This is a genomic window from Halorussus litoreus, assembly GCF_003382685.1.
Lineage (GTDB): Archaea > Halobacteriota > Halobacteria > Halobacteriales > Haladaptataceae > Halorussus > Halorussus litoreus.
The window spans coordinates 1-54,897 of sequence record NZ_QLVG01000048.1 but is presented as its reverse complement, the minus strand read 5'-3'; the positions used below and the strand labels follow the sequence as shown (position 1 = coordinate 54,897).

The following is a 54,897-nucleotide window of genomic DNA, read 5'->3' as shown; positions in this document are numbered from 1 at the left end:
CCGCGGAGTCGGCCGCCGACGCCGTGGACGAATCTGTGGTGACTGTCGAACTTTCGCTGCCGGACTCGCCTGCCGTCTCGTCGCGCGCGCGCCCGTCGCTCGTCGCGGGGGCCTCGCTACCCGGGTCGTCCTCGGAATCGGTCATCGAACCGCGCTACGGGCGTCGGGACTAAACGGCTTGCGCTATAAGAACACCGAATTTCGCATTGAAAAATTGGGGGCGGGAAGCGGAGATTCGGCCACAAGATTTATTTATACAGGTTGACAGCCAGAGTAAAATTTGAGTAGTGGGGGTCTGACGGGAGACGTATGGACACGCGAATCACGGCCATCGAGCGCTGTGCGTACTGTCGGGAGTACGTCCCAGTGACGGTCCTTCCCGTCGGGCCTGCCGACGGGTCGATCTCGGCCGAGGTGGCAGTCTGCGAGCAGTGCCGCACCGGCGGACGGTGAGCGGGCGTCCGGGCGGAGCGACGGGACCCGTCGAGGGTCGGGTACCGCGTTAGTCCTCGTTTACCGCCGAGTCTCGCCGAAGTTGCACGCGGAACCGCCACGAGGTATAACTGTGCCGTCGTCGTTGGCGCGTGCATGACTCGCCGCGACGCTCGCACACTTGCCGCTCTCGTCCTCGCGCTCGTGGTCGGCTCCGGATTCGCGCTCGCCGTGGGCCCGGGGTCCGCGCTCGCTGCCGGTGGAGGAGCGACCAGTGACGTTGCTGGTGGCGGACCGGCCGGCGGGAGTGCCGGTGCGGAGTCCGCCGCCCAGACGCAGATCTACTCCTGCACGACCATCGACGAGTCGGGGACGTACGTGCTGGCGAGCGACGTCGAAAACGGCGGCGGGACCGCCATCTCTCAATCGTGCATCGAAATCACGGCCGACGATGTGACGTTCGACGGCGGCCGCAACACCCTCGACGGCCGGGGCGTGAGCCACACCGCGGGCGTCGGCGTGGTCGACGCCGAGAACGTAACGGTCCGAAACCTCGCGGTGTCCGACTGGCACGCGGGCGTCCGCGCGGCGAACGGCTCGGTGACGGTTCGAGAGGTGGAGACCGCCTCGAACGCCTACGGAATCCGGCTGGCGAACGTGACGGGCGCCACGGTCGCGAACAACTCCATCGAGGGGAATCTCGTGGGGATCTATGCGGACGCCGAGAACGCGACGCTGACGGGTAACGACTTCTCCGAGAACGAGATTCGGGTTAAACGGCCGAGCGAGTCCGGAGGAGTGGACGAGACTGCGACAGTTGTCGAAACTGCGACTGTGAACGAGTCCGAGAGCCTGCGCTCGGTGAACTCTTAATCCGATTCGGCAACTCGATCTTCATGCAACTCGCGCTGGTTCGGCCATCTACGCGGCGTGCGCTGTCCCGATTTTCCACCCCGGCGCGCGCTGGCGCGGCCGTTCATGGCCGCGCCCAAGCGCGCGAGGGACGAGTATCGCAGCCCGGAGTGAAACGGAGGGCGAGAAGCGCAGGAGGCTGGGGAGGCGTGAGGCCCGCGGTTGCGGTGCTGTTGCGGTCACGTCTCGGCTCAAGCAGAAGCTAGCTTGGCGGCGAACTACTTCGCTGGGAGTGAGAATACTGAGCTAGCTATTCCTTGAGCCGAGGCGTGACAGCACCGCGACCGCACAGCACCGGCAGAGCAAGCTCTGCCGAGCCTGCGCTCGTTTCACTCGCGCAGACACCGCAGCCTCGGACCTCCCCAGCCGCCTGCGTTGCTCGCTTCGTTGTCTCCGAAAATCACAGAATTTCGGGATGACGAGAGAGCGAAGCTCTCTCGAACCACGCTACTCGTCCCTCGCGCGCTTTGCGCGGCGCACGAGAGCGCCGTCAGCGCACGCGCTGAGACCCTCGACTCGTTTCACTCGTCGAGACGCCGTGGGCGCACAGCTCCCACGAGCCTCGGCTCGCAACGCTCGCCGAGACGCCGCGCAGCACGCGCCGGGGTGTCGAGGTCACTCCTCGTAACCGATAGAGGGTCTGGAACTCAAGAAAAGTCGAACTCGTAACCATCCTCTCGGCGGTCACTCTTTAAGTCACGCCGCGCCATACCCGAACTCATGACCGAGAGCCTCTTCGAGACGACCTTCCAGATAGGCGAAGTCGTCGACGCCGAGTCGTTCCCCGAGACGAACAAGCCCGAGATGGCCATCCTGCAGGTCGACCTCGGCGACGAGGTGGTCCAGTCGGTCGCCCAGACCGGCTACAACTACGAGCCGGCCGACCTCGTGGGTCGACAGGTGCTCTGCGCGACGAACCTCGGGTCGGTCCGCATCGCCGGCGAGAAGAGCGAGGCGCTGACCGTGGGCGTCCCCGACGACGAGGGCCACCCCGTGCTGGTCGGCCCAGACGAGGACGTCCCGCTCGGCGGAGAGCTGTACTGAGCCGTAGTTAGACGCGAGTTCTCACTCGCCGCGGGCGTGGCGTTCGACCTTCTTCGCCCAGTCGGGCCACTCCCGGCGCTCGTCCAGGTCGACCTCCGAATCGCCCGACATCGCCTTGATGGCCCGCGCGTCGTCGACGTTCCACACCGCGCCGTCCTCGTGGAACAGGCCGTTGATGATGCCGCGCTTGCGCATGTATCGGACGTAGGCGGGCTTGACCATGAGCGACCAGAAGAAGTTGTCGACGCCGTGGCGGTGGATCACCGGCGCGATGGAGGCGTAGTCCGGCTCCCAGTTCTCGACGGCGGCGGAGCTGTCCCAGCCGAAGTCGGCGGTCTTCTGCCACTCGCTGAGGTACACCGGCGCGTCGAGGTCCCGGCCCAGTTGCGTGGCCTGCGGGAGCAGGTCGTGGTACTTCTCTCGCGTGTTCGGGAAGTTGTAGTGGAACTGTAGCACGTCCGACCCCCAGTCGACGTACTCGGCGTTGTTGGCCAGGCTGGTCGAGCCGACCGTTAGCGGAACCGACCCGCGGTGCTCGGCCATCGTCTCGAACATCCCGGCCGCAAAGTGCTCCATGTCGGGGAGCCAGCCCGGCTCGTTCATCACCTCGATGGCGAGTAGCCGGTCGTCGTCGCCGTACCGCTCCATGAACCAGCGGACGTACTCCCGGGGGTCGTCCCACAGGTACTCGTTCTGCATCACGATGCTCGACGGCGACTGGCACGGCGGGGCGGTCAGCGGGTCTGTGTCGTGGAGGTTCTCCTCGGTGGGCTCCTGACCCACGCTCTCGAACAGGCCGAACAGCACCTCGATGCCGTAGTCGTCCGCGGTCGCGAGAAAGTGGTCGACGGCGCGTTCGAGCGCCGCCGAGTCCCGCTCGTACTGCTCGAAGCTGACCCAGGTCCGGATGGCGTTCACCTCGACCGAATCGGCGTAGCCCAGATCGCGCTCGATCACGGCGGGGTCGTAGTCGTGCCACATCTGGAACGTGTTCCACGCACGCGCAGGCACGTACAGCGCGCCGCGTACGTCCACCGGGTCGTAGTTCGCGGCCGCCGCTTCGATGGGATCCGTGGGCTCGCTCGTCTCCGGCGGTTGTCCCCGTCCGTCTCGGTGAGCCGGACTGGCCGGCGGATTCGCGTCGTTGCGCCTGCTGTCGGAAGAAAGGAGAGACGTACACCCCGCCGTCGCGCCGAGGCCGGCCGCCGCGGCGGACTGGAGGAACTGTCGGCGGGCGTACCGGCGGGTCATGGCTCACTGCCACGACAGCGACCGGCCTAAAAGTTCTCGCCCGCCCGGCGGTAGGCCCGCCGCACTCCCCCGGAAATACGGGATTTCTGGCCGGCAGAAAGTGAGTCCCGTCGACCTACCGCGCGCCGCGAAGGACGATCTCGGCGTCGCAGTCGGGACAGGCTCGTCGGTCGGCGTCGAATTCGGTCTCGCAGAACGAGCAGACGTGGGTGTCGTCGCCCGCGGAATCGGTGTCGGACGCGTCGTCGCTCGCACCGTTCGGTTCGGTCGTCTCGCCCGTAGAGTCGGCCCGAACCGCGGTCGCGCCGCCGGATCGGCCGCCGTCGGAAGCCGATCCGCCGTCGCTTCGAGAGGACTGACTGTCGCTTCGAGACGGCCCGTCGTCGCCCCGTAGTTCTCGCGTGATGTCTTTGAGCAGGTCCATGTCGTCCCGTTCTCTGGGCCGCGCTCCCATTGTTATGGCTGCCCTTACGGGCGGCAAGGAGGGCTTGAGTGCCAGCGGGCGGGTCCGGGTAGTGGCTTCGGAACGCGGCCGCGATTCCGGTCGGCGACTGCCGACCGGAGTCGCGGCCGCGTTCGGGCTGTTCTCCGCGGTTACGTTATCGCGCCGCGGTTTCGCTACCAGGCCGCGGTCGCGTCTGCGACGCGAACCGCGGCGCGGAGCGCGAGTAGCGGGAGCGCGTGCAGCGCGACCGTCGTGACCGCGGCGATCGCGAGCAGAGCGGGCGGATGCGCGGGCAGTGCGGCGACCGTGGCGAGGAGAGCCACCGCGAACACGGCCGCGGCCGCGAGGAACGTCGCGGCCGCGACGCAGACGACGGCGGCGCAGACGGCGTAGCCGACCGCGGCGTCGACGATCTGCGTTGCTGCGTGCCGTAGGGTCGTTCGAGTCGGTAGTGCTGTCGCGTACTGCGTGTCTCGCATGGTTCCGAGTGTGGTGTGTGGTTCGGTCGGCTGGCGATGCGTCGAAGCCCGCGCTGCGGGAACCGTGAGGGGTCCGGCTGTCAGGCCGAGCGGTCGGTCTCGACCGCGGTGACCGTCTGGACGCCGAACCCGTCGGCGACCGCGTCGCGGACGGCGGCCCGCTCGTCCTCGACGGTCTCGTCGAGGCGGACGCTCACGCGAACCGAGGCGTCCACGCGGAGGTCGTTGAGCGTCGGCCTGACGCCGTTCACGTCGACGACCTCCGCGCGGGCGACCGCGCCGCTCCGGTCGAGGACGGTGGTGACGCCGTCCTGGAGCGTGCCGTCGTCGCCGCGCGGAACGTTGACTTCGAGGTCTGCTGTCGCGTCGATCTGGAGTGCGTTCATGTGTCTTGGTCTCCCGACGAGCGTAACCTGGTGGTTCGGTGCTCGTCCGGGAGCGAAGTGTCGGCTACCGGTTCGTCCGATCCGCGAAGGCGGGAGTTACCGGAGAGTGCGCCGGAGAAGGACGTGGGTCCGAGACCACGCGTCCGACGCACGCGGCTCGCTTCCGGGTCGTGGATTCGGGAGGAAGCGAGCCGACCGGCGTCGCGTGCCGAAGCACGCGGGCGCGACGGAACGTCGATCCGTCGGCCGCCGCCTTACGCGGTCGGAGTGGTCTCGACAAGGCGATAGATGTCGCCCACGACGTCCACCCGACCAGCGAACTTCGGCCGCCCGGCCCGCACGCCGGTTACGGCGTCGAGCCCGGAACGGGCGAAGTTCGCTGGAATCCCGGACCACTCACTGGCGGCACCGATGCCGAGTGCGTGAGTCCGATTGGGTGGGCAGGTCATGGATTCGTCACCTCGTGCGCCCGGCGGCTCCGGGCGACTGACGTAACTTCGGATTTTACGGGTTGGCTATTAAAACTGGCTGAACAATGGTACCCAGTAGCACGGCCCGACCGTCGCCGGAGGTAGGGTCCACCAGCGGGGCCGACCGAGACACCCCCCCATTGGTAAAAGTTAACACTTATGCCGGATACGGTCGAACAACTCACAAGGAACGCACGCTATGGTCGAAACAGGGTATCTGGCGAGCGCCCTCGTGACCGGGGCGTTGCTGCTCGCAGTGTGGGCGCTCGCCTCGCGGCTGGAAAACTGGCGGACCTACGAACCCGCGCCCGCGGCGGGCGGACGCGGCGAGTCCGGCGGGCTCGGCTCGCCCGCGACGTGGTCGGCGGGATTCGTGCTGATGGTCGCCGTCGTCGGCGGCGGCGCGGTGCTGCTCGTCAGCGACGCCTCGCTGGCGGCCGGAATCGGTGGCTGGACCACGGTGGCAGGGGCGTTCGGCGCGCTCCTGCTCGGGTTCGCGCTCTGGGGAACGTACAGCTCGGCGCGCAGCCGCGGCGTCCACAGCGCGCAGGCCGCGCTCTTGAGCGCGTGGCTGTTCGGCTCGCTCTTCGTACTGGTCGTCGCGGTGAAGCTGCTGGTTTCCGGGGGCTGATGAGCCTCGCCATCCCCGACACCGACTTCCACGTCCCCGACGGCGAGACGCCGGTTCAGTGTCCCCACTGCGGTCGGCCGTTCCGGACCGAGCGCCTGCGGGCGCTCCACGTCGGCGACGCGCACGACGGCTGGACCGACGACGAGCGCGAGGCCTACGAGTCGGCGATGGAGGCCGAGCGCGAGGACCTGTTCGTGTACCACCTGAAGGTAGTCGCGTCGCTGGTCGCGGTGTACGCCTTCTTCTTCTTCACGTACCTCGCGGTGTCGATGGCGCAGGCGTGAGATGGTGTCGCCTCTGTACTCTCTCGTGCGAAGCCAATCCACAGTCCACGACGGTCACGTGCGCGTCCGCGGCGGCGCGCCGCCGCGGACGCGCACGTGAGGACCTGATGAAAGGGGAACAGCCGTCGTCTTAACGAACGCGAAACAGCTGTCGTCTCTCGACGCCCGGATACGGAGCCGGTTGCGACGCGACGAGGTCCGAGCGGTGGTAACACGGGCCGACTCGAAGACAGCCGTTCGGCGAAGCGGAGTCTACCAAGCGGGGTCTGCGAGGAGAGTTCTGCGAAAAGGAGTCGCTCGTCCGTCGCTCCGTCGAGAGACGCGAACCGAACGACCTACAGGATGGAGTAGGCCGCCGCGGCGGTCAGTGCGATGGCCGCTAGCAGGCCGGTGAATATCGTGGCCGACACCGATCTGGGCTCCCACTTGAGGTGCTGGAAGTACCACGCCACCAGCACCGCCTTCACGAGCGACAGCGCGATGATGACCCAAAAGGCGGTCCAGTACGGGAGTCCGCCCGCCTGTTCGACGAACACCTGTGCGGTCGCGAACGCTGCCAGCGCGGCGAAGATACCGGTGTAGAGTCTGAGGTGGCTCATCGTTCCTCCGTGGTGTTGCGTCGCGTGGATCGGGTAGTCGTGTCTGCCGTGATCGAGCGGGCGATTCCTCGCGGGGTTGTGCGCGCCGAGCGCGTGGTGAATTTCCCGGTCATTGGTCTACAGGATGTAGAACAGCGGGAACAGGAACAGCCACACGATGTCGACGAAGTGCCAGTAGAGGCCGAACAGCTCGACCGGCTGGTCGTCGTCGAGGTACGCCCCGTTCCACGCGCGGGCGATGAGATACAGCGTGATTACCAGCCCGGCGATGACGTGCAGCGCGTGCAGCCCCGTCGTGAGGTAGAACGTCGACGACGCGACGTTCGTCCCGATGTTCCAGCCGTTGGGGAACGCCTCGCTGTGGACGTGGAACAGGTGCTGCCACTCCATCGCCTTGTTGATGAGGAACGCGATCCCGAGCACGAGCGTCGTCGCCAGCGAGCCGATGAGGCCCCACTTGCTCCGCTTCTCGCAGGCCACCAGTGCGAGCACGACGGTGAAGCTGCTGGTCAACAGCAGGTAGGTGTTGATGAGCCCCGGGAGCACGACGTGGTCGGCCGGGATGAGGTGGTGCCAGTTGTTCTGCCAGCCCTCCGCCACGCGGATGAACGCGTACGAGCCGACGAACGCGCCGAACAGCACCACGTCGCTCGCGAGGAAGATCCACACGCCGAGCTTCGTGTTGTTGATCCCGGTGAACGGCCAGCTCTCGCCGAACGGCCCTTCGAGGCCGTGGAACTCCTCGCGGCCCATCCCGACGAGCGCCCAGAGCAGGCCGACGCCTGCAACCACGGTCAGCCCGAGGTACGCACCGCCTTCGAGACCCTCGGGGAAGCTCCCCTGGCGCAGTCCCGACAGACCGACGAGGAAGAGAAACGACGTGAGGCCGATCCTGAACGGCCAGATGCTCGCGTGGTCCTCGCCGTGCTCCTCGTCGTCGGCCGCGTGCTCGTCGTAGACGGTGACCGTTCCGCCGTCCGTGGCTTTCTCGTCTGCGACGCCAGCGTTCGCGTCGGCAGCGCCAGCGGTCCCGTCGTCCGCCACGACTTGCTCGTCGTCGGTCATCGGCTGTCCGCCGTCGGTCATCACTCTGCCACCGTCGGTCACGAGTTTCCCGTCGTCATCGTCCTCTCCGTCGTCCGCGTCGGTTTCGCTACCATCCGTCGCCGCTTCGCCGCCGTCCGTGGTAGCTTCGCCGCCGTCGGTCGCCGCGGGTTCGCGGCCGCCGGGACCCGCTGGCTCGATGTCGCCCGCGTCGCTACCGTCGGGCAGGAACTCCAGCGAGCCGCTGCTGAACGACGGCTTGCCCGGGAAGTTCTCCAGTGGCGGGGGCGAGGGGATCGCCCACTCGGTCGTGGTCGAGAACTGCCACGGGTTGTCGCTGGCGTCCTCACCGGTGGAGAGGCTGACCCAGAGGTTGTAGAACATCACGAGGAACGACGCGCCGAGCAGGAACGCCCCGACCGTCGAGAGCTGGTGCCACGTCGTGTAGATCTCGGGGTAGACGAAGTCCCGACGGGGCGTCTCCCACGCGACGAACATCGGGAAGTACAGCAGGTTGAACCCGACGAAGTACATCGCGAAGTGGAGCTTCCCGAGGAACTTGTCGTACATCTTCCCCGTCATCTTGGGGTACCAGTAGTAGAGGCCGCCGACCAGCGCGGTGATGCCGCCAACCATCACGTAGTGGAAGTGCGCGACCACCCAGTAGGTGCCGCGGAACTCGTAGTCGAGCACGACCGCACCGAGGAAGACGCCCGTGATGCCGCCGAGGATGAACAGGACGAGCGCGCCAAAGGAGAACAGGAACGGCGTGGTGAAGCGCACCCGCCCCTTCAGCATGGTGTAGACGAGCGCGAACACCATCAGGTCGAACGGCAGCGAGATGCCGATGGTGGTCGCCATGAACAGCGTCTTGATCTCGAGGTTGATCGAGGTCAGGAACATGTGGTGCATCCAGACGAGGAAGCTCTGGAGCGCCACCAGCACCATCGCCGCGATGAACCACTTCCGGCCGACGATGCGCTTGCCGGTGAACGTCTGGAAGCACTCGGCCATCACGCCGAGCGCCGGGAAGAAGACGATGTACACCTCCGGGTGCCCGAAGAACCAGAACAGGTGGGCCCACAGCAGCGACCCGGCGTGGCCCGTCGCCGCGAAGTACTGGGTGCCGATGAGCCGGTCGGCCGAGAGGATCATCAGCGCCGCCAGCAGCGCCGCGAACGCGAACAGCATCATCCACGTGGTGAGCAGGATGGTCCACGTGAACAGCGGCATCCGTCTGAGGGTCAGCCCCTCGGCGCGCATCCGGTGCATCGTGGTCAGGAAGTTGACCGACGAGACGGTCACCGACACCACGAACAGCAACAGCGCGAGCACCGCGGTGCTCGCACCGATGTTGGGCGTGTACACCGGGAGGTTCAGCGGTGCGTACATCGTCCAGCCGCCCGCGAAGGTGCCTCCCTGGAAGAACGACACCCCGAAGAGGATGCCCGAGAACAGGTAGAGCCAGTACGACAGCGCGTTCAGCCGTGGGAAGGCCAGGTCCTTCGCGCCGATCTGGAGCGGCACCACGTAGTTGGCGAACCCGAACGCGAACGGCGAGAGAAACCAGAAGATCATGATGAGCCCGTGGGCGGAGACCGCTTGATTGTACTGCAGGGGCTCCAAGATGGTCGCGCCGGGCGTCCAGAGCTGGACTCGCATCAGCAGGGCCAACACGCCACCGAACACGAGGAAGAACAGCGCCGTGACCGTGTAGAGGATGCCGACGTCCTTGTGGTTGGTCGTGACCAGCCAGCGCTTGATGCTCGACGGGGCCGGCAGGCCGTGGTGGTGGTCGGTCTCGTGGCCCGCCGCCGCGGTGCCACCGTCGGTCCGCTTCGCTCCCCGACGAGATTCGCGCACGCGCTCACCACCGTCCGTCCGCGGGTCACTCGTTTCGTCCGTCATCCAACCACCCCCTGCGAGACGGCGCTGGCTCGTGGTCCGGCGGTCGCCCGCGGTCCGATCTCACTCGGACCGGCCACCGCAGAACTGTTCTCCGCACTGGTGTTCGCGTACCAGTTCTCGTAGTCGCTGGGTCGCATGACCTCGACCTCCGCGGTCATGTAGGAGTGGCCCGCTCCACAGATCTCGAAGCAGCGTGCTCGATACGTCCCGGTCTCCTCGGCTTCGAGCCACGTCTGGGTCTGCTGGCCGGGGATGGCGTCGGTCTTCACCCGTAACTCCGGGACCCCGAACGTGTGGAACACGTCCTCGGATGTGACGTTCAACTGTACCGTCTCGTTCGCCGGGACGCGAAGCGTGCTCGTCTCGTGTCCGTTCGGATAGACGAAGTCCCAGCCGAACCGGTAGCCGACCACGTCGATCTGCACGTCGTCACCGCCCTCGACCGTCGCCTCGTCCTCGACGTACAGTAGGGTGCCGTACGTCCAGAGGATGAGCGAGACCACGATGATGGTGCTCAGCCCGAACGAGAGGAACAGCTTCCGGCCGCCCCCACCGCCGGTCGGGAGTTCGCCGACTTTGGGTGCGTCGTCGGGGCGCTCCCCACCGTCGTCGCGGTACTTGTACGCGTTGTACACCATGTATCCGACGACGACGACGCCGACGAGTGTGCCGAGCACCAGAAAGACGTCGAATATCTGCTGGAACACTTCGACCCGCGTCCCTCTGGGAATGATTCCGGATTGGGCCGGGTGGAGTGCGACGAGCGAGGGCCGAATCGGGTCGGCCGGAACTGTCATGATGTGCGTCAACAACACACATACACTTATCGGTTCCGAACGGACGAGTGCGAGCCGGCAAGAACGCTTTTGAATTGGTACGTGTTATCATTAAACATGGAAGGGGAACGACGGGAGTCGACAGCCGATGTCTCGGAGGACGTGACGGAAGTGGGGGAACCGGAGTTCGACCACCTCGCGGGCATCGTCACCGACGGGATGATCGGTGCCGTCGGCGGGCTGGTCGGCACCGGCGCGCTGACCGTGGGGTTACTCATCGCCCGGTCGCTCGGCGCGTTCGAGCTGTCGAGCTTCGGCACGCTGGCCGAATTGACCGGGTTCAACATGCTGCTCCCGCTGAGCCCCATCGCGGTCGGCTTCGTCCTGTTCCTGCTGACCGGGATGGTGATGTGGCCGCTGCTGTTCGCCTCCATCGGCTCGTACCTTCCCGGCGAGAAGTACGCGACGAAGGGCCTCCCGTTCGGGTTCGTGCTGTGGACCGGGTTCGCGCCGGCGTTCTACGAGGGGTACACCGGGCTCGCGATGGTGCTCTACCTCGGGCTGACCCTCGGCGCGCACTTCTCGTACGGCTTCACGCTCGGCGCAGTGTTCGACTACCTCGGCGACCGGCCCGACACGCTGGTGTAGGCGGACCGCCGGCGTAGGCGGACCGCCGGCGTAGAACCGACTGACGACGGCTTTTCTGACCCGCTTCGAGAGATCGATACCACACCTTCCGCGGGCGCTGGTGCGCTCCGACTCGTCGGAGCGCACCAGCGCCCGCGGCGTGGAGGAGCCACTTTGCTAGTGATCGGTGCTACTTGTCGTCGGCCATCTCGCTACTGTCGACCGCGTCGCCGCCGTCAGCCACCTCGCCACTGTCGGGCACTTTTCCGCTGTCGACCGCGTCGCCGCTTTCGCTCACCTCACCGCCGTCGGCCATCGTCTGGTCCGATTCGGTCAGCGCGGTCTCCTGCTTGCGCTCGAACCACGCCCACTCGTGCGTGCGCAGTCCATCTTGCTCTAGGTTCCACGGGTCGCCGCTCTCGACTGCGGGGCCTTCGAGCCACGAGGTGACGACGTTCCAGACGAAGATCAGCTGGCCGAGCGCGAGTAGGTAGACCCCGACGGTCGCGAGTTGGTGGAGATCCGCGAAGTACGACACCGGACCGACCGTGAGGTCGTAGCCCGCGTAGCGGCGGGGCATCCCGCCGTAGCCGAGCATGATCATCGGGAAGAAGGTGAGCTGGGTGCCGACCATCGACAGCCAGAAGTGCCACTTGGCGAGCGTCTTCTGGTACCACCGACCGGTGAACAGCGGGAACCAGTAGTACACCGCCGCGAACACCGCGAACGCGATGGCTCCCATGATGACGTAGTGGAAGTGCGCGATGACGTGGTACGTGTCGTGGAGCACCAGATCGACCGGAATCGCCGCCTCGAACACGCCCGTCACGCCGCCGATGATGAAGTTGGCGACGAAGCCGATGCAGAACAGCATCGGCGCGGTGAGCCTGACCCGGCCGTTCCACATGGTGGTGATCCAGTTGAACGTCTTGACCGCGCTCGGGAGCGCGATGGCGATGGAGACCGCCATGAAGGAGGCCCGAAGTCGGGGGTCCATGCCGGTCGCGAACATGTGGTGGGCCCAGACCCCGAACGACAAGACCCCGAGCGCGAGCGTGGAGTAGACGACGAACTTGAAGCCGAACAGCTTTCGTCCCGCGAATCTCGGCAGAATCAGGCTCACGAGTCCCATCGGCGGCAGCACGAGGATGTACACCTCCGGGTGGCCGAAGAACCAGAACAGGTGCTGCCACAACATCGCTCCCCCGCCGTCGACCGCGAAGAACGTCGTGCCGAAGTTCCGGTCGAGTAGCAACATTACGAGCGCGCTGCCGAGCAACGGGAACGAGAACAGTATCTGGCCGGACTGGACGAGGACGGTCCACGAGAACAGGTCGAGATTCGCCCACGTCACGTCATCGCCGCGCTCGGTGAAGATGGTCGTGACGAAGTTGACCGCCCCCATCGTCGCTGAAACCCCCGTCAGGTGGAGGCCCAGCAGCAGCAGGTCCACGCCGGGGTTGGCCTGCTCGACCGAAAGCGGCGGGTAGAGTGTCCACGCGGTCTGAGCGCCCTCGACGCCCACGCCGAGGGGTTCGAGCAGGATGCCGCCCCAGATGAGGAGCGCGCCCGGTGGGAGCAGCCAGAACGCGATGGCGTTGATCCGCGGGAACGCCATGTCGTCCGCGCCGATGAGCAGGGGTATCAGGTAGTTCGAGACGGCCGCGAGGATGGGCGTCCCGAACAGGAACAGCATCGTGATTCCGTGGGTGGTCAGCAGCGCGTTGTAGAAGTTCGCGCCGAGCAGGTCCACCGGCGGAGTCACGAGTTCGGTCCGCATCAGGACGACCGCGATGCCGCCCCACGCGAACGACAGCAGTCCGAACACCCCGTACAACAGTCCCACGTCCTTGTGGTCGACGGTGGTCAGCCACCGCACTATCCCGGACGGTTTCTCGGCGGCGTGTCCAGTCTTGCCACTGGTCCCGCCGGCCCCGGCGGGAGCGTACGACTGCCAGTCCTCTACAGAGCGTAACCAGAGGCCGATCCCCAGCAGGAGGAGAGCCATCACCACCGACGAAATCGGTTGAACGGTCGCCATGCGACCGCGTTGTCCTCGAACCCCCATCGAAGTTGTCCGGCACATGTTCGATCGAGGTTTCACTGCTGGAATTCCCACGTGGCCGCAGTTCAGCCCTTCCGCCACCGCTACTCGCCCCCGCCACGCCAGTGAGAAGTTGAGACCACTAGCCTCACCGGTTGAGACTACTAGCCTCACTGCATACGACAGTAGTTATGATAGTGATGGCAAATCACCTTCTAGGACGGCCACGTATCGTTTGAGGGTCCGGGATTCAATACACTCCGGGAGAAACTACCAGTATGGTTCCTTCCCCGGTCGGTGGTAACGGGAACGATTTCGATTTGAAGCGAGCAGTGAACGAAGAGTTGGACGCACGTGACGGTGTGTTGGACTACGAAATAACCGACTCATCTCCAGAACACGTCCTCGTTAAAGTCACCGAAACATCGGAAGATGGTGATTCACGAGACATCCTCTATCGGATTCAACACGAACCGAGACCCGACGGAACAGACGACACTCACTGGGAGTACCTCGGGCCGGTCGCAGATGAGGAGTCCAGATGAATCACGTTCAAACAGCCCGCTTTTTTGAAATCGTCTCTGGTTGTTCCCAATATGGATGACGAGTCTTCGGATCGGGTAACCCAAGAACAGGTATTGGGTAGTGAGGTGCTCTATTCGTGTTAGCGGTTGCCTGAGTGGCTACACTGCTGGAAGTCTCAAAAATTCGCCTCCATAGTTGGAAGTATATCAAGAATGGCCGTACGGAGAACAATCTGAGGCAGTATCCGCTGATCGAATCGGTCAAATTCACGCATTACAGACCTGCTAACTCCTCTGGAGTCTCACCGTCCCACGCCAGCCATTTTGTATATCGCTATGTGATTTACCTTCTGCGTGCCAGTAGGCCGCCGATATTCCGTGGGTCTAACAGGCCACAGCGGACCGTTATCTCCACGGAACCATAACTGATAAGACAGAAGAGCCGAGTAGGTGGATTATGCCCTGCTTGAATATCCGGGTGCGCGGAGTGAGACCGCTTCTCCCCGGCTCTCGCGGCGCATCTGAAACACGACGCGGAGAACGCGTGGGAGGGACCGGCGCGTGACCGCGACCGAGACCGACCACTCGGATTCGGACGCGGCCGGCAGCCCAGATTCGCGGTCTGAACCGGACTCGAATTCGGACTCGGAAGACTCGAACGCCACCGGCGACCCGTTCGCGGGCGTGCGCTGGACGACCTGCTCGCTGGACGAGTTCCGGGAACTCTACTGGGAGGTGATCGCGCCCCGTCTGGAAGCCGAGGGTTGCGACCCCGAGACGGACCGACCCAGCCACCAGTGGTTCCGCGAGGAGGGCCTGCGGGCGTTTCTGGCCGCGCTCCGGCGTCACCACGACCGGTCGTTCGGCGAGTTCTGGCGCGAGGACCTCGGACTCGGCGGCAAATCGGGGTACGACTGGGCGACCGACGACCCCGACACCCGCGACGCGCTGGAGACGTTCCTCGACCGGCGGCGGACCCGCCACGCGGTCAGCCGGTCGACCATCGAGACCAAGCGCCGCCGCTTGAATCTCTACGTGCGCGCGTATCGCGAAGCCAACGGCGAGGACGACCTGCTGTCGCCGGTCGCCATCGACGCCGAAACGCCGACCCACGAGGCGGTCGGCGCGTGCTATGCGGCGTTCGACTGGCTGAACGGTCGGGACTACCACGCCAGAACCAAGACTCGCGTTCGGAGCGTCGTCGACAGCTGGTACCAGCACCTCGTCGGGCGTCGCCTCGCCGCGGTCAACCCCGCGACGGGACTCCACGAGGAGTTCCGCTGGCAGGCCGACGACTCGGACCCCTCGCCGCTCGCGCCCGAGCACGTCCGCGCGCTCGTTCGAGCGGCCGAGAGCCCGCGCGAGCGCCTGCTCGTGGTCGCGCTCGCCGCGTGGGGCCTGCGAGCCAACGAGGTCGCGAGCCTCCACGTCTCGCAGTTCGTCCGCGACGTTGCCGACGACGAAGTGCCGTACGTCACCTTCGCGGAGCGGAAGAACGGCCCCGGCGAGGTGAACGTGGTGTACGGCCTCGACGCGCTCGACGACAGACTCGACGAACTCGCGGCCCGCGAGGAGTGGTCGGGCCACCTGTTTCCCACCGAACAAGGCGCGAAAGCTCACGCCACCCGGGAGACGATCTGGTCGTGGTTCCGGGAACTCGCCGAGCGGGCCGACCTTCCGGCGGAAATTGAGGGCGAGCGGCCGAGCCCACAGCTCTGTCGCCGGTACTGGTACGACACCTACACCTCGGCGCTGGAAGCCGTGCTGGAGGGACTGGAGGACATCGCGGCCGAGCAGGGCAGCGACGATCCCCGCGTCGTACTGTCGAACTACCTCTCGGAGGAGCGCGCCCGGAAGGTCCGCCGGGAGTTCATGCGCTCGGAGTTGGCCGACGCGTTCGAGCAGGAGTAAATCCTATACCGCGATACGTATTTTCCGGCGGTCGCGATATCGCTGACGCTGGTAACACTGCCGCCACTGCCGACACGGCGACCCGAAAAAGCTCCTCGGTGCTCGATTCGCCCGACGGAAAACGGCTTCAGGCGTTGTTCATCCGCTTGTTCTCGGTCGTTCCACATTCCTCGCACTCGGTGACTCGGTACGGTTCGCGAGAGAACTCCGTGTTCTCCGTCTTCGTGCTCTCGGTCTGGATCTCGATGCGAACGTCGTGTGGCGTCTGTTGTCCACAGGACTCGCACTCCTCGATGGTCTCCGTGAACGTGGAGTTTTTCGTAGCCATTTTTTCTCCCCGTCAGTACACTGCCGGTCCACCCACATCAAGCGGTAACTCGGTTGAACCGCGTTCCGCTCATTCGAACCGTTTCGGAACACGTCAACGCGGGTTTACGTCCCGATGTTCCGATTCCGCCGACGGTTCACGAATCGTTCATACCTTTCAAACCGGTTCATGGGACGATTCGTCCCCCTCTGCGAGGGTAGTTTCTCCCCCCGGTCACTGGCAAGCCGAGCGTTTTCCGGGTTCCGCGTTCCTGTCGAGGGCGGTCCGTCGCCACGGGCAAGTAATGACTCCCTGACCCCCCGCCGGAGCCGGGAAGTGAAACTCCGCCTACCGTTACCTCTGTGAGACAATGTCACCCGCGTCGAACGTTCCAATCTCCGGAACCCCCTATCCGTGCCGAGGACTCGAAAAAATTAATGGGCTGTCATTCGGGTTACCCAGTATGGTCCCCCGAACGCGGCGGCGACTCCTCAGCGGAGCGGCCGCACTCCTGACAGGACTCGCCGGCTGTAGCCGGTCGTCGGTGAGCGACTCCTCGGACGCCCCGCCCGGAAGCCCCCGCGGCGAGAACGTCGAGAGGGATCCCGACAGGGTCGACCTGCGCGCCCCTGACGAGCAACCGCCGGTGTGGCTCCCTCGCGACGAAGACGAGACCGCGACCGAGTCCACGACTGCTGGTCGACCGGAACGTGCGCGCTCGCGCGGCCTCGTCGCGTCCGCATCGGTCGCCGAGCGCCTCGGCATCGCCGACGTCGACGGGGCGGGCGAGGCCCGGGAGTTCGTCTCCGACACCGACTTCGAAGCCGAGACGCTCTACGTCGAGTCCCGGAGCGTCGAGGAGTGTCGGTCGCCCGAACTCTGCTACGTCGCGTGGTCGGCCACGGAGGTCGAGACGCAGTTCGGCGGTCGCTACCGGGACGCCGACACCGACTGTCGCGTCGACGAGCGCGACGGCGTCTCGTGGCTCATCCGCATCCCGGACATGCTCGACCCCGACCGCGTGTCGAGCCACGGCTCGGGATGGAGCAGTCGCGGCTGTGACGAGCGTCGGCGCATTCGCGAGCGCGAGAACGGAACCACGACCGAACCGCCGAACCTCGGCCCGGCGACGAGCGCCACCGAGACGACCGACTCCGAAACGAGCGACACCACGACGGAGGACGAACGATGACAGAGGGCGAACGATGACGGAGGGCCGGTCGAATGGAAGACGCCGTGGACCGACCAGCGCGACCCGACGGGGGTTCCTCGCGCTCGCCGGGGCCGCCAGCCTCGCGGGCTGCAACGAGTTCGGTCTCTCCTCAGAGGACGAGCCGCCCAAAATCGACGGGGAAGCGTTCGCGGACGCGCTCTCGGCCGACCCACCGACCGTGGCCGAGACGCTGCCGGTCGACGTCGAGCAGTCGCACCTCGACGCGTCGGCCGACCACGCACGGGATCTCCTCTCGTCGGTGCCCGCGCCGTTCGACGACGAGGAGATCCCCAACGGGGCGATCCGCGACGAGCTCTCGCGACGATACGAGGACGCGTCCGCCGAACTCGACGACGCACGCGACGCGCCGACGGACGCGGAGACGATGGTTCGGCTCCGCGACGCTCGCGGAAACGCACGCGGCGTCGCCGCCGGATGGGAGGCCATCGACGACGGGCTGACCCGCGCCGACGTGCTGGACACGGTTCCCGACCTCCGCGACGATATCGACGCGTTCCGCCACCAGTGGCGCTACGTCGGCAGTGAGCCCGTCCGCACGGTGCTGGCTCACGGGCAAGTCGAGGAACTGGTCGCGTACGCCGTCGGCAGATCCAGGGGCGCGGCCGAGCGAAGCCGCGCCATGCCGGAGGACCCGACGACCGTGGCCGAACTCGCGGGCCGAATCGGGGAGGCGCGGGCCGCGCTCGACGACGCCGAGTACGTGTTCGAGCGGTACGCCGACTCGCTGGACGACCCCCGCGACGTTCGCGACGGACTCCAAGCCGCCGGGGAAGACTTGACCGCGACACTCGACGACCGGCGGGCGTCGCTCCCGGACGGCGACCCCGGCGATGCCTCGTCGTTCGTCGACCGCGATATCGAGGGGACGCCCGTGGCGGTCGCGCTCGAGGACCTGTATCGCGGGTTCGAATACGCCGACGGGATCGACGAGGAGCGGGCGACCGGACGGCGCGCCAGCGTCGTCCTGTCGGCTCACGAGACGCTGGTCCGGATGGAAGCGTTCGAGTCGCTGCGCGAGCGCGTCGCGAACGACGAGCACGTCACCGTCGAGAGTAGCGAGGACGTGCGCAGGATTCGAGAGCGAGCGTTCGAGGCTGTCGAAGAGGCCGTGGAATCCGGCGACGAACTGACCCTCCGGCTCGTCGCGGCGATCAGCGGCGACTTCGAGTACGTCGAGGACGAACTCGGTGGTTACGCGGACGACGACGAGGTCTCGGTCGCGTGGCTCGACCGGGAGCTCGGCCTTTACGTGCTGATCGGGGCGATGGCGCGCGCGTCGCCGACCACGAGTTCCGAGGTCAAGAGCGTGCTTCGCGAGCGGTTCTGAAGGACGTGCTTCGCGAGCGATTCTGAACTTACTCCGCGTCCTCGGGCACGTCGAAGTCGTGGAAGTGCTCGCCCTTCTCGTTGCTGAGGATGTCGAGCGCGGCCGCGCCACCGTCGCCCGCCGAGATGACCGCCTGCCACTCCTGATTCCGGATCATTGCGCCCGTGGCGTAGGCACCGTCGACGCTGGTCTCCATCGAGAGGTCCACGTCCACGAGGTCCTCGTCGGTGAACTCGACGCCGAGATCTTCGAGCAGGTCGGTGTCGGTCCCGGTCGCGAATACGACGTACGTAGCGTCGTACTCGGCATCGTCGGTCGTGACCGTGAAGCCGCCAGCGTCTCCATCGCCGACGCGCTCTACCGCCGTGACTTCCTCGCCCACGCGCATGTCGGCGTCGAAGCCCTCGGCCTGCTCGCGGGCGTCCTCCACGAACTCGGTGCCGTCCATCGAGTCGATGCCGAGATAGTTGAACAGATGGGCCTTGTGCATCCACGTCTCGTCGGTGTCGAAGACGACCGTGTCGAGGTCGTTCTTCGCGGTGAACAGTCCGGCGCTCAGTCCGGCGGGGCCGCCGCCGACGATTGCGACTTCTGGCATATATCGAACATGGTAGTTCAGCGTGGTAAAGGTTGGTACCGGGGCCGGGGCTGCCGCATCGGTGAAAGTCAGAGGCGGTCCCGAACGCCCGTCAGAACTGATCGAGTCGCGTCTGGTCGCCGAGCAGCGGTCGGGCGTCGTAGCCGTGGTGGGTAGTGAGGTAGTCCGCGAACTCGGCCGCGAATCCGTGGTGGGTGTAGACGACCTCCGGGTCGACCGCCTCGACCACGTCGACCAGTTCGTCGAAGTCGCAGTGGTCCGAGAAGGGGAACGTCGCGTCGTAGCCCCCGCGGTAGCGGAACGACTCCTCGACCGCCCAGCCGGAGAAGCCCGCCTTCAGGGCGTCGTAGCGCTCGGCCACCTCCTCGACCCAGTCGCTCCGCGAGTGATGGGTGGGCAGGACGAGAATCTCGTCGCCCGCGAGGTCGGGCGCGCCGTCGGCGAGAGACGGGTCGTCACCTGCGGGCAGCGTCTCCGCGGGAAAGTCGAGGCCCGTGGCCGACTCGATGGCGTCGTTCACCGTCCGGATCGACTCGTGGACGAGCAGAGGGCGGTCGGTCGCCTCGCGGGCGAGCCACTGGAGCTTCTGAGCGCGGCCGAGCGCGTAGCCGAACAGCACGAGCGGTCGCTCGTCGTTGTCAGCCAGCCAGTCGCGAATCTCGCCCTGGAGTTCCCGCTCGGGCGGGAACCGATACCGGGGGTCGCCGTACGTCGTCTCCATCACGAGCACGTCGGCCTCGACCGGCTCGAACCCGTCGAGGTAGAGGCGGTCGCGGACCGAGAAGTCGCCGGTGTAGAGGTAGCGTCGCGCCTCCCCTGCGGGGTCGCCCGCACCGTCGGCCTCGACCAGCGCGGCCCGCGAGCCGACGACGTGACCTGCGGGGTACAGCGTCACCTCGTCTGTTCCCTCGCGGTACTCCGGAAGAGTCGCGCCGGTCCGGGCTTCGACCAGCGCGGCGGTCTCGGCCGAGCAGACCACGGTGTCGGGAGCCGTCCGGAACGTGTGGTCGGCGTGCGCGTGGCTCACGAGGTTCACGTCGCCGACCGCGCTGGAGGCGTCCGCGACGTAGGTTTGCCCCGCCTCGATGTGGACACCGTCCTCGCGTCGGACCGTCATTCGTCGGACCTCGGGGCCGGAGAGTGATGAGTCCCGCGCTCGGCGTCGACTCGTGCGTGGTCGCTCCGCCGACCTGCGGCCGTCCCGGCCACCCCGCCGTTTCCGCTGTTTTGCTCCGGCGGCCCCTCCCGGAGGCGCAGTCGGCTCTCCGCGCCGTCACCGGAATTTCCGCTGTTAGGGACGACGTACTACCCCGCGATTTCCGCTGTTTTCCGAGTCCCACTCGGCGTGCGCCGGGGTGATCGACTCGGCTCACGAACCGGCGGGGAGCGGGAAAAGTCGCCCGCCGAGTCGTCGGCGGGCGACTTTTCCCGCTCCCGGCCGTCGCTTTGGACGTGATACAGCTTCCCATCCGGCGGTGTCCGAACTGCCGGTACGTCGGCCCGACGCGAAAGTTCAACGGCGACGACGGGGAGACCGGCAGTTACCGATGCCCGCGGTGCGGCCACGAGATCGAACCCCCGAATCCTCGGCTGCTCTAAGCGACACCAAACAAGGTCGGTGAGCGCCCTGACCGGTCCGGCGCGGCCGAGTCGGCCGCGCCGGACCGGTCGAGACCACACCGCAGTTTCCGCTGCTCGCAACTCGGCCCGAATCGAGGAATCTGCGCGACCGACAGTGGTCAGATACGCGTGACCAGGCCCTGCTTTGTGCGGTGAATCAACCGCTACCCTGGTGTCTGCGGGAGCGGAGCGTCCGCAGGCTCGGAAGCCACGGTTTGTCTTCCGGCGGACTGAAAGGGCGTGGCGCACTCGCGCATCGCTTGGTCGCCTCAGCGCGGCTACTATCTGGCGCGCGCAGTTCTGCGCGCGCCAGATATCCCCCTGAGCGACCGTCATGCGAGCGAAGCGAGCGTGACCTCGGCAGTCGCAACCCGCGCAGAAGCGAAGCGACGAGCAGGACCGTCTTCCGGCGGCGAGCGCGCCGAGGGCTTTCGGGGAGTCCGTCCCAGTTTGACTGCCTTATCTGAACACTACCGCGTGACGCACCCGAACCGATAAATCCGCGCAGCGACAATCCGACGGCATGGAACTCACGCCCGCGGGCTGGTTCCCTGTCCACGCGAGCCACACCGGGAGTGCGGACCTCGGGTTCGCCGCACTGCTCGGGCTCGCGGGCGTCGGCTCGGCGCTCCTGTTGGGGCTGGGGCTCGCGGCGCTGGCCCGGCGGCGCTCGCGGTCGTACCTGCTGGTGACGCTGGCGCTGGCGACCCTGCTCGCCCGGACCGCGGTGGCGGCGCTGTCGCTGACCGGCTCGGTCGACGCGGTCGCTCACCACTGGGTCGAGCACGGCCTCGACGCTCTGATGGCCGCGCTCGTCGTCGCCGCGGTGTACGACGCACGGGCGGTCCGCCGGTCGTCAGAGGGCGGCGGTGGCGGGAACGAAGACGGCTCCGCGCGAACCGTTCGAGGCGACGGTGGCAGGCCAGCTGCTGAGCCCGAGGACTACCACAGGAGGGACCAGCCGTGAACGAGACGCGCCGCGCAATCGCCGACCACGTCGGCGACAACCCGGGCGTCCACTTCAACGCCGTGGTGCGCGGGCTCGACCTCGCTCCGGGACAGGTCCAGTACCACCTCAAGCTCCTCCGGCGCGAGGGAAGCGTGGTCAGCGAGAAGATCCGGGGAAAGACCCACCTCTACCCGCCGGCCTACGACGACTGGGAGCGGGCCGCGCTCGCGATGTTCCGGCGGGAGACCGCCCGCGACCTGCTGGCGTACCTGCTCGACGCCGGGACCGCGACGCCGAGCGAACTGGCCGACGAACTCGGCGTGGCTCGCAGCACGGTCGAGTGGCATCTCGACGAACTCGTGGAGCGCGACCTCGTGGACAAGCGCCGGGAGGGCAACCGCGTCGCGCTCGAACTCGCCCGACCAGAGGCGACCGCCGACCTGCTCGCGGAGATCACGCCGTCGCTGCCCGAGCGGATGGTCGACCGGTTCACAAAACTGGTCGACGGGCTGGTCGAGCAACCCTGACTTCTACTGTCCGGGTTCGGCGGCAGGGGTCGCTCCGCGAAGCCGCCGGTCGAGGAAGTCGTCCAGGATCCCGAACAGCCGCTTCTTCTGGCCGATGTCCGAGGAGGCGTGGCCCTCCTCACCGAGTTCGACGTACTCGAAGTCGGCGGCCTCGCCCTCCTCGTAACCCGCGTCGAGCAGTGCGTCGCGGAAGAGTCGGGCCTGCGAGACGGGGACCCGCGAGTCGTTGACGCCGTGGACCATCAGGAGCGGCGCGTCGAGGTTCTCGACGTACTCGACGGGACTTCGCTCGCGGTAGCGGTCCGGGTTCTCCGCAGGCGTGCCGAGATACCGCTCCATCAGCCCGGTCTGGAAGTGGGGCATCGTGTTCTCGTACATGTCTTCGAGGTCGGTCACGCCCATCCACGCGATGCCGGTCGCGTACAGTTCGGGGTACTGCACCATCTGCCAGTAGGCGCAGTAGCCGCCGTACGACCCGCCGAAGACGGCCACGCGGTCCTCGTCGACCCAGTCCTCCGCGGCGACCCGCCGGACCGCTTCGGCGATGTCCTCCTGCTCGGCCCCGCCCCAGTCGCCGAACAGTCGCTCTTTGAACTCGCGGCCGCGACCGATCGAGCCCCGGTAGTTGACTTCGAGGACGCTGTACCCCTGCGAGAGCAGGAACTGGGTCCGGAGGTCGAACTCCAGCCTATCCTGTCCCTCGGGGCCGCCGTGGGGCGTGACGATCAGCGGCGACGGTCGCTCGCCCGAGTCCCACTTCAGCGCACCGATCTCCAGTCCGTCGTGGGACTCGAACGTGAAGTACTCGGCGTCGACGAACCGGTCCGGGTCGAGGTCGCCGTACTCGGCCGCCACGAGCGTCTCGTACTCGTCGGTCGAGAGGTCGTAGGCGAGCAGTTCCGACCGCCGGGTCGGCGTCCGGTGGTCCACCAGCACGCGGCCGTCGCCGAGTACGGGGTTCATCGGTGCCCGTTGGGTGAACGTCGAGACGCCCTCGGGCAGGTCGAACTCCCGCCCATCGCCGGTCTCGACGTCGTACACCACGGGGACGACCGCGGCGTCACGCGTGCGCTGGACGAGAAAGCGGTCGCCGCCGGGGAGGAAGGTCACGGGCTGTTCCTCCGCGTCGAGGTCCCCGAACCACGTCACCGAATCGGTCGGGAGATCGTACACGCCGGCGCGCTGGAAGTTCTCCGCGTCGTCGGAGACGAGCAGGCGGCCGTCCGGTCCCCAGTCGATGGCGAACGACTCGGACCCGGTGTCCCCGAGTTCGAGGTTCCGGGGATCGGTCACGTCCGCGTCCGCCACGTACACGTCGTCGTTCGCGAGGTCGTCGGTCTCGTTCGCCACGTACGCGATCCTCTCGCAGTCGGGTGAGAGGACGCCTCCGGAGACCCCGAGTTCGTAGGACGTGAGTTGGGTCGTCTCGCCCGACGGGAGGTCGTGGCGGTAGAGGTTCATCTGCCCGCCGGCCGACGATCCGAGCAGCAGCGTTTCGCCGTCGTCACCGACGTCGAAGAGGATGGTCTGGCCGTCGAGGTCGACCACGCGCTCGTAGTTCCCGTCTCGGTCGAGCGCGGACACGTCGTTTTGCTCGTCACCGCCCTCGTCGTCGTGGAAGAACACGCGCTCACCGTCGGCGCTCCACTGGGGCCACCACTGGGCGTCCCGCGGGACCTCCCCGTCGCTGAGCTGCCGGCGGTCGCCCGACTCGAGGTCCAGCAGGTGGAGTTCGTTCCGACCCGAGACGTCGTAGTACAGCGCCACCTCGTCGCCGTCGGGCGACGCGGTCGGGTGGTGGAAGCTCGGGAGGCTGGCGAGTTCGTCGAGAACGTCGGTGTCGTGGTCCGACATATCAGCACCCTCCCGCGCCGGTACCAAAAGGGTTCCCAGAAGCGCATTTCTATTGGAATAGCTATATTTTCGGTCTCGGCGATGGTTTCGATGCGCGAACCAGAACCCCCTTTCACCTCCCGCCCGTACTCTCGCGCGATGGAGGACATCGGATCGAGTGGAGCGAGCGGACCAAGCGAAGAGGGCGGGCTCTCGCGCAGGCAGTTCGCCAAGGCCGCGGTCGCCATCGGGGGTGCCTCCGCGCTGTCGGCGTGTCTCGACCGTGGGGGCAGCCCTGACGTGGCGCAGGGGCCCGACGACCTCTCGACGCTGCCCGCGCGCCAGCACGCGTGGGACGAGTTCCTCACTCGGGACGACCACGGCAACGTCGTCGCGCCGCGCCACCGGGTCCTACTCCTGCTGAACTACGCGGGCGAGGCGACGCCGAGCGACGCCGAGCGCGAGACGGCCGAGTCGGCGTTCCGGAGTCTGGAGCGGGCGTACAAGCGGGGCAACGACGGTCTGCTGTTCACGGTCGGCTACTCGCCGTCGTACTTCGAGCGGTTCGACGCCGGGCTTCCGGCGTCTGTGGATTTGCAGAAACCCCGAGCCCTCGCCTCGTTCGAGGAGCCGGAACTCGACGAGCAGGACGCCGTGGTCCACCTCGCCAGCGACCACGCGCCCGTGGTGCTGGCCGCCGAGGAGGCCCTGCTGGGCGAACAATCGGCGGTCAACGGCGTCGAGATGGACGCGGACATTTCTGGGGTCTTCGAGCGAGTTGATCGGCGAACAGGGTTCATCGGTGCGGGGCTGCCGGCCGAGAATCAGGACGTGGACGGCATCCCGAGTTCGGAGCCGGTCGACGAGGAGGCCCCGCTGTACATGGGATTCAAATCGGGCTATCGGAAGAATCAGGCCACCGAGGACCGCGTGACCATCTCGGACGGGCCGTTCGCGGGCGGGACGACCCACCAGCTCTCGAAGATCCGGCTGAACCTCGACCAGTGGTACCAGCAGGACAGCCGGTCCCAGCGCGTGAGCAAGATGTTCTGCCCGGTCCACGCCGAGGAGGATCTGGTGGAGGGCGTGGGCGACAACCTCGGCGACTCCTCCCAGATGGAAGAGCGGAGCTGTCCCGCCCACGCGGAGGAGCACGCCCGCACGCGAGGCTCGGTCGGCCACTCCCAGAAGTCGGCCCGCGCCCGCGACGAGGACGGCTCGCCGCTGATGATCCGCCGGGACTTCGACTCGACAGACAGGGACGAGAACGGCGACGACGGGCAGGCGAGCCTCCACTTCGTCTCGCTTCAGCGCACCATCTCGGACTTCGTGGACACCCGCGACGCGATGAACGGCACGGACCTCGCCGAGCGCTCGGCGGTCGGCCAGCGCAACAACAACGGAATTTTGCAGTACATGGAGGTGCTGCGCCGCGGGAACTTCCTGCTCCCACCGCGTGAACATCGGGCGCTTCCGACTTCGAATCCGTCGTGACGGGTTTCGAGTTTCGGTAGCTTCTACTCCGGGTCGAATCGCGCTACCCTCGACTCCCCCGCCACAACCCTCGACGCTCCACTCCGGCGCGTGCTGCGACTGCAGAGCATGCGGTCGTTTCACTCGCACAGCCCTCGCGCGCGCGTTGCTCGCACGCGCCGGAATCAAAATATAATCCTTAGCTATGATTCCGAGACTCGCGTAAGGTCCGAACCAACGAGTCCAAAATCCCAGTAAAGAACCCCGAAGTATTCGCCGGACCGCGAACCTCTTTACCGTCACGCTGCACACCACCGACCATGCGAGAAGTCAGATTCCGCGACCCCGCAGGCAGCACGCGCGTCGGCGAGTGGACCGAAGACGGGATTCGCGCTGCGGGCCGAACCTACGACGAGTCCGAGATCGACGTGCTCCCGTCGGCCGAGCCCTCGAAGATCGTCTGCGTGGGGCTGAACTACGCAGACCACGCCGCCGAGCGCGACAGCGAGGTTCCCGACCGCCCGCTCCTCTTCCTCAAGCCGCCGAGCGCGCTGTCGAGCCACGGCGACACCGTTCCCCTGCCCGCCGGGAAGGAGCGCGTGGACCACGAGGCCGAACTCGCCTTCGTGATGGGCGAGCAGGCTCGGAACGTGAGCGCCGACGAGGCGATGGACTACGTCGCGGGCTTCACCTGCATGAACGACGTGTCGAACCGCGACGACCAGCGCCGCGAGCAGAACTGGGTCCGCGGGAAGGCGTTCGACAACTCCGCGCCGCTCGGCCCCGTCCTCGCCACGCCCGACGAGGTGCCCGACGACGCCGCGGTCGAACTCCGAGTGAACGGCGAGACGCGCCAGTCCTCCTCGCGCGCGGAGTTCATCTGGACCGTCCCGGAGCTCGTCGAGGAGATCACGACCTACGTGACGCTCGAACCGGGCGACGTGGTCTCGACCGGCACGCCGTCGGGCGTCGCGCCCATCGAGGACGGCGACACCGTCGAGGTCGAGGTCGAGGGCGTGGGCGTACTCCGCCACGGCGTCAGTGAGGACTGAGATCGAGCCGAGGAGTTCGACTATTCGCTACGGCAGCGACCGACGACAGCACGTTTTCGGAAACGGAAGATTCCACTCTGCGTGGACTGGCCGACCAGCCGCAGTCCTGGCGGATGAAAGGGCGAGGCGCGCTCGCGTTCTACTTGGTCGTCTCAGCGACCCCTCTCCGAGTGAGCGAAGCGAACGAGGAGATGTCGCTGAGCGACCGCGAGCGCGCCGAGGGCTTTCGAAGACATGACGACAGGAGCACGCCCGAACTCGACGCCAACGCCAGAAGCAAATTCGAATCAGCCGTCTAGTTCCGCGACCCACACCTTTTCTTGCGCTCGCCCCGACCCCGACAACATGGCTCACGACGTCCGCCGTTACCTGACCGCCCGCGAGACGGCCGCACCGACGCTGTCGCCCGACGGCCGGCTGGCCTTCCTCGCGGACACGACCGGCACGAAACAGATCTGGACCACCGACGAACCCGAGGCGTGGCCCCGCCAGCGCACGTTCTACGACGAGCGGGTGTCGTTCGTCTCGTGGTCGCCCGCGGGCGACCGGGTCGCGTTCGGGAAGGACGCGGGTGCCGACGAGCACGACCAGTTGTTCGTCCTCGACCCCGCGGACAACGGCATCGAACAGCTGACCGACCGGCCCGACGCCATCCACAGCTGGGGCGGCTGGCACCCAGACGGCGACCGCGTCGCGTTCGCGGCCAATCGGAGCGAGGGCGCGCGGTTCGACCTGTACGCGATGGATGCAGACGCCGGCTCCGAAGAGCCCGAACTCGTCCGCGAGGGCGAGGAGGAGGGCTTCCTCGGCGTCGCGGGCTGGAGCCCGTCGGGCGACCGACTGCTCGTCTCGAAGGCGCGCGCGAGTTCCGACGACGACCTCTACGTCGTCGACGCGGCCACGGGCGAGCGCCGACACGTCACGCCCCACGACGAGAGCGTCCGGTATCGCCAGCCGGCGTTCGGCCCCAGCGGAGACGCCATCTACTGCGTCAGCGACGCGAACGGCGACCAGAAGGAGCTCGTCCGGATCGACCTCGACTCGCTCGCTGCCGAGACGGTCGTCTCCGGAGATGACTGGAGCGTCGACGGCCTCGCGCTCGACGCCGAAACGGGGCGGGTCGCGCTCACTCGGAACGTCGACGGCTACTCGGAACTCCGCGTCGGCGAGCTTTCCGATGTAAAGTCCGACGGCGCAAGCGCGACCACGGTCGAGGTCGACCTTCCCGACGGCGTGGTCCACGACCTCGCGATGGGGCCGAACGGCGAGCGCGTCGCCGCGACCGTCTCCGCCCCCGATCTGAACCACTCGGTGTTCGTGGTCGAACCCACCGCAAACGCCTCGACTGCTGGTGACGCCGCGCTCGCGAGCGCGGCGTCACCAGCAGTCGAGCGCTGGACCCGACCGTCGACCGGCGGGCTCTCGCTCGACGCCTACGACTCGCCCGACCTCGTGCGGTACGAGACGTTCGATGGGAGAGAGATTCCGGCGTACGTCACGCTCCCCGAGCGAGCGAGGGAGAACTCGGCCGATAGCGAGATCCCGGTCGTCGTGGACGTTCACGGTGGCCCGCACCACCAGCGCCGGCCGTGGTTCCGGCCCATCCGGCAGTACTTCCTCGACGCGGGGTACGCCGTCTTCGAGCCCAACGTCCGCGGATCGTCTGGCTACGGCCGGGAGTACGCCGCGCTCGACGACGTGGCAAAGCGGATGGACTCGGTGGAGGACATGGCCGCGGCGGTCGACTGGCTCGCCGACCGGCCCGAGATCGATTCCGGGGGCGTGGTGGCGTACGGCCGGTCGTACGGCGGCTTCATGGTGCTGGCGGCGCTGACCGAGTACCCGGACCTCTGGGCCGCCGGCGTGGAGTTCGTCGGCATCGCCAACTGGGTGACGTTCCTCGAGAATACGGGCGACTGGCGGCGCTCGCATCGCGAAGCCGAGTACGGGTCCCTCGAGGACGACCGCGACCTCCTCGAATCCATCAGCACCATCCACTCGGTCGCGGAGATCGACTGCCCGCTGTTCGTCCAGCACGGGGAGAACGACCCCCGCGTACCGGTCGCCGAATCTCGCCAGATCGCCGCCGAACTGGCCGAGCGGGGCGTGCCGGTCGAGACGTGCATCTTCGAGGACGAGGGCCACCACACCACGAAGCTCGACAACCGCATCGAGCAGTTCGAGCGCATCGCGGCGTTCCTCGACGAGCACGTGGCGTAGTGAATCGCCGCCCCACGGGCGACGGCCGAGGGAGTTTTCGACGCACGAACCAGAATCGGTATTCGCCCGTCGCCGCAATGGCCGAACGATGAAACGACGCGACGTGCTCGCCGCGGGGGCGACGTTCGGGCTCGCGGGGCTCGCAGGGTGTTCCGGGACGTTCGAGACCGAGTCGAGTTCGCAGTTCACGACCGTCGAGGACCGCGCGGAAACGGTGTACTACCCGGGTCACATCGACGGGATGGCGATGCTCGGGATGGGCGGGTCGGGCCGGTACAGGCTGGGCCTGATGTACAGCCTGCCCCACGCGTTCTGGAACATCTCCGCCAGGGACACCAACCTCGCGCGGGTCTCCGAAGACGTGAGCGCCCACCTGATGGCGACAATCTGGGACGACGAGACGGGGACGGTCCTCCCCACTGCGGACGTCTCCGCCGACGTGCTGAAGGACGGCGAGCAGGTCGACTCCCGACCGCTGTGGCCCATGCTCTCGCAGACTATGGGCTACCACTTCGGCGACAACGTTGCGCTCGACGGCGACGGCACGTACACCGCGCGCCTCGACGTCGAAGCCATGCAGGCCCGCGCGATGGGCGGGCTGGCCGGCGCGTTCGAAGAGGGCGTCACCGTCGAAGTGGAGTTCGAGCACACCAGAGACCAGCTCTCGAATCTCACGTACGAGGAGTTCCCCGACAGGATGGGCGACCCCGGCGCGATAGAGCCGATGGAGATGGAGATGCCGATGTCGCGAGCCCCCGAGCGCGGGGACCTGCCGAACGTCCTCGGCACGGGGACGACCGGCGACGCCGACTTCGTAGCGTTCGCGCCCGACACGACGCCCGAGTTCGCTGACGACGGGACGACCTACCTCGCGGTGTCGCCCCGGACGCCGTACAACCGCTACCCGCTCCCGTTCATGTCGCTGTCGGCGACGCTGACCCGCGACGGGAAATCGGTGTACGACGACGTGCTGCTGGCCGGCATCGACCCGGACCTCGGCTATCACTACGGCGCGGCGATCGACGGCGTCGAGTCGGGCGACTCGCTGACCGTGACCGTGGACGCTCCGCCCCAGATCTCGCGCCACGAGGGGTACGAGACCGCGTTCGTCGAGATGGGCGAGATGGAGATGACGGTCTGAACGCGCACCCCTGCTGGCGTACGACTTTTCCATCCCCTACACTCTACTCCCTACTCCTCGACTTCCTCGGCGTCGATCAGTCCGAACAGCGGTTCGAAGTCCTCGGGGAGCTGGGCCCGGATCTCCTCGACCGCGGCTCGGGAGACGAGTTCGCTGACCAACCCCATCACGACCTGCGCGTGGTAGTTAGCGTCGGACTCGTCCACGCTGGCGCGGTCGGCCACGCGCGAGAGGAACTCGTCGTAGTCGAACCGCTCGCCGTGGTCGGCCGACGTGAGGTAGTAGTCGACCTCCATCGGGAGCGGGCCGGCGAGGTCCGTGGCCTCGCCTTTCTGGACGCGCTCGCCGAGCGTCTGGAGGACGGCCCGAGTCGCCCGGACGGCCCGGCCGGTGTCCGGCAGTTCGAGGCGATTCTGGACCTGTCCCATGAAGTCGTCGTACTTCATGCCCGGCGGTACCACGCTCCCCGAGAAAGAGCTGACGGCGGGTTCCAGACCGCGGGAATTATCCAAGCACTTTCTACGCTGGACTCCGACGGTGGACGTATGTACGAGAACATCCTCGTCCCGTCCGACGGTAGCCGCGGAGCCGACCGCGCGTTCGAGCAGGCGCTCGACCTCGCGGACACGTACGACGCGCAACTACATCTGCTCCACGTCATCGACGTGTCCGGGGACGCCGGCGAGTTCCGTCCAGTGACGGTGGTCGAAGAGCTCCGGGAGCGCGGCGAGGAACTCACCGGCGACCTCGCCGAGCGCGCCGCGGACGTGGGCGTCGAAGCGCGAAGCGACGTGATCCGGGGGCTTCCCCACCGGACGATTCTGGACTACGTCGACGACCACGACGTGGACCTCGTTGTGATGGGCACCCACGGCCGGACCGGCCTCCAGCGCTACGTGCTCGGCAGCGTGGCCGAGAAGGTGGTCAGACTCTCGGACGCGCCGGTGCTGACGGTTCGGGCGAGCGAGGAAGAAGTCGAGGAGTGAGTGGACGCGACTCGTAGTAGTTGGCCCGGTCACACGTATTTATTATAACTACCCAGCGCGCGCGAGTAACAGGCGAGAGAGACGAGTAGCGCCGCCCGGAGCGTAGCGGAGGGCGAGGCTTGCGAGACGCCGCAGGCTCTCGCTGCGCTGCGAACGCAGTTCACAGACGACGCAGCACGTCGACTAACGACGAGGGAGTAGTCATACTCGTGTCGAGACAAGCCTCTAATAAAAATTACGTGCTTGCATCGCACGGCAGTTCGACTATCGAACGGCTCTCACGAGTGTAATCGGGTGCCGACAATTCGAACGACCAACCGGTCCGCTCCTTGGGCGATTCGCCCAGAACACCCTCAAAAATCAGCGTTTAGGCCGGGACGACGCCGCTCTCGCTGGCTTCGAGCAGTTCGTGGTACCGGTTCCGGATGGTGACTTCGCTCACCTGCGCGACCTCGCTGACCTCGGCCTGCGTCACCTTCTCGTTGGTCAGGAGCGGGCCGGCGTACACCGCGGCGGCCGCGAGGCCCACGGGCGACTTCCCGCTGTGGAGGCCCTTGCGCTTGGCGTTGCGGAGCAGTTCGCGAGCGCGGCGCTCCGACTCGTCCGAGATGCCGAGTTCGCTGGCGAACCGGGCGACGTACTGCTCGGGGTCGGCGGGCTGGATTTCGAGGCTGAGCTCGCGGACGATGTAGCGGTACGTCCGCTTGAACTCCATCTCGTCGATCCGGCTCACGTTCGCCACCTCGTCGATGGAGCGGGGCGTTCCGGTCTGTCGGGCCGCGGCGTACACCGCGGCGGTCGCGACGCCCTCGATGGAGCGGCCGGGCAGGAGGTCCTCGTCGAGCGCGCGCCGGTAGATGACCGACGCGGTCTCGCGTACCTCCTCTGGGAGGCCGAGCGCGCTCCCCATGCGGTCGATCTCGCCGAGCGCCTGCTTGAGGTTGCGCTCTTTCGAGTCGCGCGTGCGGAACCGCTCGTTCCACTTGCGCAGGCGCTGCATCTTCTGGCGCTGCTTGCTGCCGAGCGAGTTGCCGTACGCGTCCTTGTTCTGCCAGCCGATGTTGGTCGACAACCCCTTGTCGTGCATCATCTTCGTGGTCGGGGCACCGACCCGGCTCTTCTCGTCCTTCTCCTTCGAGTCGAACGCGCGCCACTCCGGCCCGCGGTCGACGTTGTCCTCCTCGACGACGAGGCCGCAGTCGGCACAGACGGTCTCGTTGTCGTGGGTTGCGAGGTCGCCGCCACACTCGGGGCAGACCTGCTGGTCCTCGCCGACCTGCTCGTCTTCCCCGACCGTCTCGTCGGCCGTCCGCTCGTCGGCGGTTCGCTGGCTCTCGTCGGTCCGGTCGGTCTCGTCAGTGCGTTCAGTTACCCCGTTCTCCGCGTCGTAGCTTCGGATGCGTGTACTCGTCATGGTTGATGGTGGGCTGAGAGGTACTCCCGGGAGGTGGAGAAAACCTGAAGAAGCTCCGGAAGCCTCACTTCCTAACCAACAGTAAGGCCGATATGTATTTAAACCTTTCGCTGTCGTGTGGGTACTTCACACTCGGACGCGGCAGGTTCGGCCGGTTCTTGCGCGGCCTCGTAGTGGCATTTCAGGCCGTCCAGAACCACCGTGGCACCGATTACCGGCAATTCGACGAACTGTCTGATTCGGAAGTTGTTGTGTCCGATTCGAGCAATACTCTCCCTGCGGCGGAACGTTCCCATCACTTCAGCCGTCGAGATACGACGCTGCCTCCTCCTCGGACACCTGCGCGAACGACTCGTAAAAGTTGTTCGCGCGAGCGCACGAAAATCGCACATACTCGGACATACTCGCACATACTCGGACGTACTCGGTTCATAAGAACCTCCTCTCGATCAACGGAAAGCTCCGGTCCACCAGAAGTTTCCCAGTCCGGTCACGGTTAGCGACAGATTACCACCGCCCTCCCGGGGAAAGAGGACAAAACCCATATGTCGCGGGTAGGTGTATCGGGGTGTATGCCGAACGACTGGAAGCCGCACCTGTCGCGGCCGTGGCTGGTCCGCGGCGTCGTACTGTTGGTCATCCTCTCGCTGCTCGCGCCCTCGGCGGTCTCCGCGCTGACCTACGAACCCTCGAACACCGACCTCCAGAAGGGAACCATCGAGGACCCAGCGAACGGGACGACCGTCATCTCGATACAGGGGTTCAAGTTCGCCGGGCAAGCCAACGGGAAGAAGCCCGCCCGGATCGTCGGCGTCGGCCCCCGCGGTGACGTCGAGTGGGTCCACGAGGGAGCCGACCTCGACGTGACGTGGTTCTACGACGTGGACTCGCTGGACAACGGGAACGTGTTCGTCAGCGGGACCGCCAACGGGGCCAGCACCGTCTACGAGTACAACCCCGAGACCGACGAGATCGTCTGGAAGCAGCGCTTCGAGGGTGTCCACGACACCCACGACGCGGACCTCATCAACAACGAATCCGAGATCCTGGTCGCCAACATGCGCAACTACAACACGACCAGCGAGGAGAACGAGGACCGCATCTTCATCTACGACCGCGAAGCCGACGAAATCACCTGGGAGTGGCAGTTCGAGGACAACACGAACTGGACCGAGGACATGGGCGGCGACTACGCGGCCGAGCCGCCGAGCAACGACTGGACCCACGTCAACGACGTGGACAAGATCGCCGACGGTCAGTATCTCATCTCGCCGCGGAACATGGACCAGGTGCTGGTCATCAACCGCTCGACGAAGAATGTCGACATGCAGCTCGGGAGCGACAACAACTACGACGTGATGCACGAGCAACACAACCCCGACTTCCACCTGAGCGAGAACGGGACGCCCACTATCACCGTCGCCGACAGCGAGAACGACCGCATCGTCGAGTACGCCAAGCGCGACGGCGAGTGGAAGCAGACGTGGGAGCTCGGCGGCAGCCAGGACTTCAACTGGCCGCGCGACGCCGACCGCCTGCCGAACGGCAACACGCTGATCACCGACTCGAACAACCAGCGCGTGCTGGAAGTCACGCCCGAGGGCGAGATCGTCTGGGAGTTCTACGCGCCGTGGGCCCCGTACGATTCGACACGGATGCAGCTCGACGAGGAGTCCAGCGGCCCGACCATCGCCGACCAGAACGCCGAGGGCGAGTACAGCATCTCCGGGAGCGCGGGGCTGATCCCCGGCACCGGCGACCGGCTCACCTTCTCGCAGTGGCTGAGCGGGGCGTTCGCGGGCACGCCGGTCACCCAGCAGGTCGACTGGTTCGCCAACCGCTGGTCGAAGATCGCACCGTGGGTCCGCCCGGTCTGGATGGGCCCGTGGGACTTCGTGGGAGCCGTGCTGGCCGCCATCGTGCTGCTCGGCTGGCTGCTCTCGGAAGTGGTGTACAACCGGCAGCGCATCGCTGGCGGCGTCAAGAGCCGACTCGCCTGAATCGCTCTCGATCGTTCGCGCCGCTCTCTCTTTCTTCTCGTCCCTCTCGTTATCGGTGCTCGGGTCGTCTCTCTCGTCATATACGGTCGTTCTTCTCGACAACTGGTACAAACCCGGCGCGCGCAACCAATGAACGAGCGTAGCGAGTGAGCGCGGAGTCTGGAGAGGGCGGGTGTGGCGACTCATGTGTGTCGACAGTAGCTAGCTTCGCTGAACGAAACGGACGGAGGACGGACGAAGAAGCTACCTTCTACTTGAGCCTCGGAAACACCGAGACCGCAACCGCACCGCAACCGTGACCGCACAGCACCGCAACCGTGACCACACAGCACCGAAACCGCACCGCGACCGCGGGCCTCGGACCCCCAGCCTCCTGCGGTCCTCGGTCTGTGGCCTGCGGTCCTCGCCCACCGTCCGAGTAAGCTCCGACGAGCCTGCGCTCGGTTCACTCGCGCAGACCCCGCGCGGTTCGGCGCGACCATCTCGAATCCACCAGTCACAGAAACCCAACTCACCCCCGAGCGACCCTACACGTTCACACCAACACCTAAATGCTCGGATTTGCTACCACAGGTCATGGACGACGCGACGGGTGATTCGTGGAGCGCGAGCACGCTGGCGGTCCGCGAGGCGCTTCGCGAAGCCGTCGAGGCCGACTCCCGGGCGGCGGTCGCCACCGTCTCGGCCGTCGAGGGGTCGGCCTACCGCCGCCCAGGCGCGAAGCGGGTGCTCGCAGGAGATACCGGCGGCGAGGGAGTCGGGGGCATCACCGCCGGCTGTCTCGAAGGCCCGGTCGCCGACCTCGCCAAGCAGGCCCTCGAATCCGGCCCGCTGCGCGAGACGTTCGACCTGACCGGCGAGGACGACACGTGGGGGTTCGGGCTCGGTTGCAACGGCGTCATCGACGTGCTGGTCGAGCCCGCCGACGCGAGCTTCCGGCCAGCGCTGGACCGCGTGGCCGACGGCGAGCGCGTGGCCCTGCTGACGGTGGTCGGCCACGGCGACTCCCCTGACGCCGACAATCCAGACAGCGACCGCCCCGAAGCGCCGGTCGGCGCACGAGCGCTGGTGGACGAGTCGGGCGGCGTCGACGCGGCCGAGGCCAGACCGGCGATTCCGGACGATGTACTCGACGCGGTCCGGGACGAGGCTCGCCAGTTCGCCGAGACCGGGCGCTCGGACACCCTCGCGGTCGAGACCGACCGCGGGACTGCGGAGCTGTTCGTCGACGGCCTCGAACCAGTACCGGAACTGCTCGTCTTCGGCCACAGCCCGGACGTGCGCCCCGTCACGCGCCTCGCCCGCGACGCCGGATTCCGGGTCACGGTGGCGACCGGCCGCGGTGCGCGCGCCGACGCCGAGCAGTTCCCCGCGGCCCACCAGATCCTCGCCACGCGACCGCCGGACGTTGCCGAGGCCATCTCGCGCCCGGCCGAAACCTACGCCGTGGTGATGTCGCACAACTTCGTGGACGACCGACTCGCGCTCGACGCGCTGCTGGACACCGAGGCGCCGTATATCGGCCTGATGGGACCGCGCAAGCGCTTCGAGGAGATGCGCGAGGAGTTCGCTGCGGCGGGCACCCAGCTGTCTGACGCCGATCGCGAGCGTATCTCGACGCCGGTAGGCCTCGACCTCGGCGGCGGCGAGCCGGCCCAAATCGCGCTCTCGGTCGTGGGCGAGGTGCTGGCGGTCGCCAACGGCCGGGACGGTGGTCGGCTCGCAACCGCCGAAGGGCCGATTCATCCCCGACCGGACCTCGACCCCGACTCGTCCTGACGAAGCGGATCTCTTGGGAACTCGTTACTCGCGCAGGCCCTGGAGGTTCCGCAGATCCGCCGCGGTGTCCACGTCTCGGTGGATGCCAGGGTCGTCGACCTCGACCCACGCCACCGGTTCGGATTCGAGGAGGTTCCGACCGCCGCGGTCGCCCGTCACGTCCGCGAGCGCGCCGAAGTACCGCCCGTCGAACAGCACGGGGTTCCCGCGCTGGCCCTCGTAGCGCGGCGCGACGATGTCAGCGTTTTCGACCGCTCGGTACTCCCGAACGACCGCGTCGACCGTCTCGACCGCGACGCGGGGCATGTCCCCGAGCGCGAACAGGACCGAGTCGGCCCCTTTTTCCCGGGCAATTTCGACCCCTCTGCGAACCGAGGTGCTCTGTCCCGCCTCGTAGTCGGGGTTGGCGACGGCCTCGATTTCAGGCGGCAGGGCGTCCGCGACGCGCTCGCGGTCGTGGCCTACGACTGCGATACTCCTATCGAGGCTGGACTCAGTGAGGGTTCGGGCCGCGTGTGTGACGAGCGGGTCGCCGTCGATTTCCGCGAGGAGTTTGTTGTCCGCGCCGGACTCCGCGAACCGCGACCCGGTTCCGGCCGCGAGCAGAACGCCCAGTGTCATCGCTCTCCTCGGATATTGGTGGGTGGACGGCTAAAATCCTCGTCTAGGGTTTCGCTATTCTCACGTTCCTCATCTTTCTTGTGTCGTCGCGCACGAGCAACGCGCGCGAGGTCTTGCCGAGCGAAGCGAGGCAAGGCTCGGCGGACGCAGTTCGTCCTCCGGTGGACGAGTGAGCGACCGACGGGAGCGAACGCGGAGGCTGGGGCGGTGTGAGGCTGCGGCGACTCACGTGCCTCGGCAGTAGCTAGCTTCGTGATTCTCTGATTGAATGCTGGGTCGGAGCTAGCTACTGCTTGCGCCTCGGCGTGACTGCTCGGCACCGGTAGAGCGAAGCACCGCCGAGCCTGCGCTCGCATTCGCTCGCGCAGACGCCAGCACGCGCCGGGAGGGAAAGGAAAGCCAGCGCACGCCACAGGTGAAAACACCATCAGAAACACCAACTCAACGCCCGAAACCCCCGCGATAGCCGACAGTGACCCATCGTATCGGGACAACGTTTATCCGCCCTCCAGATATATGTCATCATCTACCATGAGTGCGGACGACACCCATGCCCCCGTCGAGTACCCCACCGAGGAGATCTCGCTGACGATAAACGGCGAGTCGGTCGCCGCCGAGGTCGAACCCCGGCACAAGCTCTCGGACTTCCTGCGGGACCGGCAGGGGCTTCGAGGCGTCCGGGTCGGCTGCGAGCACGGGGTCTGCGGGGCCTGTACCGTCCTGCTCGACGGCCGAGCCGTCAAGTCCTGCCTGACCTACGCGGTGCAGGTCGACGGTGCCGAAATCGAGACCGTCGAGGGGCTGGCCGACGACGGCGCGCTCCACCCGATTCAGGAGTCGTTCCACGAGGAGCACGCGCTCCAGTGTGGCTTCTGCACCAGCGGGTTCGTGATGGCGACCAAGGAACTGCTGGACGACAACCCCGACCCCGACCGCGACGACATCGAGGCCGGCCTCGCGGACAACGTCTGTCGATGCACCGGCTATCAGAACATCTACGACGCGGTGAATCGCGCGGCCGACCGGCTGGAGGACGGTGCGACGACGGACGCGAGCGACCATCCCGGTTCCGGGGAGGCGGACGACGAATGAGTTCGCGGCCCGACGCCGACGCGAGCGCGGACGCCGCAGCCGACCCCGAAAGCGACAGCCCGGGCGAGGTCGGGAGCGATGAGCGGTTCACCGGTCGGGGGCTCAACCGGGTCGAGGATCGGCGCATCCTCACCGGCGAGGCCGAGTACGTCCACGACAAAGCGCCCGAGAGCGCGCTCCACATGGCGCTGTACCGGAGCGTCCACCCGCACGCCGAGATCGAGGAGATCGACGCGAGCGCTGCCGAGGACCATCCGGGCTGTCACCTCGTGCTGACCGCCGAGGATCTCAAGGGCGAGTACAACCCGATGCCGACCGGGCTGCACGGCTTCGAGGAGTGGTCGCTTGCCGACGGGACGGTCCGGTACGTGGGCGAACCCGTGGTCGCCGTGGTCGCGGACGACCGCTACGTCGCCGAGGACGCGGTCGACCTCGTGGACGTGTCCTACGACAAACTCGACCCCGTGATCGACCCCCGCGAGGCCCGCGACGACGACGTGCTGGTCCACGAGGACGTGGGCACCAACGTCGGGGACCACGAGGAGTTGACGTTCGGCGACCCCGAGGCCGCCTTCGCCGAGGCCGACCACGTCGTGGAGGGCTCGTACTCGTGGGGCCGGATATCGGGGGTTCCGCTCGAAACCGCGGGCGTGGTGGCCGACTACGACGAGGACGCCGACACCTTCTCGGTCGACTGCAACATCCAGTTGCACACGCTCGTCGACGACACGGTGTACGAGACGCTGGGCTACGACCCCGACGACGTCCACCTCGACGTGCCGCCGGACGTTGGCGGGAGCTTCGGCACGAAGATCGCCATCCACCGCTACTGCTGTCTGGCCGCGATCGCGAGCAAGGAGTTGAGCCGGCCCGTCGCGTTCGTGGAGGACCGAATCGAGAACCTGCAGGGCGGAGACATGCACTCGACCCAGCGCGAGTACGACGTGAAGCTCGCGGTCGACGACGACGGGACGATCCGCGGCCTCGACTTCTGGTTCGTCGACGACTTCGGCGCGTGGCCACGCTACCCCGTGAATCAGGTGCTCAAGCCCCTCTCGGTGCTGTCGAACGCCTACGACGTGCGCGACGCCCGCTACGAGTACGACCTCGTGCTGACGAACAAGACCTGCCAGACCGCCTACCGGGGCTTCGGCGTGCCCGCCCACCTGTACGCGCTGGAGATGATCGTCGACGAGGCCGCCGAGGCAGTGGGGATGGACCCCGACGAACTCCGCAGGAGAAATCTCATCGACCCCGACCAGATGCCGTACGAACTCCCCTCGAAGAACGTCTACGACTCGGGGGACTTCCCGGCCGCGCTCGCGCACGTACAGGAGAAGATCGAATCGGAGCGCGACGGCGGGCTGCTCGACCCCGAGATCGTCGAGCAGAGGCGAGCCGAAGGAAAATACCGCGGCGTGCGTCCCACGGTCCACATCGAACCGGGCGTTTCGGGGGCCGACTGGACCGACCGCCAGCGCTCGGACAGGGAGTCGCTGGCCGACCGCGACCGCGACGACGTGGCAGAGCTCCCGGAACATCTCCGTGCGGAGGTCCGCGAGGACGGAACCGTTCTCGCGCACCTCGCTACCGACTCGTCCGGGCAGGGTCATCAGACGCTGGTGACCCAGCTGCTCGCCGACGAACTCGGCGTTCTCCCGAGTGCCATCGAGGTCGACTACCTCGACAGCGCGGCGGCCCCCACGGAGTACGGCTCCGCGGCGTCCCGGATGGCGGTCATGGTCTCGGGCGCGGCGAAGGGTCTCGGGCGAGCGCTCGCCGAGAATCTCGAAACGCTCGCGAGCGAGGTGTGGGACTGCCCGGAGCGCGACGTGACCTACCGCGACGGCGCGGTCGAGCGCGTGACTGGCGAGTCGCTTACGCTCGCGGAGTTGGTCAGTCACGACCGCGACCGCGGTGACCGACTGACTAGCGCGAGCTACGACTACGAGCACCCCGCGACCCAGTTGGAGGACTTCGACGAAGCCCTCGCCCGGAAGCTCCCGGTGTATCCGACCGCGGCGTTCGCCGCGAACGCGCCCATCGTGGAGGTCGACGCGACCACCGGCGAGGTCGAGATCCTGAAGCTCTACTCGCTCCGGGACTGTGGCACCCAGCTCAACCCGATGATCGTCGAGGGGCAGGCCCACGGCGGGCTCGCGCAGGGCATCGGCGCGGCGCTCCAGGAGGAGTTCGGCTACGACGAGTCGGGGCAGCCCCAGGCCATCACGCTGTTCGACTACCGGCTGCCCTCCATCGAGAACGTGCCCGAGATGGAACTCGACCACAGCGAGACGCCCTCGCCCTTCACCGAGACGGGTGCCAAAGGCACGGGAGAAGGCGGGATGATCGACGCCCCGGCGAGCATCGCGTGTTCGATCAACGACGCGCTGGAGCCACTCGGGGTGAAAGCCGACCAAATTCCGTTCACGCCGAACAGGGTTCGCGAGCGGATTCGGCGCGTGGAGGACGAGTAACGAGCTTTCAGTTCGGTTTTAGGGTCGCGCGTTTCCTTATTTTGTCTGCTTTCGCGAGAAGGTCGAGCGTCGATCTCAGATCGTCCGAAGTCCACCGAGGAAGCCGACAGGAAACCCAGAGCGAGACCCCGAACGTAAAGATATATCCGTTGCTCCGTCGCTACTTCCCGCATGAACCTCTCCGGAAAGTCGATTCTCGTGACCGGTGGCGCGGGCCTCATCGGCACCCACCTCACCGAGTCGCTGGCCGAGGACAACGACGTGCGCGTTGCAGATAATCTCTCGAAGGGCAAGCGCGAGTGGGTTCCCGAGTCAGCCGAGTTCGTGGAGGCTGACCTCACGGACCCCGACGACGCGGCCGAAGTCGTCACACCCGACGTGGATCTCGTCTTCCACCTCGGGGCGCTCTCGGACGTGAACCGGGGCGACCATCGCAGAGTGTTCGAACACAACAACGCGATGGTGTACAACCTGCTCGAACGCATGGACGAGGTCGGCCTCTCGAAGATCGCGTTCGCCTCCTCGTCGGCGGTCTATGGCGAGGCACCCCGGCCGACGCCCGAGGACTTCGCGCCGCTCGACCCGGTCAGCACCTATGGCGCGAGCAAGCTGGCCGGTGAGGGCCTTCTCTCGACCTACGCCCACTCACACGACTTCACGACGTGGATGTTCAGGTTCTCGAACGTGGTCGGGCCCCACCAGCGAAACAACGTCATCTCGGACTTCATCGAGAAACTGCTCGACGACCCCACCTCTCTCACCATCCTCGGCGACGGCCGGCAGGAGAAGTCCTACCTCCACGTCGAGGACTGCGTGGCCGGGATGGAGCACGTGGTCGAGCACACCGACGACCCCGTCAATCGCTACAACCTCGGCACGCGCACGACCATCTCGGTCACGCGCATCGCGGAACTCGTCAGCGACGTGGTCGGCTGCGACCCCGAGTTCGAGTACACCGGCGGCGACCGCGGCTGGACCGGCGACGTGCCGAAGATGCGCCTCTCCATCGAGAAGGCGAGCGCTATCGGCTGGTCGCCCGAGCGCGAGAGCGCGCAGGCCGTCCGGACCGCGGCCGAGCAGCTGTACGACGAACTGGCCTGAGCTGTCGCCCCTACTCCTCTCGCCGCTATTTTGTTCCGAGACTGCGACCGACCCATCTCACTGCCGAGAACCATCTGAATCCACATTCAGACCGGAATTACTATCTGAATTCCCATTCAATCGAATTCCGATGGCAGAGTCCAGTAATCGAATCAGACGGCTGCTCGCCGACTCCATCGGCGAGTGTTGCGACGAGCACGTGGAACGCCGACTCGGCGAACTCGACTCGCTGGCCGACAACGCGTTCGCCGAGGACCGGGCGCGACCGGTGTTCGCCGTGCTCGGCGACGAGACGCGCTACCGGCTTGCGCGCGTCCTCGCGACCGCCGAGGACGAACTGTGCGTCTGTGAGCTCGAACCGCTCGTGGACGTGAGCGAGAGTGCGGTGAGTCACGCACTCTCGGACCTCGTCGACGCGGGACTGGTCGCCCGCCGGAAGGAGGGCAACTGGCGGTACTACCGCGCGACCGACCTCGCGGGCGACCTCCTGCAAGTTGCTGATCGCGTGAAACGGGACGACGCCTTACAAAGCGAGGGTGAGGGCGAATGAGCAACGTCGCACACGACCACGGCCCCGATTGTGGCTGTCCCGACTGCGGCGACCCGCGGTCGATGGACCTCCTCGACAAGTACCTCACCGTCTGGATCTTCGCCGCGATGGCCGTGGGCGTCGGCCTCGGCTACCTCGCGCCGTCTGTCACCGAGCCGATTCAGGCGTTCCACCTCGTCGAGGTCGGGCTGATCCTGATGATGTACCCGCCGCTGGCGAAGGTGAACTACGGCCAGCTCCCCACCGTGTTCCGGAACCTGAAGGTGCTCGGGCTGAGCCTCGTCCAGAACTGGCTCATCGGCCCGACGCTGATGTTTGCGCTGGCGGTGATCTTCTTCGGCGGCGTGGTCCCCGGACTCCCCGCGCGCCCGGATTTTTTCCTCGGACTCGTCTTCATCGGGATGGCCCGGTGCATCGCGATGGTGCTCGTCTGGAACGAACTCGCGGAGGGCTCGGCGGAGTACGCCGCCGGACTGGTCGCGTTCAACAGCGTGTTCCAGATCCTGACCTACGGCGTGTACGTCTGGTTCTTCGCGCTCGCGGTCCCGTCCTCACTCGGACTGGAGACGCTCGCTGCGGGAATCCAGTCGTTCGACGTGACCCCCATGCAGGTGTTCGAGGCCATCGCGATCTTCCTCGGCATCCCGTTCACGGCCGGCATCCTCTCGCGGTTCGCGGGCACGCGGGCCAAGTCCACCGAGTGGTACGACGAAGAGTTCGTACCGAGCGTCAGCCCGCTGACGCTGATCGCGCTGCTGTTCACGGTGGTCGTGATGTTCGCGATGCAGGGCGAGACCATCGTAGCCGAGCCGACCGACGTCCTCTTCATCGCGGTCCCGCTTACCGTCTACTTCGTCGTGATGTTCTTCGTGAGCTTCGGCATGGGACGGGCCATTGGCGCGGACTACTCGACCACGACGGCCATCGGGTTCACCGCCGCGTCGAACAACTTCGAACTGGCAATCGCGGTCGCGGTCGCGGTGTTCGGCGTCGGGTCGAGCGTCGCGTTCGCCACCGTCGTCGGCCCGCTCATCGAGGTGCCGGTGTTACTCGGGCTGGTCAACGTGGCGCTGTACTTCCAGCGGAAGATCGACTGGAGCGGCTTCGACACCGGGAGCCTCGACGACTCGGCAACCGATACGACGGCGGATGGGGATTGAGCAGCGATGACAGAGACTGAATTCGGAACGCACGAAGCCGTGACGGACTCCCTGAACAGGTCCGGGAAGCGACAGACCAAAGTCACCAGCGGGAGTCACCTCGGCCAATGACCGAGACGAACGAGGCGCTCGTCGCTCAACTCGAAGAACTCGGCGTCGAGTACGTGTTCGGCTACCCCGGCGGCCGCATCATCGAACTGTTCGACGAGCTTCCGGAGACGGACATCGGCGTGGTCCGCCCGCGCGACGAGCGCGAGGGGAGCGTGATGGCCGAGGTCCACGGTCGTCTGACCCAGAATCCCGGCGTGCTCGCGGGTCAGGGGCCGTGGATCGGGAGTCTGGGAACCATCGGCCAGATGGAGGCCCGGCTCTCCTCATCGCCGATGGTCGTCCTCACCGAGGCCAGCGAGCGCGGCGACTACTCCACGCTCGCGCCGTACCAGCAGGCCCGCGGGGACTACGGCGGTCTCGACCTCCCCAAAATTCTGGACGGCGTGACCAAAGAGCACTGGTTCCCGCGCTCGCCGACCGAGACGCTCCGAAGCGTCCAGTTGGCGTTCAAGCACGCGACCGCCGGGCGGCCCGGCCCCACGGCGGTCGTCCTCGACGGCGACGCCATCACCGAGGAGGTGCCCGAAGACCCGGTGCCGCCGGTCTGGGACGCCGACGAGCAGGTCCGCAACTGGGACGCCGCGCCGACCGGCGACGACGTGGCCGACGCCGCAGCGGCGCTCGCCGATGCCGAGCGACCCGTCATCATCGCGGGCAACGGCGTCCACGCCGCGCAGGCCTACGACGAACTGGAGTCGGTCGCCGAAGCCTACGGCGCGGTCGTGACGACCTCCTACCTCGGGAAGTCCACGCTCCCCGAGACCCACGACCTCGCGGCGGGCGTCATCGGCTCGTTCGGCCACGAAGGCGCGAATCAGGTCGTGAGCGAGGCCGACTGCCTGCTCGTGGTCGGCTGTCGGATGAACCCGATGGACACCAACTGGCAGGCCCCCGACTTCGTCCGGCCCGACGAGCAGACCATCGTTCACGCGGACGTGACGACGAAGAACGCCGGCTGGGTGTACCCCGCGGATGTGGGACTCATCGGCGATGCGGCCGAGAGCCTGCAAGCGCTCGCGGACGCAGGTGGAGGAACCAACGACTGGGCGCGCGACCGCGCGGAATCGGCCCGCGAGTCGTTCTCGGCCCCGGCCTGCGAGTCCGAGGCCTCGCCCATCAAACCCCAGCGCGCCGTGAAGGAGATCGAGGCCGCCGTGGACGAGGACACCATCGTCACCGCCGACTCGGGGAACAACCGCTTCTGGCTACTGAACTACCTCCAGACGCCGGGCGTTCGGACCTACTTCGGCTCGGGCGGCGTCGGCGGGATGGGCTGGGCCACCCCGGCCGCAGTCTCGGCCGCGATCACGACCGACCGGGACGTGATCGGCGTCGCGGGCGACGGCGGGTTCACCATGACGATGACCAGCGTCGAGACCGCGGTCGAGCAGGGGGTCGCGCCCACCTTCGTCGTGCTCAACGACACCAGCCTCGGGATGGTTCGCCAGATGCAGGACGCCAACGGCGACATCGCGGGCGTGGAGTTCCACGACACCGACTTCGTGAAAGTCGCGGAGGGCTTCGGCGCGGAGGGGATCCGGGCGACGACCCCGGACGAACTGGCCGATGCGCTCCGCGAGGGGAAGGACAGTGATGTACCGACCGTGATAGACGCCCGCATCGACCGCGAGGAGGACATGGCCGAGCAGCTCCAGTCGTCGTTCTACGCCTCCGTGGGCGGGCTTCACGAGTAAAGACAACTGAATTTTCGGGAGAGCCCACGGGTTCCCGCTCTTTGTGAACTCCACTTTCTGCTCCGGCGCGCGCGTTGCTCGCGCGCGAGGGACGAGCATGGCGAGGCCCAGTGCGCCTCGCGTGCCGTGCGGGCGACTCGGGGGTCGCCCGCAGACATCGCAGGGCAAAGCCCAAGAAGCGCAGGAGGCTGGGGAGGACGAGCTTCGGTGTCTGCGCGAACGGACGTGAGCGCAGGCTCGGCAGAGCTTGCCCTGCCGGTGCTGTGTGCGGTTGCGGTCACGCCGAGGTCCAAGCAGTAGCTAGCTCAGATTCCCTCACAACGGTTCTGTTGAAACCCCCGGAAGCTGATACAAACTGCGTGCTGCATACAGAGGATGAACTCAGCAGTCGGTCATCGTTGGTTACACACCGATTTAGATGAATAGGCCAGTCAGTAGAACTGCCAATAAAATGTAAGGGCTGCTATCCAATATCGAGAACGAAGCTCTTGACGGGTGATACTCACCGAAGGATCAAGACTGGAACGTCTCGTTCGTCGACAATATAATCGCCTACCGGGCCGAAGATATTATCTCCAAGATCCTGCTCGGTTTCACCTAGTACAACGAGATCATAATTGCGAGCGGCTTGATTCAGTTCAAATGAGATATCTCTTCCTGTTCGCACCTCCCGGTTGACTTGTACGGATGGGATATCTTGATCTACAAGGACCGAAGTCATCTCCTTGAGAATTCTTTTACCCTCGTCTTTTCCCTCTGGATCATCTGGATCGGCTATGTGTATGAGATCAACTGAGATTAGGTCATCACGATCAATGATATTAAGAAGAGTGGACACTTTCTCTTCCGCATTCTTTGTGTGACGGCAAGGCATCAATACTTTGCCAAGCGTGTTCGCTCCACCCGGCATGAGAATCGCATCAACCTCATGGCTTTCGGCGACTTTTTGTCGTGCTTCGCCCCGATCATGGTTGAAAACGAAGTCGAAGTCCGTCCGTACTCCTCGCTGCTCGAATTGTTCGGCCTGGTTTCGCAATTCCGTGGTGAACTCCTCTTCGTATTCGTCCTGTACCTCTTGGACAGACTCGCCGTCATCGAGATTGTAAAATCCGACAAGTTCTGCATCCGGGTATGCAAGATGGTTGAGGAACCCCCCTGTAGGGAACTTGGGATCCGGAAACTCGACGAATACGAGGACGGTTGGATGTTCCATATTGGACGTACAAGACACGGCCAACTAATACTTCCCCTGAAAATGACTCGGCATCAGCGATACTCATTGCTGAGCCAACTTCTCCATTCAGAATGCCACTCCTGTAATAGAGGAATCATACATCCGATTGTCGTGATACCTCGTTCGTCTGTCCTGACCGATTTGCCTTCCCCTGAAACAGGGATGTGAGTCCGCACGAGATATGCGCCTGCTATTCAGCATAATCGTCGTAACCTATCACCTATTGAAGGTGTCAACAGAGCCCTCGAAACAGAAATCTTCGACAGGATGAAGCTAGCTACTGCCGATGCATATGAGTCGCCGCAACTTCACAGCTCCCCAGCCTCCTCGCTCACTCCGTTCGCTCGTCCACCGGCAGACGGTCCTGCTGGGCCTCCGGCCTGCGCGGGCTGCGACTGCCGAGCCTGAGCTCGGTTCCCTCGTGCAGACTCCTCGTCGTCGTGAGTGCGGACGTACTCGGCCCACTGCTTGATGAACTCGTGGCGGCGTTTCGTTTCCCGAGAACAAACGCCCAACTCCGAATCCATCGTCCCAACGTTTCGCACCATCACTGAAAAACCTCCGCCGAGAACCGAGCCCGAAAATCCGAACGCAAAAACCCGAGCGCGAAACCCGAGCGCAAAACCGTGAGAACCTTGACCCGGCGCTCCCGAGTTCCGTCAATGGCTTCCGAGAACGGCTCGCCCGCGATGGAGTCGGACTTCCCCGCGCCGATCTACCTCGTCGCGGCCCACCTCGCGGTCGTCGTCGCGGTCGTTCATCTCACAATGGGACTGTACAACTGGCTCCGGTGGTTGCAAGCCGGATTTCTCGTCCCGCGGGACCTTCGCTGGCCGCTGTTCGTCATCTCCGCGCTCGCGCTGTTCATCGGGCTGCTGCTAGCCGCGCAGGGGCGTTACCGCCGGCAGCTCTACGCGGGCGGCATCCTCCTGATGGTGGTGTACGTCGGCGGCTACTTCGTCTGGCACGCGACCGGTCACCGACCGCTGCTGCTGTTCGGCAACGGGGCGACCCACACCGGGCCGCTGATTCCGTTCCTACTCGACCACCTGTTCGCGGGGCCGGTGAAGTTCCTCGCCATCGTCTCGGAGACGGCGCTCGCGGGCGCGCTGGCGTATCTGCTGGCGACCGAGCCTCGAAGTTCGTGAGAGCAGGACCCCGGACGTCCCAAGTCGAGGACCACACTCACCACAGTTGATACACTTTTTTCACAGGTCCGAACGCACTAACCCACGATGGCCGAATCAGAGACGGTACTCGTCACGGGCGGAACCGGCTTCATCGGGTCGTACGTCGCGAAGGACTTCGTGGAGCACGGTCACGAGGTCGTCGTCTACGACCTCTCGACCGACGACCGAATCCTGTCGAAGCTCGGCATCGCCGACGACGTGGAGATCGTCCGCGGGGACGTGACCGACCCGACCAGCGTCGTCAGGGCGGTCAAAGAATCCGGCGCAACGCGGATCGTCCACCTCGCGGCGCTACTGACGAACCTCGCGCGGGACAACCCCCGCGGCGCGGCGGAGGTCAATATCATGGGCACGAACAACGTGTTCGAGGCCGCCCGCACCCTCGACGATCAGGTCGAGCGCGTGGCGTGGGCCTCCTCCGCGGCAGTCTACGCCCCGCCGAACAACTACGAGGGCGACTGGGTCGACGAGGACGATCTGGTGTACCCCGACACGCTGTACGGCGCGACCAAGGAGTACAACGAGCATCAGGCGAAGGTGTACTTCGAGGACCACGACCTGAGCCACGTCGGCCTGCGTCCGACCGTCGCCTACGGCCCCTACCGCGAGACGGGCGGCTCGGCGTTCCTCGCGAACATCGTCGAGAAGCCGGCAGTCGGCGAGCCGTTCTCGGTGGAGTACGGCGATCAGGTCATCGACTGGCAGTACGTCGAGGACATCGCCCAGGCGTTCCGGAAGGCCGCGTTCGCCCCCGAGGCGGACCTGAGCCAGCGCATCTACAACGTCCGCGGTGAGGTCGCGACCATCCGCGAGGCAGTCGAGACGATGCGGAGTATCGTTCCCGACGCCGACCTCGACGTGAGCGACGAGGGCGAACTGCCGTGGACCCAGATGCTCGACATGACCGACGCACAGGAGGATCTGGGCTACGAGCCCGAGTACGACCTCGAAACCGGGTTCCGGGCGTACGTCGCCGCGCTCCGCGAGGAGCACGGGCTCGACCCGCTGGAGTAGGTCGGACCACGTGCGTAGACCGGTCCTGACTGTTCTCAGGCGGCCCGTACCCGAAACGCGTCTCGTGCGACGAGAGTTACCAAGAGGCTTCTACCGTTCGGCAATTTGACAGGAGCCGTGTAACAAAGCGATACGGGGTCGACTTGCGAGTATGAATCGTCCCCGATCCTCGGCCGAGCCTGGAGCCATCGTGCCAGCCATCGACACGGCGAGCAGTACCGCCGCCATCCGTTCGCTGGGGAAGCGCGGCGTCCGAACCGTCGCCATCGCGTCCGACGAGAGCGTGCCGGGATTCGCCTCCAGACACTGCGACGAGACCGTCACCGTCCCGGACCCGAGCATCGACCTCGACGGGTACGAAGAGGCGGTGCTGGAACTGGCCAGACGCCCGGGAATCGAGACCATCCTCCCGTTCCGCGAGGCCGACGTCTACGTGCTGGCCCGGAACAAGGCGACGCTGACCGAGCACGTGGGGACGCCGTGGCCCTCGCTGGAGACGCTCCGCGGCGCTCAGGACCGCGTGAAGCTGTTCGACGCCGCGAGGGCCGCCGGCGTCGCGACTCCCGAGACGCGGACGCTCGACGACTGGGACGACTGGGACCGCGACCTCGTCGTCAAGCCCCGGTACACGGTGCAGGCCACCGAGTATGCAAACCGCTTCGGCGAGAATCGAAACGTGGAGACGTCCACCCAGTACGTCGACGCCGACGACCACCTCGACCGCGACGAGGTGGTCGCCGGGATGGACCACGTACCGCTCGTCCAGGAGTACGTCCCGACCGCCGACGAGTACGGCTTCTTCGCGATGTACGACCACGGCGAACCGGTCGCGACGTTCCAGCACCTCCAGCGCCGCGGGTGGAAGTACTGCGGCGGGCCGAGCGCGTACCGCGAGTCGGTCGACATCCCGGATCTGGAGGCGGCGGGACTCGACCTGCTCGACGAGCTGGACTGGCACGGCGTCGCGATGGTGGAGTTCCTTCGCGACCCGGACACCGGCGAGTTCCGACTGATGGAGGTCAATCCCCGGTTCTGGTCGTCGCTGCCGTTCACCGTGCAGGCGGGCGTCGACTTCCCCGCGCTCTACTGGCAGCGCGCGACCGGGCGCTCGATGGACCTTGCGCTCGCGTACGAGGTCGGGATCGCCGGCCACCTACTCCGGGGCGAACTGCTCCACCTCCACAGCATCCTCGCCGACGACTATCCGCTCGTCGACCGCCCGTCGTTCCCGAGGACCGCGCTCGCCGTCGCCGCCTCGCTGGTCCGGCACCCGCGCTTCGACTACCTCGACGCGAGCGACCTCGGCCCGTTCGTCCAGGAAGTGGCGAACCTGTTCGGCGAACTCTCCAACTCGGGGACCGACGGCCCGACCGCGGACCCGACCGACGGTCGGCCGGCTGGACTCCACGCGACGTTCCAGACGCTCCTCCGGCGCTGAGGCGGACCGGAAAATCGGCGAACGCGTGACGGCCGGACCACAGATAGGCGAGCACGCGGCCGCCGCCGACGACTCGTCACCGAGTCGTCGGCGGCGGCCGCGTGCAACTGGCGATACGACCGAACAGCCCGTAGCGCGACCGAACCGCTTTTTCCGGCGTCGCCACACGGTGTGGTATGGAGAAAGTCGCCGTCGAGGACGTGGACAACGAGCGCAACCCGATGAAGGTCCACAGCGTCCGGAAACCCGTCTCCCGGGCGCTCGGAACCACCGATTTCGCGATGAACTACTTCGAGCTCGAACCCGGTGAGTCGTTCTCGGGCGGGCTCCACCGACACAACGATCAGGAGGAAGTGTTCTACGTCGAGTCCGGCACCGCGACGTTCGAGGTGGGGCTCGACCGCGAGGAGGTCGTCGTCGAGGCGGGCGAGCTGGTCCGGTTCCCGCCCGGCGAGTTCCAGAAGGGGTACAACGACGACGAGGCGACCGTTGAGGGCTGGGCGCTCGGCGCTCCCGGGGCGACCCACGACTGGGACGAACTCCAGTCGCGGGCGTACTGCCCCGAGTGCGAGGACGAGACCACCCACGACGTCGCGCTGCCGGACGGCAGCTTCGAGCTGACCTGCACCGACTGCGGTACCACGCAGGGATAACTCCGGCACCAGGTCTCGCTCGGTGATAGCAAGCGGTCAGGACGCGACGAACACGACGTGGCCGTCCGCGCCCGATTCGGCGTCCGGATCGTACCAGCCGTGGAGTTCGACCGACAGGCCGAGCGCGTCGCAGACGCCCGCGAGGTACTCCGGCTCGTAGTCGGTGAGCAGGTGTGTGTCCGCGAAGAACTCGCCGTCGGGCGTGAACACCAGCGCGTCGTAGCGGTGCTCGGCGTCCCCGACCTCGTGAATCTGAGTCAGCCGGGCGTACGTGCCCTCCTCGGTGGGGTAGGTCCAGAGGTGCGGGTCGTGACCCCCGTCGCTGGCGATCTGGTCGAAGACCAGCACGCCACCGTCGGCGAGCCGGTCGCCTAACGCGTGAAAGCTATCGGCGATCTGGTCCGGGCGGAGGTGCTGGATCACGGTGAACGGGAGCCAGACGAGGTCGAACGATCCGTCCGCGGTGAACGCGGAGAGGTCGGGCAAGTCCGGAAGCGCCCCGACGCGGAACTCGGCGTCGGACTTCCCGCGAGCGCGCTCGACCATCGCCCGGTACTTGTCGACCCCGACGACCTCGAATCCCCGCTCGCGGAGCCGCGTGGCGTGCTCGCCGGTGCCACAGCCGACGATAAGTGCGCTGGGCGCGTCGGAATCGGTGGTCGGATTATCGTTTGCGTTTACGTTTTCGTTAGCGCTTGCGTTTGCGTTTGGGTTTGGGTTTTCGTGTGCGCCTTCCGGCGGGTCGATTTCGCGCCCGGTCGCCTCCTCGAACCGCGAGACGACGAACTGTACTTCTGCCTCGTAGTCCTTGTCGGCGTACAGCGCGTCGTAGACCTCGGGATACTCGGCGTACAGGTTCTCGTTCATGATTCGACGTTCGAGGGTGGCCGCGATAAAAACCGGGCGTCCGACAGGTCGAGGTGTAGGGTTCGGACGGTGTAGGGTTTGAGTCGGCGAGGTTCGATTCGGCGAGATTCGATTCGGCGAGAGCGACCTCTCTTCGGAGTGACTCCGAGCTAGCTACTGCCGAGTCATAAGATACCGCACCGCGTCCGCACAGCAACCGCGAGCCTCGAACCTCCCCAGCCTCCTGCGCGTCTCGGCCTCCACTCCGTTCCGGCCTGCGATGCTCGTCCCTCGCGCAGTTTGGCGCGGCACGGAGGCCGCGCAGCACGCGCCGGTGTGGAGAGGGAAGCAGCGTGCGCCGGTGGAGAGGGAAGTCAGCGCGCACCCGGCAGGAAAATCGACGTTCGAGACGATTGAAATAGAACCACCGTGCGGCCGACCCCAACCATTAAGCCCGCGACATGACAACTGCCATTCGGACGACTACTCGTCCTGAATCCCCATGCAGGTAGAAATTACCCACCAGCCGTCGTACGCGCACCTCGTCGTCGAACTATCTCGCGGAGAGACCGTCATGGCCGAGCCCGGCGCGATGGTGAGCCACTCGCCGTCGGTCGCCATCGAAACCAGCACCGCCCGGGACGGCATCCTGAGTTCCGCAAAGTCGATGCTCGGCGGCGAGTCCGCGTTCGCCAACAAGTTCACGGCCGAGGACGAACCCGGAACCGTGACCCTCTCGCCGCAGACGCCAGGCGACATCCACCACCACGAACTCGACGGCGACACCCTCTACGCCGTCGACGGGGCGTATCTGGCCTCGGACCCGGAGATCGACATCGACTCGGAGTTCGGCGGGCTCAAGTCGATGCTCGCCGGGGCGTCCATCACGCCGCTCGCGCTGAAGGGCACCGGCGACGTGTTCGTCGAGGCGTTCGGCGGCATCGAGACGGTCGAACTCGGCCACGGCGAGTCGTACGTCGTCGACAACGAGAACGTGGTCGCGTGGGAGGGCAGCGTCGACTTCGACGCCCGGCGGGTCGGCGGGCTCAAGTCCTCGCTGCTGTCCGGCGAGGGCATCGTGATGGAGTTCACCGGCCCGGGGACGATCTGGTACCAGACCCGCGGCATGGAGTCGTTCGCCGACGCCATCGCTGGCATGCTCCCCAGCACCGGCGACGACGGCGGTGCCGACATCGATCTGGGCTGAGTTAAGCCAATCAGCTTCCTTATCAAAGGTTAAGGTCGCTCCGGTCGACCCGCCGCTATGGACATCGGCACCGGACTGTTCACGTGCCAGCGGCGACCCGACGACGACCGCTCGACGAGCGAGTTGTACGACGAGATGCTGACGCTCGGGCGGGCCATCGACGACGCGGGCCTCGCGAGCGCGTGGGTCTCCGAACACCACTTCGCGGAGGACGGCTACCTCTCGGCGACGATGCCATCTCTCGGCGCGCTAGCGGCCGAAACCGAGAATATCGAACTCGGCACCTGCATCGCGCTCGCACCGCTGTACGACGGGGTGCGGCTCGCCGAGGACGCCGCGACCGTGGACCTGCTCGCCGACGGTCGGCTGACGCTCGGGCTCGCCATCGGCTCGAACCCGAAGGAGTTCGAGCAGTTCGGCGTCCCGGAGGACGAGCGCGTCGAGCGACTGGGCGACACGACCGACCTGCTCCGCGCGGCGTGGTCCGAGGGTCCGCTCGACTACGACGCCGAATTCCACGACGTGACGCCCGACGCGACGGTGACGCCCAAGCCCGACACCGAGATTCCCGTCATGTACGGCGGGTCGGCCAAGCCCGCGGTCAGGCGCGCGGCGCGGGTCGCCGACGCGTGGTGTGCGCCCTCCGCGCTCTCGGTCGGGGGCGTCCGCAAGCGCGTGGAGGACATCCGCAACGTTCGCGAGGCGGAGGGGCTGCGCGAGGACGCCAGCGAGGCCGGCGACGCCGCGGACGACTTTCAGATCTACGCGCTCCAGCACGGCTTCGTCGGCGACTCGAAGGAAGAGGCGTGGAACGCGATGAAAGAGGGCTACCTCTACATCCAGCGCCGCTACGCCGAGATATTCTCGGGCGAGCCGGTCGAGGAGCTATCGGATGAACGGGTCGCGGAGCTGAAAGACCAGGCCATCTTCGGCACGCCCGAGCAGGTCATCGAGGGACTGGAAGAGTACCGCGAGGCGCTGGGCGACGACGTCCACTTTATATTCCGGACGTACCACCCCGGCGTCGGCACCGACCGGATGGTCGAGTGCGTCGAGCGACTGGGCGACGAAGTCGTCCCGCACTTCGAGTGACTGCGGTGGGTAATTACGTGTTCTCGAACAGTCCGACCGACCGGTTTCCCCACACTTAACACCGCCAAGCCCGTCTCTCGACGCATGGCTTCGGCGTGGCGACAGTTGCTACCCCAGTTCCTGATAATGCTGCTGATATACTTCGTCGGCGTCTTCGCGCTCGAAGCCGCCGGCATCGACGGGTTCATCCCGCGGATCATCGTCGCGATGGTCGTCGCCTTCGGCTACCCTGCGGCGCTGCGACGACTCGGCCGTGAGCCCCCGGCGTGGGAGCTATCGGAGTAGTCGCGGTTCAGTTCCGTCGTCCGACCGAACAGTCACTCGTTCCACGTCCGCCCCGACGCTCGGGCGTACACCGCCCGCGGGAGCAGGCGCTTGACGAACAGCCGGAACTTGTTCTTCACGCCCGGAACCACCACCCGGTCGCCACGCTGGAGACCCGCGTAGCCCGCCGCGGCGACCGCCTCGGGGTCCATCAGGTCGCCGTCGGCGAACGCCGCCTCGCCGACGTTCCCGCGGTCGAAGAAGCCGGTCTTCGTCTCGCCGGGGCAGAGCGCGGTCACGGTCACGCCGTCGTCGGCCAGTTCCCCCGCGAGCGCCTCCGAGAACGCGAGCACGTAGTGCTTCGTCGCGGAGTACACCGCGGCGGTCGGCGTCGGCGCGAACCCCGCGACCGAGGCGGTGTTGAGTATGGAACCATCGCTGCGGTCGGCCATCTCGCGGGCGAACAGCTTGCTGAGAGAAGTGACGCATGCGACGTGCAACTGTACCATCTCCAGCTCCGCGTCGAGGTCGGTGTCGGTGAACTCGCCGTACACGCCGAAGCCGGCGTTGTTGACGAGCGCGTCGACCGTCAGGCCCTCCTCGCGGACCGACTCGTACACCTCGCGGGCCGCCCCGCGCTCGGAGAGATCGGCCGCGATCTCGGTCGTCTCGACGCCGTAGTTCGCTTCGAGGTCTGCGGCCGCAGACGCCATCCCAGCCTCGTCGACGTCGACGAGCACCACGTGGTGGCCGTCGCGGGCGAACTCGGCCGCAAGCGCGCGACCGATGCCGCTCGCCGCGCCGGTGACGAGCGCGGTCGGGTGGTCGTCAGATGGTGCGGTCACGTCGGATTCCCCGAAGGGGATGACCGCCGCGACGCCGATGATGACCCCGAGCGTGGTGAGCGTCGAGCGGAGCTTGTGCTC

At 66.5% G+C, this 54,897-nt stretch carries 53 protein-coding genes; 34 read left to right on the top strand and 19 right to left on the bottom strand.

The window, feature by feature from the left end; translation table 11 throughout:
* Positions 1 to 309 precede the first annotated feature (309 nt).
* From DPQ64_RS18900 to DPQ64_RS14565, 3 genes are all read left to right on the top strand, one after another.
* On the top strand, positions 310 to 453 hold the full coding sequence (locus tag DPQ64_RS18900) for a hypothetical protein (RefSeq protein ID WP_157971723.1): 144 nt from the start codon (positions 310 to 312) through the stop codon (positions 451 to 453).
* Positions 454 to 588: 135 nt separating this feature from the next.
* Complete coding sequence (locus DPQ64_RS14570) at positions 589 to 1,305, top strand: right-handed parallel beta-helix repeat-containing protein (RefSeq protein WP_115865042.1); 717 nt, start codon at positions 589 to 591, stop codon at positions 1,303 to 1,305.
* A 759-nt stretch (positions 1,306 to 2,064) separates the two neighbouring features.
* Positions 2,065 to 2,388, top strand: coding sequence for a tRNA-binding protein (locus DPQ64_RS14565; RefSeq protein ID WP_115865041.1), 324 nt, complete (start codon positions 2,065 to 2,067; stop codon positions 2,386 to 2,388).
* Between the two features lie 21 nt (positions 2,389 to 2,409).
* On the opposite strand, the gene DPQ64_RS14560 is transcribed toward DPQ64_RS14565, so the two are convergent.
* From DPQ64_RS14560 to DPQ64_RS14540, 5 genes are all read right to left on the bottom strand, one after another.
* Positions 2,410 to 3,639, bottom strand: a complete 1,230-nt coding sequence (locus DPQ64_RS14560) for a glycoside hydrolase 5 family protein (protein WP_232820592.1) — start codon at positions 3,637 to 3,639, stop codon at positions 2,410 to 2,412.
* A gap of 115 nt (positions 3,640 to 3,754) precedes the next feature.
* Entirely contained in the window at positions 3,755 to 4,093 is a 339-nt protein-coding gene (locus DPQ64_RS14555) for a hypothetical protein (RefSeq protein ID WP_157971722.1), read from the bottom strand.
* A gap of 164 nt (positions 4,094 to 4,257) precedes the next feature.
* A complete protein-coding gene (locus DPQ64_RS18895; RefSeq protein ID WP_157971721.1) occupies positions 4,258 to 4,563 on the bottom strand; it encodes a hypothetical protein in 306 nt (101 codons plus the stop codon).
* Positions 4,564 to 4,643: 80 nt separating this feature from the next.
* Complete coding sequence (locus tag DPQ64_RS14545; protein WP_115865039.1) at positions 4,644 to 4,949, bottom strand: hypothetical protein; 306 nt, start codon at positions 4,947 to 4,949, stop codon at positions 4,644 to 4,646.
* A 254-nt stretch (positions 4,950 to 5,203) separates the two neighbouring features.
* Positions 5,204 to 5,398: a hypothetical protein gene (locus DPQ64_RS14540; RefSeq protein WP_115865038.1), complete on the bottom strand. Its 195-nt coding sequence runs from the start codon at positions 5,396 to 5,398 to the stop codon at positions 5,204 to 5,206.
* Between the two features lie 220 nt (positions 5,399 to 5,618).
* On the opposite strand from DPQ64_RS14540, the gene DPQ64_RS14535 reads away from it, so the two are divergent.
* Positions 5,619 to 6,050, top strand: coding sequence for a hypothetical protein (locus DPQ64_RS14535; RefSeq protein ID WP_115865037.1), 432 nt, complete (start codon positions 5,619 to 5,621; stop codon positions 6,048 to 6,050).
* Positions 6,050 to 6,334: a DUF7410 domain-containing protein gene (locus DPQ64_RS14530; RefSeq protein ID WP_115865036.1), complete on the top strand. Its 285-nt coding sequence runs from the start codon at positions 6,050 to 6,052 to the stop codon at positions 6,332 to 6,334. The genes DPQ64_RS14535 and DPQ64_RS14530 overlap by 1 nt, the downstream gene beginning before the upstream one ends.
* A gap of 335 nt (positions 6,335 to 6,669) precedes the next feature.
* Here the strand turns inward: DPQ64_RS14530 and DPQ64_RS14525 are convergent, their stop codons facing one another.
* The 3 genes from DPQ64_RS14525 to coxB form a co-directional block, all read right to left on the bottom strand.
* Positions 6,670 to 6,933 (bottom strand): cytochrome C oxidase subunit IV family protein, encoded by a 264-nt coding sequence (locus DPQ64_RS14525; protein WP_115865035.1) that lies wholly within the window; start codon positions 6,931 to 6,933, stop codon positions 6,670 to 6,672.
* A gap of 117 nt (positions 6,934 to 7,050) precedes the next feature.
* A complete protein-coding gene (locus DPQ64_RS14520; RefSeq protein WP_115865034.1) occupies positions 7,051 to 9,885 on the bottom strand; it encodes a cbb3-type cytochrome c oxidase subunit I in 2,835 nt (944 codons plus the stop codon).
* Positions 9,882 to 10,682, bottom strand: a complete 801-nt coding sequence (gene coxB / locus DPQ64_RS14515; RefSeq protein ID WP_115865033.1) for a cytochrome c oxidase subunit II — start codon at positions 10,680 to 10,682, stop codon at positions 9,882 to 9,884. The genes DPQ64_RS14520 and coxB overlap by 4 nt, the downstream gene beginning before the upstream one ends.
* 96 nt (positions 10,683 to 10,778) lie before the next feature.
* On the opposite strand from coxB, the gene DPQ64_RS14510 reads away from it, so the two are divergent.
* The gene (locus DPQ64_RS14510; protein ID WP_115865032.1) at positions 10,779 to 11,309 is read left to right on the top strand and encodes a DUF6789 family protein; all 531 of its coding nucleotides are present in this window, start codon (positions 10,779 to 10,781) and stop codon (positions 11,307 to 11,309) included.
* Positions 11,310 to 11,478: 169 nt separating this feature from the next.
* Here DPQ64_RS14510 and DPQ64_RS14505 read toward each other — a convergent pair whose 3' ends face one another.
* Positions 11,479 to 13,296, bottom strand: coding sequence for a cbb3-type cytochrome c oxidase subunit I (locus DPQ64_RS14505; protein ID WP_115865044.1), 1,818 nt, complete (start codon positions 13,294 to 13,296; stop codon positions 11,479 to 11,481).
* A gap of 314 nt (positions 13,297 to 13,610) precedes the next feature.
* Between DPQ64_RS14505 and DPQ64_RS18890 the strand changes: the two genes are divergently transcribed.
* Positions 13,611 to 13,877: a hypothetical protein gene (locus DPQ64_RS18890; RefSeq protein WP_157971720.1), complete on the top strand. Its 267-nt coding sequence runs from the start codon at positions 13,611 to 13,613 to the stop codon at positions 13,875 to 13,877.
* A gap of 540 nt (positions 13,878 to 14,417) precedes the next feature.
* The gene (locus DPQ64_RS14500) at positions 14,418 to 15,767 is read left to right on the top strand and encodes a tyrosine-type recombinase/integrase (protein ID WP_232820591.1); all 1,350 of its coding nucleotides are present in this window, start codon (positions 14,418 to 14,420) and stop codon (positions 15,765 to 15,767) included.
* Between the two features lie 127 nt (positions 15,768 to 15,894).
* Here DPQ64_RS14500 and DPQ64_RS14495 read toward each other — a convergent pair whose 3' ends face one another.
* Complete coding sequence (locus tag DPQ64_RS14495; RefSeq protein ID WP_115865031.1) at positions 15,895 to 16,095, bottom strand: DUF7835 family putative zinc beta-ribbon protein; 201 nt, start codon at positions 16,093 to 16,095, stop codon at positions 15,895 to 15,897.
* A gap of 442 nt (positions 16,096 to 16,537) precedes the next feature.
* Between DPQ64_RS14495 and DPQ64_RS14490 the strand changes: the two genes are divergently transcribed.
* Positions 16,538 to 17,266 (top strand): hypothetical protein, encoded by a 729-nt coding sequence (locus tag DPQ64_RS14490; protein ID WP_115865030.1) that lies wholly within the window; start codon positions 16,538 to 16,540, stop codon positions 17,264 to 17,266.
* A 13-nt stretch (positions 17,267 to 17,279) separates the two neighbouring features.
* A complete protein-coding gene (locus tag DPQ64_RS14485) occupies positions 17,280 to 18,635 on the top strand; it encodes a serine/threonine-protein kinase (RefSeq protein ID WP_115865029.1) in 1,356 nt (451 codons plus the stop codon).
* Between the two features lie 28 nt (positions 18,636 to 18,663).
* Here DPQ64_RS14485 and DPQ64_RS14480 read toward each other — a convergent pair whose 3' ends face one another.
* Positions 18,664 to 19,233 carry an FAD-dependent oxidoreductase gene (locus DPQ64_RS14480; protein ID WP_115865028.1) on the bottom strand — a complete coding sequence of 190 codons (570 nt, stop codon included), beginning with the start codon at positions 19,231 to 19,233 and terminating at the stop codon, positions 18,664 to 18,666.
* A 91-nt stretch (positions 19,234 to 19,324) separates the two neighbouring features.
* Positions 19,325 to 20,350, bottom strand: a complete 1,026-nt coding sequence (locus DPQ64_RS14475; protein ID WP_115865027.1) for an MBL fold metallo-hydrolase — start codon at positions 20,348 to 20,350, stop codon at positions 19,325 to 19,327.
* 335 nt (positions 20,351 to 20,685) lie between these two features.
* Between DPQ64_RS14475 and DPQ64_RS19315 the strand changes: the two genes are divergently transcribed.
* The 3 genes from DPQ64_RS19315 (at position 20,686) to DPQ64_RS14465 (ending at position 22,329) form a co-directional block, all read left to right on the top strand.
* A complete protein-coding gene (locus DPQ64_RS19315; RefSeq protein ID WP_198662143.1) occupies positions 20,686 to 20,832 on the top strand; it encodes a hypothetical protein in 147 nt (48 codons plus the stop codon).
* A gap of 544 nt (positions 20,833 to 21,376) precedes the next feature.
* Entirely contained in the window at positions 21,377 to 21,820 is a 444-nt protein-coding gene (locus DPQ64_RS19310; protein ID WP_198662142.1) for a DUF7471 family protein, read from the top strand.
* Positions 21,817 to 22,329, top strand: a complete 513-nt coding sequence (locus tag DPQ64_RS14465; RefSeq protein WP_115865026.1) for a winged helix-turn-helix transcriptional regulator — start codon at positions 21,817 to 21,819, stop codon at positions 22,327 to 22,329. The genes DPQ64_RS19310 and DPQ64_RS14465 overlap by 4 nt, the downstream gene beginning before the upstream one ends.
* 3 nt (positions 22,330 to 22,332) lie before the next feature.
* Here the strand turns inward: DPQ64_RS14465 and DPQ64_RS14460 are convergent, their stop codons facing one another.
* Positions 22,333 to 24,183, bottom strand: coding sequence for a S9 family peptidase (locus DPQ64_RS14460; protein ID WP_115865025.1), 1,851 nt, complete (start codon positions 24,181 to 24,183; stop codon positions 22,333 to 22,335).
* 138 nt (positions 24,184 to 24,321) lie between these two features.
* On the opposite strand from DPQ64_RS14460, the gene DPQ64_RS14455 reads away from it, so the two are divergent.
* From DPQ64_RS14455 to DPQ64_RS14440, 5 genes are all read left to right on the top strand, one after another.
* On the top strand, positions 24,322 to 25,656 hold the full coding sequence (locus DPQ64_RS14455) for a DUF7405 family protein (protein ID WP_115865024.1): 1,335 nt from the start codon (positions 24,322 to 24,324) through the stop codon (positions 25,654 to 25,656).
* 299 nt (positions 25,657 to 25,955) lie between these two features.
* Positions 25,956 to 26,687: a fumarylacetoacetate hydrolase family protein gene (locus DPQ64_RS14450; RefSeq protein WP_115865023.1), complete on the top strand. Its 732-nt coding sequence runs from the start codon at positions 25,956 to 25,958 to the stop codon at positions 26,685 to 26,687.
* A gap of 170 nt (positions 26,688 to 26,857) precedes the next feature.
* Positions 26,858 to 26,986: a hypothetical protein gene (locus DPQ64_RS19820; RefSeq protein ID WP_269814487.1), complete on the top strand. Its 129-nt coding sequence runs from the start codon at positions 26,858 to 26,860 to the stop codon at positions 26,984 to 26,986.
* Positions 26,987 to 27,032: 46 nt separating this feature from the next.
* Positions 27,033 to 28,907: a S9 family peptidase gene (locus DPQ64_RS14445; RefSeq protein WP_115865022.1), complete on the top strand. Its 1,875-nt coding sequence runs from the start codon at positions 27,033 to 27,035 to the stop codon at positions 28,905 to 28,907.
* 88 nt (positions 28,908 to 28,995) lie between these two features.
* Positions 28,996 to 30,048, top strand: a complete 1,053-nt coding sequence (locus DPQ64_RS14440) for an iron transporter (RefSeq protein WP_115865021.1) — start codon at positions 28,996 to 28,998, stop codon at positions 30,046 to 30,048.
* Between the two features lie 50 nt (positions 30,049 to 30,098).
* Here the strand turns inward: DPQ64_RS14440 and DPQ64_RS14435 are convergent, their stop codons facing one another.
* Positions 30,099 to 30,494 carry a DUF2267 domain-containing protein gene (locus tag DPQ64_RS14435; protein ID WP_115865020.1) on the bottom strand — a complete coding sequence of 132 codons (396 nt, stop codon included), beginning with the start codon at positions 30,492 to 30,494 and terminating at the stop codon, positions 30,099 to 30,101.
* A gap of 99 nt (positions 30,495 to 30,593) precedes the next feature.
* On the opposite strand from DPQ64_RS14435, the gene DPQ64_RS14430 reads away from it, so the two are divergent.
* Positions 30,594 to 31,034 carry a universal stress protein gene (locus DPQ64_RS14430; protein WP_115865019.1) on the top strand — a complete coding sequence of 147 codons (441 nt, stop codon included), beginning with the start codon at positions 30,594 to 30,596 and terminating at the stop codon, positions 31,032 to 31,034.
* A 367-nt stretch (positions 31,035 to 31,401) separates the two neighbouring features.
* Here DPQ64_RS14430 and DPQ64_RS14425 read toward each other — a convergent pair whose 3' ends face one another.
* The gene (locus DPQ64_RS14425; RefSeq protein WP_115865018.1) at positions 31,402 to 32,448 is read right to left on the bottom strand and encodes a transcription initiation factor IIB; all 1,047 of its coding nucleotides are present in this window, start codon (positions 32,446 to 32,448) and stop codon (positions 31,402 to 31,404) included.
* 572 nt (positions 32,449 to 33,020) lie between these two features.
* Here DPQ64_RS14425 and DPQ64_RS14420 point away from each other — a divergent pair.
* The gene (locus DPQ64_RS14420; RefSeq protein WP_115865017.1) at positions 33,021 to 34,448 is read left to right on the top strand and encodes an arylsulfotransferase family protein; all 1,428 of its coding nucleotides are present in this window, start codon (positions 33,021 to 33,023) and stop codon (positions 34,446 to 34,448) included.
* A gap of 576 nt (positions 34,449 to 35,024) precedes the next feature.
* Complete coding sequence (locus DPQ64_RS14415; protein ID WP_115865016.1) at positions 35,025 to 36,227, top strand: XdhC family protein; 1,203 nt, start codon at positions 35,025 to 35,027, stop codon at positions 36,225 to 36,227.
* Between the two features lie 24 nt (positions 36,228 to 36,251).
* Here the strand turns inward: DPQ64_RS14415 and DPQ64_RS14410 are convergent, their stop codons facing one another.
* Complete coding sequence (locus tag DPQ64_RS14410) at positions 36,252 to 36,848, bottom strand: nucleotidyltransferase family protein (protein WP_115865015.1); 597 nt, start codon at positions 36,846 to 36,848, stop codon at positions 36,252 to 36,254.
* A gap of 531 nt (positions 36,849 to 37,379) precedes the next feature.
* On the opposite strand from DPQ64_RS14410, the gene DPQ64_RS14405 reads away from it, so the two are divergent.
* From DPQ64_RS14405 to DPQ64_RS14380, 6 genes are all read left to right on the top strand, one after another.
* Positions 37,380 to 37,940: a (2Fe-2S)-binding protein gene (locus DPQ64_RS14405; protein WP_115865014.1), complete on the top strand. Its 561-nt coding sequence runs from the start codon at positions 37,380 to 37,382 to the stop codon at positions 37,938 to 37,940.
* A complete protein-coding gene (locus DPQ64_RS14400; RefSeq protein WP_115865013.1) occupies positions 37,937 to 40,417 on the top strand; it encodes a xanthine dehydrogenase family protein molybdopterin-binding subunit in 2,481 nt (826 codons plus the stop codon). The genes DPQ64_RS14405 and DPQ64_RS14400 overlap by 4 nt, the downstream gene beginning before the upstream one ends.
* A gap of 171 nt (positions 40,418 to 40,588) precedes the next feature.
* Positions 40,589 to 41,518 (top strand): NAD-dependent epimerase/dehydratase family protein, encoded by a 930-nt coding sequence (locus DPQ64_RS14395; protein ID WP_115865012.1) that lies wholly within the window; start codon positions 40,589 to 40,591, stop codon positions 41,516 to 41,518.
* A 130-nt stretch (positions 41,519 to 41,648) separates the two neighbouring features.
* On the top strand, positions 41,649 to 42,068 hold the full coding sequence (locus tag DPQ64_RS14390; protein ID WP_115865011.1) for an ArsR/SmtB family transcription factor: 420 nt from the start codon (positions 41,649 to 41,651) through the stop codon (positions 42,066 to 42,068).
* Complete coding sequence (gene arsB / locus DPQ64_RS14385; protein ID WP_115865010.1) at positions 42,065 to 43,228, top strand: ACR3 family arsenite efflux transporter; 1,164 nt, start codon at positions 42,065 to 42,067, stop codon at positions 43,226 to 43,228. Before DPQ64_RS14390 ends, arsB begins: the two co-directional genes overlap by 4 nt.
* 107 nt (positions 43,229 to 43,335) lie before the next feature.
* Positions 43,336 to 45,033 carry a thiamine pyrophosphate-binding protein gene (locus DPQ64_RS14380; protein ID WP_115865009.1) on the top strand — a complete coding sequence of 566 codons (1,698 nt, stop codon included), beginning with the start codon at positions 43,336 to 43,338 and terminating at the stop codon, positions 45,031 to 45,033.
* 502 nt (positions 45,034 to 45,535) lie between these two features.
* On the opposite strand, the gene DPQ64_RS14375 is transcribed toward DPQ64_RS14380, so the two are convergent.
* Positions 45,536 to 46,246, bottom strand: coding sequence for a universal stress protein (locus DPQ64_RS14375; RefSeq protein ID WP_115865008.1), 711 nt, complete (start codon positions 46,244 to 46,246; stop codon positions 45,536 to 45,538).
* A gap of 683 nt (positions 46,247 to 46,929) precedes the next feature.
* On the opposite strand from DPQ64_RS14375, the gene DPQ64_RS14370 reads away from it, so the two are divergent.
* The 4 genes from DPQ64_RS14370 to DPQ64_RS14355 all read left to right on the top strand — a co-directional run bounded on the left by DPQ64_RS14370 (position 46,930) and on the right by DPQ64_RS14355 (position 50,562).
* On the top strand, positions 46,930 to 47,415 hold the full coding sequence (locus DPQ64_RS14370) for a hypothetical protein (protein WP_115865007.1): 486 nt from the start codon (positions 46,930 to 46,932) through the stop codon (positions 47,413 to 47,415).
* An 87-nt stretch (positions 47,416 to 47,502) separates the two neighbouring features.
* Positions 47,503 to 48,471 carry an NAD-dependent epimerase/dehydratase family protein gene (locus tag DPQ64_RS14365; protein ID WP_115865006.1) on the top strand — a complete coding sequence of 323 codons (969 nt, stop codon included), beginning with the start codon at positions 47,503 to 47,505 and terminating at the stop codon, positions 48,469 to 48,471.
* Between the two features lie 151 nt (positions 48,472 to 48,622).
* The gene (locus DPQ64_RS14360; protein WP_198662141.1) at positions 48,623 to 49,909 is read left to right on the top strand and encodes a carboxylate--amine ligase; all 1,287 of its coding nucleotides are present in this window, start codon (positions 48,623 to 48,625) and stop codon (positions 49,907 to 49,909) included.
* Positions 49,910 to 50,085: 176 nt separating this feature from the next.
* Positions 50,086 to 50,562 (top strand): cupin domain-containing protein, encoded by a 477-nt coding sequence (locus tag DPQ64_RS14355; protein WP_115865005.1) that lies wholly within the window; start codon positions 50,086 to 50,088, stop codon positions 50,560 to 50,562.
* Between the two features lie 36 nt (positions 50,563 to 50,598).
* Here the strand turns inward: DPQ64_RS14355 and DPQ64_RS14350 are convergent, their stop codons facing one another.
* A complete protein-coding gene (locus tag DPQ64_RS14350) occupies positions 50,599 to 51,429 on the bottom strand; it encodes a class I SAM-dependent methyltransferase (protein WP_115865004.1) in 831 nt (276 codons plus the stop codon).
* Between the two features lie 481 nt (positions 51,430 to 51,910).
* Between DPQ64_RS14350 and DPQ64_RS14345 the strand changes: the two genes are divergently transcribed.
* The 3 genes from DPQ64_RS14345 to DPQ64_RS14335 all read left to right on the top strand — a co-directional run bounded on the left by DPQ64_RS14345 (position 51,911) and on the right by DPQ64_RS14335 (position 53,992).
* Positions 51,911 to 52,615: a TIGR00266 family protein gene (locus tag DPQ64_RS14345; protein ID WP_115865003.1), complete on the top strand. Its 705-nt coding sequence runs from the start codon at positions 51,911 to 51,913 to the stop codon at positions 52,613 to 52,615.
* A gap of 57 nt (positions 52,616 to 52,672) precedes the next feature.
* Positions 52,673 to 53,707, top strand: coding sequence for an LLM class flavin-dependent oxidoreductase (locus tag DPQ64_RS14340; RefSeq protein WP_115865002.1), 1,035 nt, complete (start codon positions 52,673 to 52,675; stop codon positions 53,705 to 53,707).
* 84 nt (positions 53,708 to 53,791) lie between these two features.
* The gene (locus DPQ64_RS14335; RefSeq protein ID WP_115865001.1) at positions 53,792 to 53,992 is read left to right on the top strand and encodes a hypothetical protein; all 201 of its coding nucleotides are present in this window, start codon (positions 53,792 to 53,794) and stop codon (positions 53,990 to 53,992) included.
* A 32-nt stretch (positions 53,993 to 54,024) separates the two neighbouring features.
* Here the strand turns inward: DPQ64_RS14335 and DPQ64_RS14330 are convergent.
* The coding region (locus tag DPQ64_RS14330) for an SDR family NAD(P)-dependent oxidoreductase (RefSeq protein WP_157971719.1) at positions 54,025 to 54,897 on the bottom strand (873 nt) is incomplete at its 5' end.

Excerpts from the sequence above, each read along its gene's own strand:
- DPQ64_RS14535 (WP_115865037.1), top strand. The coding sequence starts at position 5,619 with ATGGTCGAAACAGGGTATCTGGCGAGCGCCCTCGTGACCGGGGCGTTG.
- DPQ64_RS14450 (WP_115865023.1), top strand. The coding sequence starts at position 25,956 with ATGCGAGAAGTCAGATTCCGCGACCCCGCAGGCAGCACGCGCGTCGGC.
- DPQ64_RS14355 (WP_115865005.1), top strand. The coding sequence starts at position 50,086 with ATGGAGAAAGTCGCCGTCGAGGACGTGGACAACGAGCGCAACCCGATG.
- DPQ64_RS14565 (WP_115865041.1), top strand. The coding sequence starts at position 2,065 with ATGACCGAGAGCCTCTTCGAGACGACCTTCCAGATAGGCGAAGTCGTC.
- DPQ64_RS18890 (WP_157971720.1), top strand. The coding sequence starts at position 13,611 with ATGGTTCCTTCCCCGGTCGGTGGTAACGGGAACGATTTCGATTTGAAG.
- DPQ64_RS18895 (WP_157971721.1), bottom strand. The coding sequence starts at position 4,563 with ATGCGAGACACGCAGTACGCGACAGCACTACCGACTCGAACGACCCTA.
- DPQ64_RS14395 (WP_115865012.1), top strand. The coding sequence starts at position 40,589 with ATGAACCTCTCCGGAAAGTCGATTCTCGTGACCGGTGGCGCGGGCCTC.
- DPQ64_RS14540 (WP_115865038.1), bottom strand. The coding sequence starts at position 5,398 with ATGACCTGCCCACCCAATCGGACTCACGCACTCGGCATCGGTGCCGCC.
- DPQ64_RS14360 (WP_198662141.1), top strand. The coding sequence starts at position 48,623 with ATGAATCGTCCCCGATCCTCGGCCGAGCCTGGAGCCATCGTGCCAGCC.
- DPQ64_RS14520 (WP_115865034.1), bottom strand. The coding sequence starts at position 9,885 with ATGACGGACGAAACGAGTGACCCGCGGACGGACGGTGGTGAGCGCGTG.
- DPQ64_RS14505 (WP_115865044.1), bottom strand. The coding sequence starts at position 13,296 with ATGGCTCTCCTCCTGCTGGGGATCGGCCTCTGGTTACGCTCTGTAGAG.
- DPQ64_RS14490 (WP_115865030.1), top strand. The coding sequence starts at position 16,538 with ATGGTCCCCCGAACGCGGCGGCGACTCCTCAGCGGAGCGGCCGCACTC.
- DPQ64_RS14455 (WP_115865024.1), top strand. The coding sequence starts at position 24,322 with ATGGAGGACATCGGATCGAGTGGAGCGAGCGGACCAAGCGAAGAGGGC.
- DPQ64_RS14420 (WP_115865017.1), top strand. The coding sequence starts at position 33,021 with ATGCCGAACGACTGGAAGCCGCACCTGTCGCGGCCGTGGCTGGTCCGC.
- DPQ64_RS14345 (WP_115865003.1), top strand. The coding sequence starts at position 51,911 with ATGCAGGTAGAAATTACCCACCAGCCGTCGTACGCGCACCTCGTCGTC.
- DPQ64_RS14410 (WP_115865015.1), bottom strand. The coding sequence starts at position 36,848 with ATGACACTGGGCGTTCTGCTCGCGGCCGGAACCGGGTCGCGGTTCGCG.
- DPQ64_RS19310 (WP_198662142.1), top strand. The coding sequence starts at position 21,377 with ATGGAACTCACGCCCGCGGGCTGGTTCCCTGTCCACGCGAGCCACACC.
- DPQ64_RS14560 (WP_232820592.1), bottom strand. The coding sequence starts at position 3,639 with ATGACCCGCCGGTACGCCCGCCGACAGTTCCTCCAGTCCGCCGCGGCG.
- DPQ64_RS14570 (WP_115865042.1), top strand. The coding sequence starts at position 589 with ATGACTCGCCGCGACGCTCGCACACTTGCCGCTCTCGTCCTCGCGCTC.
- DPQ64_RS14405 (WP_115865014.1), top strand. The coding sequence starts at position 37,380 with ATGAGTGCGGACGACACCCATGCCCCCGTCGAGTACCCCACCGAGGAG.
- DPQ64_RS14480 (WP_115865028.1), bottom strand. The coding sequence starts at position 19,233 with ATGCCAGAAGTCGCAATCGTCGGCGGCGGCCCCGCCGGACTGAGCGCC.
- DPQ64_RS14425 (WP_115865018.1), bottom strand. The coding sequence starts at position 32,448 with ATGACGAGTACACGCATCCGAAGCTACGACGCGGAGAACGGGGTAACT.
- DPQ64_RS14525 (WP_115865035.1), bottom strand. The coding sequence starts at position 6,933 with ATGAGCCACCTCAGACTCTACACCGGTATCTTCGCCGCGCTGGCAGCG.
- DPQ64_RS14335 (WP_115865001.1), top strand. The coding sequence starts at position 53,792 with ATGGCTTCGGCGTGGCGACAGTTGCTACCCCAGTTCCTGATAATGCTG.
- DPQ64_RS14340 (WP_115865002.1), top strand. The coding sequence starts at position 52,673 with ATGGACATCGGCACCGGACTGTTCACGTGCCAGCGGCGACCCGACGAC.
- DPQ64_RS14475 (WP_115865027.1), bottom strand. The coding sequence starts at position 20,350 with ATGACGGTCCGACGCGAGGACGGTGTCCACATCGAGGCGGGGCAAACC.
- DPQ64_RS14370 (WP_115865007.1), top strand. The coding sequence starts at position 46,930 with ATGGCTTCCGAGAACGGCTCGCCCGCGATGGAGTCGGACTTCCCCGCG.
- DPQ64_RS18900 (WP_157971723.1), top strand. The coding sequence starts at position 310 with ATGGACACGCGAATCACGGCCATCGAGCGCTGTGCGTACTGTCGGGAG.
- DPQ64_RS14365 (WP_115865006.1), top strand. The coding sequence starts at position 47,503 with ATGGCCGAATCAGAGACGGTACTCGTCACGGGCGGAACCGGCTTCATC.
- coxB (WP_115865033.1), bottom strand. The coding sequence starts at position 10,682 with ATGACAGTTCCGGCCGACCCGATTCGGCCCTCGCTCGTCGCACTCCAC.
- DPQ64_RS14555 (WP_157971722.1), bottom strand. The coding sequence starts at position 4,093 with ATGGGAGCGCGGCCCAGAGAACGGGACGACATGGACCTGCTCAAAGAC.
- DPQ64_RS14430 (WP_115865019.1), top strand. The coding sequence starts at position 30,594 with ATGTACGAGAACATCCTCGTCCCGTCCGACGGTAGCCGCGGAGCCGAC.
- DPQ64_RS14435 (WP_115865020.1), bottom strand. The coding sequence starts at position 30,494 with ATGAAGTACGACGACTTCATGGGACAGGTCCAGAATCGCCTCGAACTG.
- DPQ64_RS14530 (WP_115865036.1), top strand. The coding sequence starts at position 6,050 with ATGAGCCTCGCCATCCCCGACACCGACTTCCACGTCCCCGACGGCGAG.
- DPQ64_RS14375 (WP_115865008.1), bottom strand. The coding sequence starts at position 46,246 with ATGGAACATCCAACCGTCCTCGTATTCGTCGAGTTTCCGGATCCCAAG.
- DPQ64_RS14350 (WP_115865004.1), bottom strand. The coding sequence starts at position 51,429 with ATGAACGAGAACCTGTACGCCGAGTATCCCGAGGTCTACGACGCGCTG.
- DPQ64_RS14415 (WP_115865016.1), top strand. The coding sequence starts at position 35,025 with ATGGACGACGCGACGGGTGATTCGTGGAGCGCGAGCACGCTGGCGGTC.
- DPQ64_RS14510 (WP_115865032.1), top strand. The coding sequence starts at position 10,779 with ATGGAAGGGGAACGACGGGAGTCGACAGCCGATGTCTCGGAGGACGTG.
- DPQ64_RS14545 (WP_115865039.1), bottom strand. The coding sequence starts at position 4,949 with ATGAACGCACTCCAGATCGACGCGACAGCAGACCTCGAAGTCAACGTT.
- DPQ64_RS14440 (WP_115865021.1), top strand. The coding sequence starts at position 28,996 with ATGAAACGACGCGACGTGCTCGCCGCGGGGGCGACGTTCGGGCTCGCG.
- DPQ64_RS14460 (WP_115865025.1), bottom strand. The coding sequence starts at position 24,183 with ATGTCGGACCACGACACCGACGTTCTCGACGAACTCGCCAGCCTCCCG.
- DPQ64_RS14400 (WP_115865013.1), top strand. The coding sequence starts at position 37,937 with ATGAGTTCGCGGCCCGACGCCGACGCGAGCGCGGACGCCGCAGCCGAC.
- DPQ64_RS14495 (WP_115865031.1), bottom strand. The coding sequence starts at position 16,095 with ATGGCTACGAAAAACTCCACGTTCACGGAGACCATCGAGGAGTGCGAG.
- DPQ64_RS14380 (WP_115865009.1), top strand. The coding sequence starts at position 43,336 with ATGACCGAGACGAACGAGGCGCTCGTCGCTCAACTCGAAGAACTCGGC.
- DPQ64_RS14485 (WP_115865029.1), top strand. The coding sequence starts at position 17,280 with ATGACGGAGGGCCGGTCGAATGGAAGACGCCGTGGACCGACCAGCGCG.
- arsB (WP_115865010.1), top strand. The coding sequence starts at position 42,065 with ATGAGCAACGTCGCACACGACCACGGCCCCGATTGTGGCTGTCCCGAC.
- DPQ64_RS14445 (WP_115865022.1), top strand. The coding sequence starts at position 27,033 with ATGGCTCACGACGTCCGCCGTTACCTGACCGCCCGCGAGACGGCCGCA.
- DPQ64_RS14390 (WP_115865011.1), top strand. The coding sequence starts at position 41,649 with ATGGCAGAGTCCAGTAATCGAATCAGACGGCTGCTCGCCGACTCCATC.